The organism is [Scytonema hofmanni] UTEX 2349 (genome assembly GCF_000582685.1).
GTDB classification, from domain to species: Bacteria; Cyanobacteriota; Cyanobacteriia; order Cyanobacteriales; family Nostocaceae; genus Hassallia; species Hassallia hofmanni.
The window spans coordinates 88559-146229 of sequence record NZ_KK073765.1; the positions used below are offsets into that span (position 1 = coordinate 88559).

Annotated in this window: 46 protein-coding genes (1 of these 46 cut by a window edge); 19 read left to right on the top strand and 27 right to left on the bottom strand. The window is 40.1% G+C overall.

Features of this window, described 5'->3' with window-relative positions; translation table 11 throughout:
* Positions 1 to 481 precede the first annotated feature (481 nt).
* From TOL9009_RS37820 to TOL9009_RS0103235, 7 genes are all read left to right on the top strand, one after another.
* On the top strand, positions 482 to 1897 hold the full coding sequence (locus TOL9009_RS37820) for a phytoene desaturase family protein (protein ID WP_144238134.1): 1416 nt from the start codon (positions 482 to 484) through the stop codon (positions 1895 to 1897).
* 66 nt (positions 1898 to 1963) lie between these two features.
* Positions 1964 to 3181 (top strand): FAD-dependent oxidoreductase, encoded by a 1218-nt coding sequence (locus tag TOL9009_RS0103210; protein WP_029631123.1) that lies wholly within the window; start codon positions 1964 to 1966, stop codon positions 3179 to 3181.
* Between the two features lie 76 nt (positions 3182 to 3257).
* Complete coding sequence (locus tag TOL9009_RS46825) at positions 3258 to 3410, top strand: hypothetical protein (protein ID WP_186227465.1); 153 nt, start codon at positions 3258 to 3260, stop codon at positions 3408 to 3410.
* A 225-nt stretch (positions 3411 to 3635) separates the two neighbouring features.
* A complete protein-coding gene (locus TOL9009_RS0103220) occupies positions 3636 to 5906 on the top strand; it encodes a heavy metal translocating P-type ATPase (protein WP_084763095.1) in 2271 nt (756 codons plus the stop codon).
* 11 nt (positions 5907 to 5917) lie between these two features.
* Complete coding sequence (locus tag TOL9009_RS0103225) at positions 5918 to 6439, top strand: cupredoxin domain-containing protein (protein ID WP_029631127.1); 522 nt, start codon at positions 5918 to 5920, stop codon at positions 6437 to 6439.
* A gap of 105 nt (positions 6440 to 6544) precedes the next feature.
* Entirely contained in the window at positions 6545 to 6961 is a 417-nt protein-coding gene (locus tag TOL9009_RS0103230; RefSeq protein ID WP_029631129.1) for a heavy metal-responsive transcriptional regulator, read from the top strand.
* 228 nt (positions 6962 to 7189) lie between these two features.
* Positions 7190 to 7369: a heavy-metal-associated domain-containing protein gene (locus TOL9009_RS0103235; RefSeq protein ID WP_029631131.1), complete on the top strand. Its 180-nt coding sequence runs from the start codon at positions 7190 to 7192 to the stop codon at positions 7367 to 7369.
* 459 nt (positions 7370 to 7828) lie between these two features.
* On the opposite strand, the gene TOL9009_RS0103240 is transcribed toward TOL9009_RS0103235, so the two are convergent.
* Together TOL9009_RS0103240 and TOL9009_RS37825 are read right to left on the bottom strand one after the other, a co-directional pair.
* On the bottom strand, positions 7829 to 8818 hold the full coding sequence (locus tag TOL9009_RS0103240) for a GntR family transcriptional regulator (protein ID WP_038295908.1): 990 nt from the start codon (positions 8816 to 8818) through the stop codon (positions 7829 to 7831).
* A gap of 100 nt (positions 8819 to 8918) precedes the next feature.
* Positions 8919 to 9341: a hypothetical protein gene (locus TOL9009_RS37825; RefSeq protein WP_063628671.1), complete on the bottom strand. Its 423-nt coding sequence runs from the start codon at positions 9339 to 9341 to the stop codon at positions 8919 to 8921.
* A 410-nt stretch (positions 9342 to 9751) separates the two neighbouring features.
* On the opposite strand from TOL9009_RS37825, the gene TOL9009_RS37830 reads away from it, so the two are divergent.
* The gene (locus TOL9009_RS37830) at positions 9752 to 10471 is read left to right on the top strand and encodes an iron-containing redox enzyme family protein (RefSeq protein ID WP_063628672.1); all 720 of its coding nucleotides are present in this window, start codon (positions 9752 to 9754) and stop codon (positions 10469 to 10471) included.
* Between the two features lie 132 nt (positions 10472 to 10603).
* Here the strand turns inward: TOL9009_RS37830 and TOL9009_RS0103255 are convergent, their stop codons facing one another.
* Positions 10604 to 11125 carry a helix-turn-helix domain-containing protein gene (locus tag TOL9009_RS0103255; protein WP_029631134.1) on the bottom strand — a complete coding sequence of 174 codons (522 nt, stop codon included), beginning with the start codon at positions 11123 to 11125 and terminating at the stop codon, positions 10604 to 10606.
* Positions 11126 to 12136: 1011 nt separating this feature from the next.
* On the opposite strand from TOL9009_RS0103255, the gene TOL9009_RS0103260 reads away from it, so the two are divergent.
* The 5 genes from TOL9009_RS0103260 (at position 12137) to TOL9009_RS0103280 (ending at position 21066) form a co-directional block, all read left to right on the top strand.
* Positions 12137 to 13318: a ParB N-terminal domain-containing protein gene (locus tag TOL9009_RS0103260; protein WP_029631136.1), complete on the top strand. Its 1182-nt coding sequence runs from the start codon at positions 12137 to 12139 to the stop codon at positions 13316 to 13318.
* A 560-nt stretch (positions 13319 to 13878) separates the two neighbouring features.
* Positions 13879 to 17709 carry a hypothetical protein gene (locus TOL9009_RS0103265; protein WP_260675824.1) on the top strand — a complete coding sequence of 1277 codons (3831 nt, stop codon included), beginning with the start codon at positions 13879 to 13881 and terminating at the stop codon, positions 17707 to 17709.
* 1034 nt (positions 17710 to 18743) lie between these two features.
* Positions 18744 to 19589 (top strand): nucleotide-binding protein, encoded by an 846-nt coding sequence (locus tag TOL9009_RS0103270; RefSeq protein WP_051502783.1) that lies wholly within the window; start codon positions 18744 to 18746, stop codon positions 19587 to 19589.
* Between the two features lie 14 nt (positions 19590 to 19603).
* A complete protein-coding gene (locus TOL9009_RS0103275; protein WP_029631140.1) occupies positions 19604 to 20371 on the top strand; it encodes a hypothetical protein in 768 nt (255 codons plus the stop codon).
* A 35-nt stretch (positions 20372 to 20406) separates the two neighbouring features.
* Entirely contained in the window at positions 20407 to 21066 is a 660-nt protein-coding gene (locus TOL9009_RS0103280; protein WP_029631141.1) for a DUF6753 family protein, read from the top strand.
* 4 nt (positions 21067 to 21070) lie between these two features.
* Here TOL9009_RS0103280 and TOL9009_RS0103285 read toward each other — a convergent pair whose 3' ends face one another.
* On the bottom strand, positions 21071 to 21820 hold the full coding sequence (locus TOL9009_RS0103285; RefSeq protein WP_029631143.1) for a response regulator transcription factor: 750 nt from the start codon (positions 21818 to 21820) through the stop codon (positions 21071 to 21073).
* Positions 21821 to 22075: 255 nt separating this feature from the next.
* On the opposite strand from TOL9009_RS0103285, the gene TOL9009_RS0103290 reads away from it, so the two are divergent.
* Positions 22076 to 23350, top strand: coding sequence for a hybrid sensor histidine kinase/response regulator (locus tag TOL9009_RS0103290; RefSeq protein ID WP_038295913.1), 1275 nt, complete (start codon positions 22076 to 22078; stop codon positions 23348 to 23350).
* Between the two features lie 292 nt (positions 23351 to 23642).
* Here the strand turns inward: TOL9009_RS0103290 and TOL9009_RS0103295 are convergent, their stop codons facing one another.
* From TOL9009_RS0103295 to TOL9009_RS41985, 3 genes are all read right to left on the bottom strand, one after another.
* Positions 23643 to 24362, bottom strand: a complete 720-nt coding sequence (locus TOL9009_RS0103295; RefSeq protein ID WP_242055166.1) for a hypothetical protein — start codon at positions 24360 to 24362, stop codon at positions 23643 to 23645.
* Between the two features lie 14 nt (positions 24363 to 24376).
* Entirely contained in the window at positions 24377 to 32872 is an 8496-nt protein-coding gene (locus TOL9009_RS0103300) for a hypothetical protein (protein ID WP_029631147.1), read from the bottom strand.
* 294 nt (positions 32873 to 33166) lie between these two features.
* Positions 33167 to 34930 carry a relaxase/mobilization nuclease domain-containing protein gene (locus TOL9009_RS41985; protein WP_072022082.1) on the bottom strand — a complete coding sequence of 588 codons (1764 nt, stop codon included), beginning with the start codon at positions 34928 to 34930 and terminating at the stop codon, positions 33167 to 33169.
* Between the two features lie 392 nt (positions 34931 to 35322).
* On the opposite strand from TOL9009_RS41985, the gene TOL9009_RS0103315 reads away from it, so the two are divergent.
* Entirely contained in the window at positions 35323 to 35757 is a 435-nt protein-coding gene (locus TOL9009_RS0103315) for a hypothetical protein (RefSeq protein WP_029631148.1), read from the top strand.
* A gap of 149 nt (positions 35758 to 35906) precedes the next feature.
* Here the strand turns inward: TOL9009_RS0103315 and TOL9009_RS0103320 are convergent, their stop codons facing one another.
* On the bottom strand, positions 35907 to 36275 hold the full coding sequence (locus tag TOL9009_RS0103320; RefSeq protein WP_029631149.1) for a plasmid mobilization protein: 369 nt from the start codon (positions 36273 to 36275) through the stop codon (positions 35907 to 35909).
* A 906-nt stretch (positions 36276 to 37181) separates the two neighbouring features.
* On the opposite strand from TOL9009_RS0103320, the gene TOL9009_RS0103325 reads away from it, so the two are divergent.
* Positions 37182 to 37688, top strand: a complete 507-nt coding sequence (locus TOL9009_RS0103325) for a hypothetical protein (RefSeq protein WP_029631150.1) — start codon at positions 37182 to 37184, stop codon at positions 37686 to 37688.
* 47 nt (positions 37689 to 37735) lie between these two features.
* On the opposite strand, the gene TOL9009_RS0103330 is transcribed toward TOL9009_RS0103325, so the two are convergent.
* The gene (locus tag TOL9009_RS0103330; protein WP_029631151.1) at positions 37736 to 38059 is read right to left on the bottom strand and encodes a hypothetical protein; all 324 of its coding nucleotides are present in this window, start codon (positions 38057 to 38059) and stop codon (positions 37736 to 37738) included.
* A 256-nt stretch (positions 38060 to 38315) separates the two neighbouring features.
* Between TOL9009_RS0103330 and TOL9009_RS0103335 the strand changes: the two genes are divergently transcribed.
* Complete coding sequence (locus tag TOL9009_RS0103335; RefSeq protein WP_029631152.1) at positions 38316 to 39572, top strand: ParM/StbA family protein; 1257 nt, start codon at positions 38316 to 38318, stop codon at positions 39570 to 39572.
* A gap of 309 nt (positions 39573 to 39881) precedes the next feature.
* Here TOL9009_RS0103335 and TOL9009_RS0103340 read toward each other — a convergent pair whose 3' ends face one another.
* The 3 genes from TOL9009_RS0103340 to TOL9009_RS0103350 all read right to left on the bottom strand — a co-directional run bounded on the left by TOL9009_RS0103340 (position 39882) and on the right by TOL9009_RS0103350 (position 41659).
* Entirely contained in the window at positions 39882 to 40088 is a 207-nt protein-coding gene (locus TOL9009_RS0103340; RefSeq protein WP_029631153.1) for a hypothetical protein, read from the bottom strand.
* 741 nt (positions 40089 to 40829) lie between these two features.
* Positions 40830 to 41201: a hypothetical protein gene (locus TOL9009_RS37845; protein WP_038295915.1), complete on the bottom strand. Its 372-nt coding sequence runs from the start codon at positions 41199 to 41201 to the stop codon at positions 40830 to 40832.
* A 101-nt stretch (positions 41202 to 41302) separates the two neighbouring features.
* On the bottom strand, positions 41303 to 41659 hold the full coding sequence (locus tag TOL9009_RS0103350; protein WP_029631154.1) for a hypothetical protein: 357 nt from the start codon (positions 41657 to 41659) through the stop codon (positions 41303 to 41305).
* A gap of 362 nt (positions 41660 to 42021) precedes the next feature.
* Between TOL9009_RS0103350 and TOL9009_RS0103355 the strand changes: the two genes are divergently transcribed.
* Positions 42022 to 42621 carry a hypothetical protein gene (locus tag TOL9009_RS0103355; RefSeq protein ID WP_029631155.1) on the top strand — a complete coding sequence of 200 codons (600 nt, stop codon included), beginning with the start codon at positions 42022 to 42024 and terminating at the stop codon, positions 42619 to 42621.
* A 523-nt stretch (positions 42622 to 43144) separates the two neighbouring features.
* On the opposite strand, the gene TOL9009_RS0103360 is transcribed toward TOL9009_RS0103355, so the two are convergent.
* The 4 genes from TOL9009_RS0103360 to ssb form a co-directional block, all read right to left on the bottom strand.
* Positions 43145 to 44125, bottom strand: coding sequence for a ParB/RepB/Spo0J family partition protein (locus tag TOL9009_RS0103360; RefSeq protein ID WP_029631156.1), 981 nt, complete (start codon positions 44123 to 44125; stop codon positions 43145 to 43147).
* A 2-nt stretch (positions 44126 to 44127) separates the two neighbouring features.
* A complete protein-coding gene (locus TOL9009_RS0103365; RefSeq protein WP_029631157.1) occupies positions 44128 to 44904 on the bottom strand; it encodes a ParA family protein in 777 nt (258 codons plus the stop codon).
* Between the two features lie 446 nt (positions 44905 to 45350).
* On the bottom strand, positions 45351 to 45770 hold the full coding sequence (locus TOL9009_RS0103370; protein WP_029631158.1) for a hypothetical protein: 420 nt from the start codon (positions 45768 to 45770) through the stop codon (positions 45351 to 45353).
* A gap of 76 nt (positions 45771 to 45846) precedes the next feature.
* Complete coding sequence (gene ssb / locus TOL9009_RS0103375) at positions 45847 to 46230, bottom strand: single-stranded DNA-binding protein (RefSeq protein ID WP_029631159.1); 384 nt, start codon at positions 46228 to 46230, stop codon at positions 45847 to 45849.
* 182 nt (positions 46231 to 46412) lie between these two features.
* On the opposite strand from ssb, the gene TOL9009_RS0103380 reads away from it, so the two are divergent.
* Positions 46413 to 47402, top strand: a complete 990-nt coding sequence (locus TOL9009_RS0103380) for a hypothetical protein (RefSeq protein WP_029631160.1) — start codon at positions 46413 to 46415, stop codon at positions 47400 to 47402.
* A gap of 90 nt (positions 47403 to 47492) precedes the next feature.
* Here the strand turns inward: TOL9009_RS0103380 and TOL9009_RS0103385 are convergent, their stop codons facing one another.
* The 11 genes from TOL9009_RS0103385 to TOL9009_RS0103435 form a co-directional block, all read right to left on the bottom strand.
* The gene (locus TOL9009_RS0103385) at positions 47493 to 48143 is read right to left on the bottom strand and encodes a hypothetical protein (RefSeq protein WP_029631161.1); all 651 of its coding nucleotides are present in this window, start codon (positions 48141 to 48143) and stop codon (positions 47493 to 47495) included.
* Positions 48144 to 48216: 73 nt separating this feature from the next.
* The gene (locus TOL9009_RS0103390; RefSeq protein WP_029631162.1) at positions 48217 to 49029 is read right to left on the bottom strand and encodes an AAA family ATPase; all 813 of its coding nucleotides are present in this window, start codon (positions 49027 to 49029) and stop codon (positions 48217 to 48219) included.
* The gene (gene holA, locus TOL9009_RS0103395) at positions 49026 to 49979 is read right to left on the bottom strand and encodes a DNA polymerase III subunit delta (protein ID WP_029631163.1); all 954 of its coding nucleotides are present in this window, start codon (positions 49977 to 49979) and stop codon (positions 49026 to 49028) included. Before holA ends, TOL9009_RS0103390 begins: the two co-directional genes overlap by 4 nt.
* A 187-nt stretch (positions 49980 to 50166) precedes the next feature.
* Complete coding sequence (locus TOL9009_RS0103400; RefSeq protein WP_029631164.1) at positions 50167 to 50952, bottom strand: hypothetical protein; 786 nt, start codon at positions 50950 to 50952, stop codon at positions 50167 to 50169.
* A 2-nt stretch (positions 50953 to 50954) separates the two neighbouring features.
* Positions 50955 to 52769, bottom strand: coding sequence for a ribonuclease H-like domain-containing protein (locus TOL9009_RS0103405; RefSeq protein ID WP_029631165.1), 1815 nt, complete (start codon positions 52767 to 52769; stop codon positions 50955 to 50957).
* Positions 52770 to 52894: 125 nt separating this feature from the next.
* Positions 52895 to 53125, bottom strand: a complete 231-nt coding sequence (locus tag TOL9009_RS0103410) for a hypothetical protein (protein WP_029631167.1) — start codon at positions 53123 to 53125, stop codon at positions 52895 to 52897.
* 107 nt (positions 53126 to 53232) lie between these two features.
* On the bottom strand, positions 53233 to 54522 hold the full coding sequence (gene dnaX / locus TOL9009_RS0103415) for a DNA polymerase III subunit gamma/tau (RefSeq protein WP_029631169.1): 1290 nt from the start codon (positions 54520 to 54522) through the stop codon (positions 53233 to 53235).
* A 70-nt stretch (positions 54523 to 54592) separates the two neighbouring features.
* Positions 54593 to 55909 carry a DNA polymerase III subunit beta gene (dnaN, locus tag TOL9009_RS0103420; RefSeq protein ID WP_029631171.1) on the bottom strand — a complete coding sequence of 439 codons (1317 nt, stop codon included), beginning with the start codon at positions 55907 to 55909 and terminating at the stop codon, positions 54593 to 54595.
* Between the two features lie 72 nt (positions 55910 to 55981).
* Entirely contained in the window at positions 55982 to 56893 is a 912-nt protein-coding gene (locus TOL9009_RS0103425; protein ID WP_029631172.1) for a DUF5895 domain-containing protein, read from the bottom strand.
* 134 nt (positions 56894 to 57027) lie between these two features.
* Positions 57028 to 57267 (bottom strand): hypothetical protein, encoded by a 240-nt coding sequence (locus TOL9009_RS0103430; RefSeq protein WP_029631174.1) that lies wholly within the window; start codon positions 57265 to 57267, stop codon positions 57028 to 57030.
* Positions 57268 to 57494: 227 nt separating this feature from the next.
* Positions 57495 to 57671, bottom strand: partial view of a DNA methyltransferase family protein gene (locus tag TOL9009_RS0103435; RefSeq protein WP_029631176.1) — the 3' portion only. 885 nt of this gene lie beyond the right edge of the window; 177 of the gene's 1062 nt are visible here — the last part of the coding sequence; the start codon falls outside the window, past its right edge; the stop codon is at positions 57495 to 57497.

The following is a 57671-nucleotide window of genomic DNA, read 5'->3' on the forward strand; positions in this document are numbered from 1 at the left end:
CAGCAAGCTGCAAAGCATCCATTTGCAGGTTCAGATTCTGGTCATCTGTTGAAATTCGGGCATAACCTATTAACATACTTTGAACCCTTAACAAGTACATATACTCGTTACTTAACAGGGTATGTTGACTTTGATATAATTACCGAGTTTCGTTACTAAACTTGATTCGGTTTCTGGTTTGCAATCTGGGTGGTCATAACAGTTAAAAAAACGACCGTTTATTTGACCTTATAGTTGCAATTAATTCTGGTTCAAATTTTAATATATTTTTGTAAAGTTGAAGCAGTTTTTAAGTAAACTCCCAAACTCCTGTTTGACAGGACTTTGGCTTAGTTGCAAATAATCCTGGTTGAAACCGATGATTGCAGGTTGGTTGCAGTTAATCCTGGCTCAGTTGCAATTAATCCTGGTTGAAGTGTAATTATAGTTGCAAATAATCCTGGTTTGGAAATGCGTTGATTGCAGGTTTGAGTGATTAGTATTGCAGGTTATTACAGCTAAGAAATATACGTTTAATGCCCAATTTCACTATGTCTGGGACTGCGGTGAAGGACAAACCGTCAATCGGGTACTCAAAAAACTGGGCTTGGATCAGGAAGTGACCTTTGAGCGGTATGACCCAAATGGCTTTGATCACATGCGAATGCCAGGCTATGCGATGAATATTCCTTCGGAGTCAGAAGAACTGATCCAGCGATTGTCTGCTTTGTTTCCTGCTCATTGCGATCGCATTCGCCAATTCGTCAACGAAGTGGAAAAGACTGGTGCAGGCTTGAAAAAACTCGCTCCGCCGCTCAAGCCAACTGAACTACTCAGCCATGCAAGTGAAATATTCTGTACCATCCAGCATCTCAACAGCACACTTCAGGATGTATTTGACAAGTTTCAGCTACCCCAAGCCGCCCAAACCCTATTAGCCCTGCAATGGCTTGATTTTTTGCTGCCTCCAAATCAACTCTCCTTCTATGCTTGGGTTATATTGTTCCGAGGCTATCAAGCAGGCGCATTTTACCCAACCCAGCATTTTGAGCATGTGATTAATTCGTTGGTCAGTGTCATCGAATCGCATGGAGGACAGGTGCTACTCAACCATGAAGTCACGAATTTTAGAGTCACAGACAGAACGGTTACGGGAGTTCAGGCGATGGATCTCACCACCCATCAAACCCATGAATTTACAGGTGATACTGTGATTTGCAATATTGACCCCAAAAAAGCCGCCAAAATGATTGGTGAGGAAAAGTTCTCCAAAACTGTACGCCGAAAACTCAATTATGAATATTCGGCATCTAACTTCATGGCTTATTGTGTCGTCAAAGATATCGACCTCCGAGACTATGGATTTGGCAAGTGGAATCTCTCGCATACTGGGCATCACGATCTAAATGAAGCTTTCGCGCAGATGTACGATCGCCATGACTTTTCTAATCCTAGTTTTGCCATCACAACGCCCACTTTACTTACAGAAGCGGGTCGGGACTGCCCAGAGGACTGCCAGATTGTCGAATTCCTCACCGTTGCTAATTACGACTATTTCAAGCAATTACGGGAGAGCGACCATAAAGCTTACAGCCAGAAAAAACAAGAAATCTTAGACTCCATCCTGGATGTCGTGGAAGAACACTATGTGCCAAATTTTAGAAAACACATGGTTTTTCATATCACGGGCAGCCCTACTACCAATGAGCGTTTTTGCTGGTGTCCCAATGGAAATTCCTACGGCTCCAGTCTGACACCGCGCAATATGGGTATGGGGCGACTGAATCACGAAACCTCCCTTAACCATTTTTATTTCTGCAATGCCTCATCGGGCTATCCGGGCTTTGCCCCCACATTTTGGACAGGGGCATTGCTCTATCAACGATTATCGGGCGACGTGCTTTTAGGCAATGGCTAAACAGGCGATGTCTACGACGGGCGTAGCTGCGGCACATTATCCATTTCATAAACTTAGAGGTAAATTATGAGAATCGCTGTTATTGGTGGCGGAGGCAGTGGGATGGCTACAGCTTACCTGCTTGATAAAGAAGGGCATCATGTCACCGTGTTTGAGCGGCAGCCCATGTTGGGAGGGCATATTCAGACACTGAACAAAAACGTGAAGCCGAACCAAGCCGATTGCGATGAAATTTTGGAAAGTGGGGTGCTCGAATTTCCAACTGTGTTTTACAACTTTATCGCGCTGATGCAAGAGCTAGGGATAGAATTAGAACCCGTCGATATTGGTTCAGCAATGTTTCTCAAAGATGGCAGCCACTTTCTATCGGCAGTCACCATCGAGAAAAACTTCGCAGGTATCCACGGGCTGATCGAACAGTTACGCCTCGATACCATCTATGCCCGTTCCGCTGGATTATGGCTGAGAACGCGATTTGCTAACTTGCAAAATTTGTCCAATCGTCCGCTGTCGGAATATTTGGAAGGCTCCGGTAGCCGCGATACCTGGCTGAAGTTGGTGGTTATGTATAGCTATTCAATCCCATTTGAACTGATTGATGATTTTCCAGCAGAGTTGGCAATCCCTACTTTACGTGACTATCTCGCGGTCAACTGGGTCAGGGTTAAAGGCGGCGTGTATTCTTACATTGAAAAAATCCTGGCGCGATTTAAAGGCGAGATTTTGCTGAATGTAGAAATTGACCATATTTCCAGAAGCCCGGATGCTGTAAAAATTGTGCGATCAATGGGTGAAATTCTGGAGTTTGATAAAGTCGTGTTTGCTACGCCCCCTGACCAGGTAATGGCGCTGTTAGCAGATCCAACCGATACTGAAACCAAACGGTTTTATGCCTGGAAAGCCAACCATGCAACGACCTTAGTTCATAGAGATATTTCTATGTACGCCCGACATGGCATTACACAACCCTCAGAGTTTGATTACTTCCAAAAGCCAGACAGTCGCTGGGGCTATAACAGCTGCCTAAATCAGCTTTGCGGTATCTCGTCGCCACAGCATAATTTTTTATCATTCCAACTAGAGGAGTTGATTGCACCCGATCGCATCATTCACATTCAGAAACACCACACCCCAATGTATACCACTGAATCCTTTCGATACCGAGATGAAGTAGTTGCCACTAACGGCGAGAACAACACCTACCATGCCGGAGCCTACCTAGGGGATGGCTTACATGAAGGAGCGATCGCCTCTGCCTTTCGAGTCGCTCAACTCATCGGTTAAGCTTTGATTCTAGCTCCTTGATCAAACAAAAAAGTTTCAAGCAAGCTGAAGAAAGTGTTGTAAGTAAATCCTCTCAATGCCTACAACAGCTAAATGCTTAGATGTCTGGCTTCAGTCGTTTTACCAGGTTCTGGTTTTTTATATTTTCACAAAATCAGGAGAGAATGCCATATTTGGATTGCTATTAGGACTTGCACTGGTTGCGATCGCCGTATTCTGGTTTCAATGACGCGATCAACTGAGAAAACTGTAAAAAAGTAAGTAGATTTAATACTGATCGTAACCCGAAAGCAACCACTGTCCTCAAAACTCTACCTGTGCCTAATTTCAGCTATTCCAAGCATTTGACCAGAATAATCAAAAATTTTCTACACACCTCTTGACTCTCCAGCCAACAGGAGGATTCAAGATGAAGATAGTTATTAGTCAATGCCATTTGGTAATCAGGAGTATAATGGAAAATACTACACTTAAGCTACGCGGCATGAGTTGCGCCTCATGTGCCAGAAGCATTGAAGACGCAATTAGTTCTGTGCCCGGTGTCAACGAATGTATCGTGAATTTTGGGGCAGAACAGGCAACTATTCAGTATGACCCTAGAAGAACTGATTTAGAAGTTATTCAAGAGGCAGTGGATGCAGCAGGTTACTCTGCTTACCCCTTGCAAGAACAAAACCTGATGGCAGGAGAAGATGATGCTGAGAAAAAACATCGTTTAAAAGAATCCCGCGATTTAAAAGCAAAGGTGACGGTGGGAGGCATAATTGGCACTGTGTTGCTCATTGGTTCATTGCCAATGATGACGGGATTAAACTTACTCTTTATTCCTGTGTGGTTGCACAATCCTTGGGTACAGTTGATACTAACTACCCCGGTACAGTTTTGGTGTGGTTACTCTTTCTACGTCAATGCCTGGAAAGCTTTAAAGCGCCATGTTGCCACAATGGATACTTTGATTACCTTAGGTACAAGTGCGGCGTATTTCTATTCGCTTTTTGCCACTTTATTTCCCAGCTTTTTCGTCAATCAGGGTTTAATGCCAGATGTATATTATGAAACTGCTACTGTCGTTATTACCCTAATTCTACTAGGACGGTTGTTTGAAAATCGCGCTAGAGGACAAACTTCGTCAGCTATCCGTAAGCTCATCGGGTTGCAAGCTAAAACAGCCCGTTTGATTCGCAATGGACGAGAAATTGATGTTCCGATTGCAGAAGTGCAAATTGGAGATGTGGTACTGGTTCGTCCTGGTGAGAAAATTCCCGTTGACGGGGAAGTAGTTGAGGGGACTTCCACAATTGATGAAGCGATGGTGACAGGGGAAAGTTTACCTGTCAAAAAGCAATTAGGTGATGAAGTGATTGGAGCCACCATCAACAAAACTGGAAGTTTCAAGTTTCGAGCAACACGAGTTGGAAGTGACACCGTGCTAGCGCAGATTGTCCAATTAGTCCAGCAAGCTCAAGGTTCTAAAGCCCCAATTCAAAGATTAGCAGACTCTGTAACCGGATGGTTTGTACCTGCGGTGATTGCGATCGCTCTACTCACTTTCATTATCTGGTTCAATTTCATGGGCAACATTACCCTAGCACTGCTGACTACAGTTGGAGTGTTAATTATCGCTTGTCCTTGTGCGTTGGGTTTAGCGACACCAACTTCTGTGATGGTAGGAACTGGTAAAGGTGCAGAAAATGGTATTTTAATTAAAGGTGCCGAAAGTCTAGAATTGGCACACAAAATTCAAACAATTGTGCTAGACAAAACTGGAACCATCACTCAAGGTAAACCAACAGTTACGGATTTTGTCACAGTCAACGGTACTGCCAATGGGAACGAAATCAAGTTGGTGCAACTAGCAGCATCTGTAGAACGTAATTCCGAGCATCCCCTAGCAGAAGCAGTTGTGAGATACGCTGAATCTCAAGAAGTAGAGACGCGATATATCGCGTCTGTTAGAGATTTTGAGGCAGTTGCAGGTAGCGGTGTACAAGGTATAGTTTCCGCTCGTCTGGTGCAAATTGGTACGCAACGCTGGATGGAAGAATTGGGCATTGACACAATAGCTTTGCAGCAAGATAAAGAGCGTTTGGAGTATTTGGGCAAAACAGCGATTTGGATTGCGGTTGACGGAAAAATTCAAGGATTAATGGGCATTGCTGATGCAATTAAACCGACTTCCGTACAAGCAATTCGCGCTTTGCAAAAACTGGGTTTAGAGGTAGTGATGCTCACAGGAGACAATCAACGCACCGCAGAAGCGATCGCGAATGAGGTTGGTATCAAGCGCATCTTAGCTGAAGTCCGCCCCGACCAAAAGGCTGCTACAGTAAAGAAACTACAATCAAAAGGGCATATTGTGGCAATGGTTGGTGATGGGATCAATGATGCACCAGCTTTAGCACAAGCCGATGTGGGAATGGCAATTGGAACGGGGACAGATGTAGCGATCGCGGCTAGTGACATCACACTTATTTCTGGTGATTTACGAAGCATCGTTACTGCGATTCAATTAAGCCGCGCTACAATTCGCAACATCCGGCAAAATTTATTTTTCGCTTTTATTTACAACGTTGCCGGAATCCCGATTGCTGCTGGTATTCTCTTCCCCATTTTCGGTTGGTTGCTTAACCCCATTATCGCAGGTGCTGCAATGGCTCTTTCCTCGCTCTCAGTGGTTACGAATGCCCTACGTTTGCGTAACTTCAAAGCCAAAGCGATCGTATAAGGAGGCAGCAAATGTTTATTAAAAAGGCAGTTGTTGGCAGTTTAGTCAGTCTTGGATTTGCGTTTGGGGTCGTGGAAGGAAAAGCAGATTCCCAGATGACTCATTCCATGCCAAGCAGCGAAAATTCACAAACAAACCAATTCCACCGCATCGAGCAACCTCTGTGGCTAAAAGGTGCAGTTACAGCAGGAGGTTTGGGATTAATCGGACTGGAGATATGGTGGTTTCTACTTAGCAAACCCAAGTCGGAAAAAGCAGAAACTCATCAAGGCATTCAAGAAGTTACCATTACCGTAGATGGAGGCTATGAACCAAGTAGAGTAGTGGTCAATGCGGGTCAACCAGTCCGACTTAATTTTCTACGTCACGACCCTAGTGGCTGTTTAGAACAAGTTATGTTGCCTGATTTTCATATTGCTTCATATTTAGAACTCAATCAAGTCACTCCAATTGAATTTACACCTCAACAACCCGGTCAATACACTTTTGCTTGTGGTATGAATATGTTTCGCGGTGTGGTGGAAGTCAGGTAATGGGCACTGATAAAGTTTCGGGATGCAGTTTTCTGTTGACTCTCTAGTTAGCTGGAGAGTTTAGAATAATGTTAGGGGTTTTATCTAACCAAGGAGCATCTGAGTATGTTAGTTCAAGAAAAGTCAAAACTCATTGGTTCAGTTGCCAAGGAAAGTGGCGTCTCAATTAAAACTATTCGCTACTATGATGAGCTAGGTTTACTTAAAGTTTCCGGTAGAACTGAGGGTGGATTTAGGCTGTTTGACTCCGATGTTTTGGCTCGCTTGCACTTTATCAAACGTGCCCAAAGTCTTGGGTTAAGCTTATCAGAAATCAAAGATTTTTTGGATGTTCATGATGGGGGTGAATTACCATGCGAACACATAAAACCGAAACTGCAAGATAAGCTGATAGCAATTGATGAACAAATTCGGCAACTATTCATTCTTAGACAAGAGTTACAAGGATTACTTTTGGATTGGGATACAATACCTGAAAGCTCTGAACAAACAATTTGTCCTATATTGAACGAACTTAAATAGTTAAGGTAGTAAATTTATTTTTTTCAACACATCAACCTATTAAATAAAGTTGATGTGTTAATTTTTTTTCAATAGCCAGTTATGAATAAATTAGTTATTTTTTTATTTTACCCCTTGACTCTCCTGTAGGCTGGAGAATTTAAACTAATTTTAGGTTGAGTAAATTCATCATATATCTACTCAACTATCTTCAGGAAAATATTCGTTTTAGATGAGGAAGTCAATGCTATGACATTGCAAATTACGGTTCCGAAACTGGCTTGTTCCGCTTGCGTGAATAGTGTTACCCAAGCAATTAAAACAATTGATTCTAGTGCCATTATTGAAGGTAATCCAAAAAAAAATGTTAGAATTGAAACTCAAGCATCAGAGACAGCGATTAAAGAAGCAATAGCTGCTGTAGGCTAACCACCTGTTTAGACATTTGAGATTGTTCTACTGTCGGCAGTTAACATTTTGTTAGCTGCTGATAGTTAAATACTTATCTTTGAATTGAAGTTTATTAGTTGTTTTAGACATAAAAATGTAAAGAACTTTGTCAGAAGTTTAGTTATAAATAAATAAAGGAAAATTAATGAATCGCTTTATTACTGCAATTGCGATATGACTACCACCTTAGTGCTAGCTCAAAGTTGCTCATTTAATTTGGGTTCTACCGATCCCTTTATGATAATTGAACCCTAACCAGGCTGAAAGCCTTGTCCTGCTAAGATTGTGGTGAGTTTGTGAAAAAAGCTTTATAGGGAAATACTTTCAGACTTTTAAATACTATTTTGCATGTATGAGTACGACAGAGCCATAATTTGTTACTTTACAGGTAGTATAATTTTTATAGATTTGATAAACTTAATTCCGGGACATAAAGCTCTACCCAATCAATTTTCCCAATTGAATTGTAGCGATTCGAGCTTTCAAAACAGACATATTACTTTCATCAATGCTGAAATTAAAAACCATTACTCTCTGCGGATGGGGGTTATACTGGCATATATAGTCTTCAACTACTTTTGAAGCGCAAATCACATCAAATTGTGACAAAAGTTGAGGACTTTGCTCAAGACTCTTTAATTCTATTGTTTGAAAACTTATATGGGAAATGCCAGCCTGCACTAGAATCCGTTTCATATCCTCGCTATCAGTTTCTGAACTACTAACAAGTAGTACCTTTGTGTTACGAGGTTTTGACGAAATTTGTGTCAGAAGTTGTATATCTGGCTTGAGATTGATGGAAATTACTTCCTGTTCAGGAGCCGTTAATTGAATAACCTCCCATTGATGTTGCGCTGTCGTAATCACAAGGTCAGCAGCTAATATTTCTTGTAATGTGTTTGGCTTACTAGGATTTAGGTCTGATAAACGAAGAAATGATAAAGGAATTTTTATTTCTGATTTAATGGCTTCATATATATCTGCGCTCTGATGCGAACATCCAACAAATACTAACTTTAAGGAAGTAGAGGAATACCGATTTAACATTACTGCTTGTGCATAGGCAGCAGCACCGAATTCAGATGCAGATAATCCGATTATTGCCGCAGCACTAAAGGCTTGACCTAATAAATTGTAGAACTGTTTGTTAGTAATAATATTTCGTACAACTTGGGTATTAGCGACGAAAGTTCCTTTACCTCTTTGGGCTATTAGATAGTCGGAAGATATTAAATCGTTATAGACTGCTGCAAGGGTATTGTGATTGACACCTACTTGTTTGGCTAATTGAGTAACAGTTGGTAAAGCATCACCTGGGTGTAACTCTCCCATAGCAATTAATAGTTTAATTTGTTCAGCAATCTGGGCATTAATTGTTATCGGTGCTGAAGAATTGACAACAATAGGAAGGAAATCCGGAACAGGCATTATCATCTATCTCGATAGGCAAAACTTATTGTACATATTTTTGGATAATTTTAATTAGGTAAGTTAAACATTATAAGAAAGCATTTAATAAAATTAATATCTAGAAATTTACAAGTATTGGATACTTACAAGAAGTTACTGAACTTTCGAGCAGATTATTTGCCAATCGTGATTCAGCAATACAAGAAAACATCCAGAGTCTTCCTACATATTTTTCTTCTAACCATTGCGGCTGCGAATGTCGCTCAAATATTCGACCATCCTTTAATTGAATAGTGTCATGAATCTCCAAATGCTGCTGCATGTATATCTGCTGAACCTCTTTAAAAAAGCTTTTGGGATATTCAAATTGTTTAGAAACGAACTTCAACACTTCCTCATCGTGTCGTGACATATAATGGTGTTGGGAAATACTCCACAAATCTAAAAAATTTCGATTTAGGCTTACCATCGTCCTATTACTATCGACTACGAGAATACCAGCTGCATTAGGTTGGATTTTACCTTTATTTAAGCAATTCATAAAATACGTATAAAAAATTACTAAATATTAGACAATCTCCGCTCAGAAATGGTCGCAAATTCTTGCTTAATTCAGTTGTATCGCATGGCAAGGCTGCAAACGATACCTTACCATACTTGTGTCCAAAGTATTCTAACCAATTATATTGGCTGGATAACTAATTTTAACTCACATTGACTTCCATTAAGTAGAATTGCTTATCGATTAAATAAAATACATCCTGAGATTGCTGTCAATACCGACAATATTTAGGTAACAACACTTAGCAGTTTTCAATAGAACTCTGTTCGTTAAGATTCTTTATACTACTTGACTAGTTTTGTTATACCAATATACTATAAATAGCTGGTGTTTACAAATTTCACCAAACTAGAATACAAAATTGAGTGTACATAAGGGGAATTTTACCAATGCAGTGGTTGTTAAGTTTAGCAGAAGAATATCGAAATCATCTTCAAGATGGACATTTTTATAAAGAACTGGCTTTATCTTCAAAGCCGGAGGACATTAGAGGCTGGATTCGCCAGTTATATTACCAATCCCGCGACTTTACTTCAGCGTTATCTCTGCGCTACGCCATGTGTCGTGACGAAAATTTCCAAGGTTGTTTTGCTCTACATGCGATGGAGGAAGTAGATCACTGCGAACAGCTAATTGGTTGGATGCACAAACACGGCTTTCTAGAGTCGGACGAGAGTCCAACCAGCGTACCAGCTACGTTAGAAACAATTGCTGTTTCAGCTTATTGTTTTCGCTCTGTTCTACGTGAGTCGAGCGCACATCAAGTAATCGCACTAAATTTAATTTCGGAAGGAGTATCTTATGACTTCTTCTCCAAAGTGAACCTAAAACTTGAAGCGCTGGGTCTGAAAGTGGGACGCTATTGGCAAGTTCATAAAGAAATTGACCGCCAACACCTGGCAATGGGGCTGGATTTGATTCCTCAATGCGCTCCCGACTCGCCTCTGGGTAAGACCTACGCTAGAATTGCTTGGGAAATGGCGACTTTGTACGGTCGGATGCTTGACTCTTGGACTGGTATTTCAAAACACCAGAATGTTGAACCCTCTATTTTGCCTGATAAGTCTATTCAAGGGAGTTCAATAAGTCGTGAACTAGCTGTGCGTTAGTAAAAATAACAAACATGGACACCAAACAGTTAGACCAAACAAATTAAAGACGATGCCTGACGACAAAATAAGTGCGCGTCTACGCATCTTACAGCCAGCTGTTTTACCTAATCTAATAAAAAGTTGATGAACCTAAACTGCTACTGCATTTCTTTGTTTCAGGAATCGTCCTACACTTCTAGGGGAAATATTTGGTACAATGCCCAGCCTGACAGCCTCATCAGCTATTTGCTTACTTTCCCTATATCCCGGCAGTTCTATAATTTCCTTATGCCCAAAAACTTCTTTAGCTTTTGCTAAAGCCAGAATTTGGCTTACCTGTTCTTCGCTAAAAAGATTAGGCATTCCTGAACGAGATTTGTCACTCAAAAACTCAACCACTATTTCCTGTAGCTCCAAATCCTCTAACCCCTGTTTTTCTGCATCTAATAATTCAGGAGCAGCATTTATCCATCTCTCTTTCCACACTCTAACCTGATTCCTATCCATCCCTACCTGTTCGCCAATTTTTGAATTGACGGTCATGGAAGTTGCAGCCAGTATCACCTGTGCCCGCTTTGCCAATTTTACAGAACTGCTAGGCAAGGTTGCAATTTGTTGGAGTACCGCTTTTTGTTTATCAGTTAAAGATATGGTTTTTGCTTTAGAAGACATGAAAAACTCCTTAACACCCGGCTTCTACAGGATTTCTTGCGTTTTTAACTTAGTTGTAACTAAATTATTAAATCGCTGGAAATTCCTGCCGAAAATTAAGATAAATGGTATACTTGATATTGTTATTATTCTAGCATAAAAGCAACAAAGACTCGTGTTCTAAGCACGAGTCTTTGTAAAGGACAATCACCCGTTACCAGCGGGATAACTGCTCAGTCGTTTTGAGTCACTGATTAGTTTCACACCTAGACAGTGACTTGTTTAGCGAAATAAAGCTCATCAGTCTTGTTGATTGATGAAGCCCTTTTCGCTGTTCTGATTTAACTAACTTAACTTCCCCCATAATACTATGTTCTTAGCTCAACGTGCAAATCGACTCTCCAAGAAACAGCAAATGTCGATTTTTCGGAAAAACTTTACAAAATTTGACAATGCTAAAGAGCCTCTTTTTAGAAGCAAGGTAACGCAGCATTATGTGATTTTTTATTTAAAGTGTATAATTCAATACATTTTAAAATATTTGCATCATATTTATCTTTATTATTTATTTTGGCAACGAGAACCAAGTATAAGTCGCAGCAAAGCTACACCACCAATATTTAGAGTCTTGGTGTTCAGTTAGCACCTCCACAAAATGTATGCGCTTATCATAGCTTCCCCAAACAAGAACTTAGTCAGTATTTTCCAAACAATTAGTATTTTGTTTTACAGAATAATGTTGTATTATTTTGCTCACTTTCAAAGTAAGCAAACTTACGCAAACTTTGAAATACTTTCTGAGTAAACGTTTTGAGCGATGGTCAAAGACCCGCCTTCTGGAGCGAGACGCTTGCGCGGTTTTCATGCGCGTTCGCGTTGGCGGAGCCTCTCGAAGAGAAGCGTCTCGAAGAGAAGCGCTGTACGACGATCGCCTACATTTTATTTCATTGCTCTTAAAACCCTTCTAAGCCAGTAAGAGTCCATTCTTCGTTGTGTTTGACGTATGCCGTTGAAATATGTCTGGGTACAAATATGCGCCATTTCGATGATAGTCGGGTTGTTCATCTGACCCCAGGTGAATTGGTCATTCACCCAAAGTTAATAGAAATTTACGGTGAAAACGAGGATCGTCCTGCTTTGGAAAAAAGTATTTCTGAAAAAGGAATTCTTGAATCTTTGAAGGTATCTGCGCGCACTGGTGTAAATCTTGTTTTGGCGGGTAAGTGTCGGTTGCAGATAGCCCGCAAGCTTGAAATTACAAGAGTGAAGGTGGAATTTGTTGAGTCTACTTCAAAAGAAGAAGATTTGAGGCTGGTACTAGATTTTAATCTACATCGGGAAGTAAAAACTCATTACCAGAAATTTCACGAAGGACAGTATTGGGAGTCTGTACTTAAGCCGAAAGCGAAAGAGCGCCAGCGCTTGGGTGCTAAGTATGCTCGTCAACCCTTGCTTTTGTCAAATTTGACAAAAGCAGATGATGAGAGATTTTCTCAACAACAGTCCAGAATAGATGTTCGTAAAACTGTTTCTAGTAAGTTGGATTTGAGTGGTGGAAGCTATTCAAAAGGCAAAAAAGTATTTGAGTTTATTTCTCAATTGCAAGAATTTGGAAAACTTAAAGCGGCGGCGGCGTTGGAAAAAGAGTTTAACCGGAGTATTGATGCAGCTTACAAGTTTGTTTGTAACCAAGATATCTACAACCAAGTGATAGACCGTATTGAAGCAGGTGAAATCGGTAGTGTGGGTGATGGAATTGCGTGGGTGCTCTGTGGCGATCGCAATCCGTTTCGTAGTTTTAAGCTTGATCAGGTTTATTTATTTAGCGAGCGGGTGCGGCCTGAGTTGGAAATTGTGGGACGTGTTATTGGCATAAAGAATGAATTTGTCGTGTTTGGATTTAGAAATTTGGCGAACATGACCCTCGAAGTTGTCAATTTGCGTCCTCGGCAGATTGATGCCCAATTGCAAAACGAGCCATCCGCTCAACAGAGGAAGAGGATATTTTGCTTGATTGATAAGTTTGCTGGTGTTTTTCCGATTCAGGTTTCTTTAGCAGAAATGTTGAAACTTCCAAATTTGACCGACTCTGAGGAGTGCGTGTTGCGAATGTATGAATCCGATTTATATGAAAAGAATTTGGAGGATTATAGCGCAGAAATGAAAGCTTTGGAAAATCTTGCGTTCCACAAAGATAAGATTTTCGCCGCTTGACACTCCCTGACCGTCGCGGACAGGGATTCTTGATTCAACGAGTCCACTTAGGTTAGACCCCTTGCGGTATCTAATCCAGAGGTGGTTCTCTCCTCAAGCGTTAACTTTCCGAGTGCCCCTCGGTAGTTGGATGATTCCAAAATTTGTTTGATTGAAATTCTGATCGCCTAGTCCCCATGAAGATTTTACCTATTCCTGGGCAGGAACTAGAACTATGGAATAGAACCCCATATCTTCAATTGTCAAGGTACAGATTGCCGTTAGGCACTTAGGTTTTTATACAGGTTGATTACCGTTCCTGTTAAACCTAATTTTACCAGAACATGACTCAGGCGTAAACGCATGAGTGACGGCTTTCATGAGGCAGTGCGTTGGACGGGTTCCCCGGCAGACGCGCACCTGCCGTCCCCTTGCCTGAAGTACAGATGTATCCTCCTGAGTCGGACACATCCTCAAGGGTTTTCAGCCAGCCGTCCGCATAAGTTACGAGTAATGGGTGCTGAAAGAGATGAAAATTTTAAACGTGTTTTTGACTTTGCTTTTTAATTTGGTGGTGGAGCATGGGTAACTTTATCTCCACCAGTCGCAATAATCCCTGTACTGTTTGTGGTGATACTCGTGGTAAATGCCGCCACGTTCACGACAGTCCTGACATGACTTTGTGCATGACGGTTACTGACGCTCACTCCACTCCCCCTGGTTTTAAATTTCTCAAAATGTCCAAAGATGGTCTTTGGGGCATTCTAATTAGAGATGAAGGAACAAGTAATGATGGCAAACAAGAGTGGATACGCCAACTACGGTTGAAAAAGCAACAAAGGTTAAAGGAAGAAAAATATAGACTTGCTCAACTTAATAGCGAAACTGAGCGCGATCGCAATATTCACCGTCTTCTTGACTCTATTAGTTTGTCTTCTGACCATCGAGAAGACCTACGCAATCGGGGTTTGTCCGATAAGCTTATAGATGCAGGTTTCTTTAGAAGCATTGAGAGATGGCAGCAGCTAAGTTGTGAAGTTTCCCACCGAGTAGCAGGTGTTTCTCTTAGCGGTAGAAGTCTCACCAACTGGACATCTGGCTATATCTGTCCGTTGTGGAATCCCAAGGGAGAAATAATTACTTGGCAATTGAGGACGGATGGGCAAGAAAAGAATTTACAAGAGCAAAGTGATAAGGAGATACCTAAGTATCTCTGGGCAACTAGTTCTTCTAAACGCCGTCCGGGTGGTCCCACAGCACATTTATCTAATGGAGAGTTGCCACTGACTTTTTGCACTCCTGTTGTGGATAACTTTGAATTTAATGGAAATTTAGTTAATGAGATTTCCCCTGTTCTTCCTGCCCCCCCTGCAACAACCCACGACAAATGTGGACAGCCTTGTTTTGTAGATCCTCGATCCCCCACGACATTTTTGATTGAAGGCTGTCCACATTTGTCTAGGGAAGGACTCGCCCTCCTACGAGACTACATTGGTATAGCTGAAGGTATTCTCAAACCTTGGATTATTTCTCAGTTGCGTAAGCAAATTGTAATTGGTGCAGCAGGGGGTCAGTTTGCTTCTTCCCCAGAGACATTCAAGCGCTACTTAGAAGCTGCTTCTACTCAGTTGGGCAGTTGTAAAAATGTCCTTCTGTGGGCAGATGCGGGTGCGATCGCAAATAAAAATGTGATGCGTCAGTACCGCCGCACTTATGAGTTGGCTACTCGTTGGGGTTATACTTTACGGGTGGCGTGGTGGGGACAACTTGATAAATCCTGTGCTGACCCAGATGAATATACAGGTGAATACGAGATACTCACCTGGGCGCAGTTTGAATCTTTATCGCGCAATCCCAGCAGGTTCTGGGATGATGTCAAATACCAATTAAGAAAAGTTAAAAAATTATTCCGACGGGGGAGTGGGTTTAATCGTAGAGTACAACGGTTGCGCGAACGTTCTACGCCCACCGCTACAATTATCTTCACTCCGGATCAACTTCCGACCCCTGCTGAATATATTAAACTTGGCTGTCCTCGTATCATATATATGGGTGACGAACGGGTGACTATCTGGAAGGAAGCTGTCGCCAAAGGGTGGTGTCATATATTCGACAAATCCGTCCCTGGTGTGGGTAAGTCTCACACTGCCGGGAGCATGAGAGCGCATGAGTTTAATGTTCGACAATTATTTTACAACGCCGCCGACCATCGCAACCCCACCACACTGACAGTGGAAAAGCACTTTGTCGATTTACCCCCACGCCATAATGGGTTAGTAATAGACAAAAACCGAACCACCCCGATGGGTCGAGCTTTCACCGTCCACCCAACTGGAAACGAGCCTGAAGGTACGAATAAAGTCGTGGGTAACTGCCACCGCACCCCCACCTTCCGCGCTTTAAGTAATAAAAATATTAACAATATTGAAGGAACAGAAAACCCAATTTGTGCAGGCTGCCACCTGCGATTTGCTTGTCAGACTTCAACAGGTCCGGGGTTCGGCTACCGCAATAAGCGGATGGAGGTATTAAAACACAGCGAAATCCGGGCACATCCCCAGAGTTTACCGTTGGTGGATGATTATGAATACGGCGATGTGGGGATGTACTGGGACGAGGCATCTGGGTTATTTACTACGAAAAAGAAAATCGAAGTAACTATAAGCGATTTTAATCAAACCGTAGGAGAGTTGGCAATTCGCAACCCAGAATTATTTGTCAAGTTGCACCCAATATTTGAGAAGTTGCGGTGGCTGTGGGAAAAACTAAAAGTGGTAAAGGGTGAAGGGCAAGGGGAGGAATCCGTAAATATTGCATTTTCTTATGGAGTTCCCGAATCAGATCGCTATGGTTATAACGACACGGCGATACGTCAATTGCTTTTGGAAGTACCCGAAGACATTGCCGATACAATCGAGGAGTTGGATCGTTGCCTCAAACCCGATTTATCTTTCTTGGCTGATGGTACTGACGGAATTGATACCACATCCATGAATAAGAAAGAGCGTGACAAATTACGTACAGCAAACCAATTACTACGTCAAGAAAGCTATAGAGAAGCCAAACGTACCCTTGAATCTATCTCCCTCAACTGGTTGATACCCATGCTTGAGGTATGGGCGTTCTTCCAACGGGGTGCATTACATTTCGATAAAGGAATATTATCGATATACGTAGCCGACAATCGCCATCAGGAAGTAGCCCGTGCTGCTAAATTTAATATTTATTTAGATGGCACGATGGATGTTCGCTACCTTGCTCTCAAGCTAGGTGTGGGGGTTGAGAATATCCTCCAAATTGAGCAAGTTGTCCCTAGTTATGAGAACTTGACTGTCATTCAGGTTACAGGGATGGGGGTACTTGGGCGCGATCGCCGAGAAAGTATGATAGCACGGGTGATGGCATGTCGCGAGGGTATTATTAATAAATACCAGGGGTTGAGTGTCGCGATTATTGAAAGAAAAGCCTTTGCCTTGGATGGGGATGGCTACCATTTTAGAGATAGTCGGGGGGTAAACCGCTTCAAAGATGCCAACGTATTGGTATCGATGGGTATACCGTACCCGAATATTGGGGAACTGGCTGCCGAGTATCAGATATTGATGGGGGTTAGCCCCGACTTGGAGGGAAAAGACAAAGAGGAGCGAAGAAAGCTCATGGCAGCAGGGTTTGGCAAGCAAGGTACTAACGACTATGCTCTTGTGCAACAGCGGAGCGACCTTGATTACCAGGAATTTATCGATTCTTTTGTCCGTGCCGAGATATTACAAGAAGCCGGTCGCTTGCGATCGCACTTGCGCCCGGAGGAGGAATTGATTTATTATTTCGTCGGGGATTTTGATTTGGAGTTTTTCCAAGTGGAACTTCCAGGATGTAAGTTTGAAACCAAGCAGGCAATTGAAATCGATTTCAGGGCTGCCGATTATGGGGAGCAAACTAAAATAGCGATTGTTAAAGCTTGCGCTGATTTAATCGCGTGTCAGATAAAACCTACTCAAGAAAAAATTGAGGAGGAATTAAAAGAAAAGTATCCCGACCATGCGGTTAGTCAGGAGCGGATAAGTCAGATTGCCAATAAAAGTTTGGGGGGTTGGAAGGGATTGCCTCAGACGATAGCAGCAATAATTAAATCGTTAGGGGAAAAAGGAGAATTACCACCACTCCAAGAGCATGAGCCTTTTTATGCCAAAGTTTATCTGCCCTTATTGAGTCAGGAATCCCCAATCAAGGCAGTTGTGGGTTTGGTGGAGTTTGCTTTATTAATGGGAACTCGCTTTGGGGCTATTCTCCAACACGTATTAATTGATGTGCGGTCGCAATTGTTGAGATATGCTTTTTGTGTGATGAAGATAATTGGGTTTGGTATGGAATGGTTAATTGAGGAGTTATCTCCCTTGCTGGATACCTGTTAAAGTTGTTGAATTAATAGGTATGCTTAACCAGTTGATTATATACTTACTGGAAACTGTTGGTATGGCAGTATTTGAAAACAAAAGGATTAATATTAATAAAGTAATACGCCATTTATTTTTACTAAAAATATATAGTACCGTTGAGTGCAAAAAATCTCGAATGCACTTTACTGATATGACTGATGCCGAAATTGTTCCTATTTGATATGAGGTGAGGCTTAGGCAGTTACAATAAAATATCCAGCCATGTATAGCCATTGGTTGGTTGGGTATCGCGGAAGACGCGGTTATGCCTGTTGATAATTTTTTGGATCTCCCTTACGTCGATGGGATGCATCAATTGTTGAATGGTATTTAAATTACAACCCAAACTTGTCTCAAAAATAGAAATATACTTTTTTGATTTTTACTTTGTAGACAATTTTATTTAGCAAATATCAAATTTGTATTTTTAATTGGTTTATTAAATATTTAAAGGTATTTGACAGCCAAAAACTATTAATTTTGTATATAAGTTTTAAATACAAAGTTAATAGTTTTTTACATCTAAAAACTTTGATTGAATTTACATTTAATAGTTAAGTGGCAAAACAAATAGAATACTAGTTTGTTTCTATACTGAAATGGAATCGCGATACTAAGGTTAATTTCTGACAAATTATCTTGGATTATGGCTCATGACCAATATTTATATTCTGATTTTATCTAAATTGCGCTCAAGCAATATTAAGTAATAGATATCTTATGTTGACCTTTATTTAACATTTATAAGCAATTTGCATAATTTACTGCCGACATAAAAATTAGATTTATGCATTATTTTACAGACGAATAAAAAATAATTTCTCTTAATTCTAGTCTTGGAAAGAAGTATTTTTTTGCAGATTGTGTATGGATATGACTACTGTAAAATTCTAATATCCTGCCTTAGTGCTAAGATTTGCTGACTTTAATTAATTGCCAAGTTTCATAAAGAATTTATGTTTTAAATTTTCTTAAATATGGCTCGTACTAATACTAAAAAGGATAATTTTATGTCTGATAATAATCAGGAAGAAGGGAATCAACAAGTTCAAGTTGAAGATAAGCCTAAAAGACTTGTCATTGTTACTGGTGATAAAGGTGGAGTTGGTAAAAGTACCTTTGCACGGGCTTTGCTACAGCTTTATATTGACAAGAATCTTTGGTGTCTAGGATATGATGCTGATATGCGTAACAACCAACTTCGCCGTCACTACGAAAAATATACTGGTCTAATCCGTTGTATTAATGTTTTTGATAAGGGTAAGGCAGACCAATTATTGATTGATTTGGAAGAAGACTATTTTCCCCTTGTTTTAGTTGATATGCCAGCGCAATCCGGAGGTGTTTTTGAGTTATTTGTAAAAGAACTATCCTTTTTTGATATTTTAGCAAAAGAACTTGGCTACAAAGTTACGATGCTATCCGTCATCAATCGACTTCGCGATTCTGTAAATATTTTAGAGGCTTTGCATGAATACTGCGGAGATAAAGTTAACTATGTAGTTGTTAAAAATTTGTTTTTCGGAGATGAGGATAAATTTGGTCGTTATGACTCATCCCCTATTCGTCAAACATTAAAAGCTAAAGGGTTAGTAGAAGTATTAATGCCTGATTTAATGGATTATTGCTACGATTTTATTGATGATAATGATTTAACATTTGGGCAAGCTTTGTTTAAAGAATATGGTTCCTCTATTTCAGTTCGTGCAAGAGTTGGCGCATGGTTGAAAGATTTTGAGGAAAAAGTACAAGTTGCCCATGATTTGTTAGGTTTTAATTGTGAAATATTACCAGATGGAAAATCTCATTATTCAAATCTTGTTACTAAGAAAACTTCTGTAGAGCAGCAATCTTAAAGTGCAGCATAATTATGTTAAAAAAAAGATTTGTTATTACGATTGGTGATTCTCGTGTTGGCAAGTCTACAGTTTCTAGATTGTTGTTGGAGCTGTATAAAACTCATGATTTAAATATTCGTGCTTTTTACCACGGTCAGCGCCCTGATGGCTTATCTAATAAGTTATCATCATATAATAGATTGGGATTTAATGTTAGACACTTGGGACTTAATCGAGGCGACTCTGATATCTTGTTAAATGAATTAGAGATGTTTTCAGAAATAGATTTGGTACTTACTGATATGCCAGGTCAAAATCTCTTAGATTTTTTTAGATTTGATAAGGAGATATCTTTTTTAGAAAATTTAAATTCTTTAGGCTATCGTGCCACTTTTATTCATCCTATCTCCAACCGTAGAGATTGTGTCAACTATTTGCAATCTCTTTATCAATTTGTTGACAATCAAGCTGACTATTTAGTGATAAAAAACTTTTATTTTGGCGATAGCTTTAAATATTATGATGATACTAAAATTAAAGAAAATGTTAATAAACTAAATGGTATAGAGATGATATTACCCAAAATCGAAGATTATGTATATCAAGATTTAGAGGATACTAATTTACCTTATAGTATAGCGATTACTACAGAGTCAGATATGCAATTATTATATCGTTCGGTGGTATTTAATTGGATAGAAAGTTTTCATCAAATTATCATTAACCACGATATTGCTCCAGTGTATTTAGGTTTAAAAATGAACCGTACTGAACTAACTCACCAACAAAGTTATTTTTAAAGCCTATATTATTTTAAACTTATTTAATTAAAAATATGTATTATACCAAAAATATTGATAAAGAAAATAATTTTAGTCAAGATGAATTAGAGAAGGAGAAAGAATATTTAGAAGAGTTGATAGTTAAGTCAGGTATGAAGCCGTCTGACCCTTTGTTTAAGTTGTGGGCGCAGATTGGCTCTACTCAATATGCGATTATGCAGTTACCTGGCAAGCTTGATGCTGTGATAGCTGGTTGGACAATTAAGGTTGATAATAAATTAAATAATGCTGCTGAAGTGGCAATAATTCAACAGCAGGCTGCAATCGCTAAAGCAGCTGAAGAGTTAGTAAGAACTACTAAGAAGGCTTCTTCTGATAAATCTGTTTCTAAGAAAGTTGCTGCTGGTTTGAGCGTATTTGACGTTAATAATTTGAAGTTAGCCCAGATCGGTCTTGCTTTGGGCTGCGTGCTGGCATTGGGTGCGGTTATAGGCGCTTTTACTTTTAATATGGCTATAACAACACTATCTGCTACTAAATCTTCTACTGCGGTAAATCTTAAGCCTGAAGACGCTAGGCTTTTGAAGTGGGCTAAATCTAAACAAGGGCGTGATGCTCGCTCACTTTATAATAAGAATGCTGGTATCATCCAAACTTGTCGCCAGACCAAAAATCCGGGAGGCTGCATAATTGATGCTAAGACTGAGAAATAAGCAATTACGCAGCTAAAAATTCGCGGTTATTGTAATCGCGAGTAAATTCTTTTGTCTCTTTGTATATTTCCTCGGTTAGGTCTTCCGAACAGAGTATTCCTAGTCTTAAAGCTTCGCATACAGCTTTTCCTCTGGTGGGTCTATGCTTGTTGTCTTCCCCCGGTTTATCAAGCTTGCCGATTATTCGGTGAGCGTGCGAACGTACAGTACTAATTTCCAGGCAAAGTTTGTTAGCCATTTCTTCGTAGGTCAGTCCTTTGGCGAGCAATTTTAGTACTTCGTATTCTCGTTTTGTTACTGTGCTTCCGGGAGTATTTTTGGCGTTAATCTCCCACATAGCTTGTGCCATGATTGTGTGTATTTTGCTGTCAATCCAAGATTCGCCTTTGTAAGTGGTTATGACAGCTTCGATAATTTTACTTTCGGCATTGTTTTTACTGTAAAAAGAAGTTGCTCCCTTCTTAAATACCTCTTTGACTAATTTTTTATCACAACTTCCTGTTGTAATAATAGTTTTGATTTTGTTTGAGTAAACTTGGACGATCTCCTCAACTACCTGTATTCCGCTGATGTCAGGTAGACCTATATCTACAATTACTACATCAGGCTCTGTATTTTTGATTACACTTAGAGCCTCTTTGCCGTACCCTGTTTCTCCGCAGACTTCGATTTTGTTACTGCTTTCTAGAACTGCTTTCAGCCCTAGCCTGAATATATTCTGGTCTTCTACTATGACAGTTTTTATAAGTTTCATATTCTAAAGTTTTTTTATTATATCGTGATATTTACTTATAACATTCCTGTCAATTTCCGGCTGTAACTTAATTGTATTTATACATAACTATCTTTGAGCTTTATTATTTTTTCATATTTACATAAAATTTAAGAAACAGGGTAATATTAAACTTTCGATTAAGTTTAATTAATTATTTGATTTAGTATTATTCCTGTGGTTAGTGTTGCTGGTATGGTGCTTTGATAGTTACAGTAGTGTTTGTATGTAACTTGCGTGTCGGGCAAAATATTGGTAATTGGCAGAAGGCGCAATCAGGTTGTTGCTAGTGTTCTTGATAGCTTGCAGCAGTCAAATTATTCGGTAGTTACTAAGTCTGCAATACCTGATAATAAGGAAGGTATTGATTTGATACTGGACGTTACTTTAAAGCCAATTAGTGTCCGTTCTGAAGGTTTACCAGCCATAAAACTGGTGCAGTCAGCGGATGATTTATGTATTCCCGACTTTGATGATTTCTTGGTATATCCTTTTTCCTCGTCTGAGTTATTGAAGCGTGTGGATTTATGTTTGCGGAGGCAAAGCGATCGCCTTTGTAAACTCCCTCAATATTTGGAGATGGTATCCCACGATGTTTATCATCCCTTAAGGACAGTTAACTTTGTTTTAGGTTTGACTAGGGCTGGTAACTATGGTGATAGCCTGGAACAACTCCATTCTGTACTAGAGACATGCTGTTCTACAATTACCGTTACTTTGGGTGTGCTTGCTGATTTGAAGAGCCAGTTGAGTCAAGAGCCAGTGGGAAACATCGAATATATCAATATTGCTAGCCTCCTGCATTCTATCCACGCTCAGTTTTTAAACAGTGCGATCGCGCAGAATATAAATTTTTCAATTCTAGTTGAACCATTAGCTGCTGATGCGTGCTTGTATGCGAATTACAACCACCTTTGGCGGATGGTTTGTAACTTGATTGTTAATGCTTTTAGGTATAGTCCTGGTGGTGGCTCTGTTGCCATTAAACTTGATACTCAGGGAGGGGGTTTGCTTCGCTTGGCGGTTCAAGATACTGGCGTAGGTATTACAAGAGTGCAATTGGAGCAGTTGAATATTGATTTAGGTATAAGTCAGTGCATAGGAATTAGTGGTAGTGCATTTTCTGAGCCAAACTATTTATTTGAGGAATGTTGTGCTAACGGGGGAGATTCTATGAATGCCCAACAAAGTTCTACATTACAAGAAGAATTACATCCAACGCGAATTTCTGTACTTAACAGCAGACGCTGTAAGCAAGAGCGGGAGATACGCGAATTGGGCAGTTTGGCTGGTGACGGGACATTTACTCTTGATGCTACTGGCTCTCATGTAGCTTGTGCTGGCTTGGGCTTGCGTACAGTTAAGTATGTTGCAGATTGTTACCAGGCTAGCGTTAGCGTGTTTTCTCAAGTAGGTGAAGGTTCAACATTTGTCATAATCTTTAATTTAGAAGCAAATTTTCAATGTTATTCTCAGGATAAATACTTACTTGAGAATAATACTGTCTCTTAAAATGGAAAACCCTCAAAAAAAAATACGTGGTTGGATCGGATTATCGATAGTATCGTGAATTTATCCAATCGATTTGATATCGGCTGGCTATTTTTTTGTGGCTTTAGTCTTCAATCATTAATTTTTATCTATAATATTTTTACAAATCAGCTAAATAACGCTAATTATTTGCGAGTTGCTTATTGTATTGGTATGGCTGGAATTACTTTCCCTAAAAACAAGATACCGAATAGGTATATATTCATCGCTTGTGGATTTTTTGTCGGTATCTTGATAGGAATACTTTGATTAATTACCCAATCTCATTATCGTTCGATTTTGAATTAGTCGATTGTTGAGTTTGTTGGTGGCTGTAGCGGTTTTGTTCTTCATTAAATAGTAACTTAAACCGCTCAAATTCTTCTTGGCTAATGTTGTTTACTACGATAATATAGCTAGGTTCATCATTATTTTTGGAAGCTACCAGCGCTTTTCTATTTTCTGAATCTAAATTTCTGTTCAGCGAGAGTATATTTGAATCTTCTTCGAGTTTGATGCTAGCTGTGTATTTTTCATCTTGGTAAACAACTGAGCCATTTTCTTGCTCACCTTTGTTGCTTAATACCTCTAATAACTTAGGAATTATTACCTGCTGCACATCTGAAGTTTTTGCAATTGCTACATTTTTATTTTCGACGGATACTTCATTTTTACTATTTTTATCATCATCTTTTTTATCAACGCTGGATGTGAGGTTTTCTACGTCAGTAATTGTACTCTGAATTTTATCTTGGTTGTTAATTTCAAAACTTGGAAAATTGATTGGTTCTACACCTTCAATGCTGACTTGGGAGAGTGCCACTTTTTCTTCGTGCATTGTACTTGCCCTTTCAAAAAGTGCTTCTTTAGCTTTCTCTTTGTCTTCTGATGTAACTACTGCAATTTCTTGCGCTTTTTTAGCAATACTTTCATCAGTTATACCTAACCTAGTCATATCTTCTTGAAGATTGGCATAACGCATTGCTTCTGTCATATTCCTCATATTATTTACCTTTCTACAAGTTCTCTTCTAATATTTTGAAGACTATGTTCAATTCGGAAGTTCATAAATCTAAAGTCATCTACAACTTCTTGATTTAGCTTATTAACTTTGGTTTTACCTTCTCTCAAGTATAGTAATACATTGTTATCCTTGTCTTTAATTACATAAGTTTCTTCTTGGGCTTTTGTTGCTATTTGATAATTTTTATATTTTTCAGTTTTAATACTCATTATACCGTTTATATCTTCTTTACCCAAGACTTTAACAACACTTTGGGCAAGTTTTGTTATTTCATTAATTTGTTGTAATTCTTTAACATCTCGTGACATTGCTTTGAAAGCATTTTCCAAACTGTAACTGCTATCATTTATATACTGTGCAGTTACTTCTTGAATTCGGTTGAGATACTTCTCTGACCTACCCAATTTTTGGGCTGCTTCATACCAATTTTGGAGATTTTGAACTGTACTTTGTTTGATGTTATCGAGAGTTTTGTCTAATGAATTTGTTTGGCTATTAGTTTGTGTTTGTGATAGAGCTTGCTGAATGTCCGTACTTATAGTTCGTGGATTTTTAGGAAAAGTGGTTGGCGAGAACCTTGTTTGTGGTTCCGGTAATGGTTCTTGACTGGGCGTAGGCTGTATGATAGATGCTGTTTGATTCTCCGTTGCCCGTGAATTAGAATTTTCTAGCGCTTTGGTGTATCCTTGGGTGAGTGCGCGGATGTAGGGTGATTGTAATCCTTTTCCTTCCCAGAAATTTTTCTCTTTGTTTGACACCAGATAGCTGCACTGTTTCAGCCATTCGGCTCCTCCTCTTTCAGTTACAGCTTCCATGAGTTTTGGGTGTTGCTCAAACCTTGCTTGGAGGATTTCAGCCATTAACTGTACCCTTGGCTCTTTGAGGGGTACTGTTTCCTTGTATGCGTAAAAAGCTTGTTCGACTGACAGAAAGGGCTGTCCTGCTGGCTTGGATTTGGTGTAAGTTTCAGGACCGTATATTCCAGCGGGCATTTCCTGGTTATCACGGAAAGAGACTGGGTAATCATTGACAATAGCTCCAATCTCTTTGGATTTTACGGTTGTACTGGTAAGTACAGCACCTAGTGGATCTGGACTGCGGGAATTGAGGTTGATGCCAGGGGCAAATTGAGGCACTTGTGTGAGTAAATTTTCTGTGCTGCTGGTTTTGCCCGTATCAGTCTGTTCTAATTTAGTATTAATTAGGGAAGTCTGGTTTTTGGTGCTTTTAGAAGTTTTCTGTTGTGTGACAGCATCGCTTGGTATCTCACTTGTTGTGGTTGTGTTTTCTGGGGAAGTGCTAGCTTCGTTTGTGTCTTTAATATTCTCAGTGAAACATAGTTTTGCGTATCCTTCTCTACGAGAGGCTGCGCCAACATTACTTAGTTTTATTTGGTAGCCCCGTTCTGTCAGATAATTTTGGACTAACTGGTCAGTGCCTTTGGCATTACCTACTACAAACGAGCTTTTAGCCTCGATTGCAGCATTAAGTAGAGGAACGTATTCTTTTTCAAATGTGTGTTTTATCTGCTCGTTTGTTACTCCACGCCAGGGACCAGAACCTGAAACCATAATTACGTCACTGGCAGAATAATTGCCCGTATTTGCGCGATCGCCCCAAGCTTGTTCATAATTGCGTGTACTAGAAGGTGTTTCCGGAGGTGCGGCTGACTTACCAATAAACTGTGTCGCTATTTCAGCCATAGCAATGTCTTTCTTCATGTGTTCGGCTACGGCTGGATTTATGGGTTGTAGGTTGGCAAGCGGGTTGTTTTTAGCTGGTGTTTCAGAAATAGGTGCTATATCGGTTTCATTATTCTTTTCTACTACATTGGTATATGCCTCAGTCAGGGCGCGAATAAATGCTGATTCTTTGCCCTTACCTTCCCACTGCTGGTCTTGGGCGTTGGTAACGTTGGTGAGGCAGTGCGTTGCGGGGGTTCCCCCCGTTGTAGCAACTGCCGTGCAGTTTTCGAGCCACTCTACCCCCCCGCGCTTGGTTATTTCATTTGTCAGTCGGGGGTGTTGTTTGAATTTGGCTTGAAGTACACTCACCATTATTTGATAATCGTCAGCGGAGGGATTTAATTGTTTTTGGTGATGAAAGGCGTGTTCGGCAGACTTGTATGCTGTACCTTCTACCTTAGCCGTATGGTTTTCGCTACCATACTGTCCTTCTGCTGCCTCTGGGTTGTTATTGACTGAAACTTGATAATCGTTTTGCAGTTTGCCTTCTTCTTTGGCAAGTGCAGTGGCTAGGCTGAGTGCTGCTCCTAATCCGTCTTTGGAGTCAGGACTGATATTAACAGATGTGGGAGTTTGCTTTTGGACGGGTGGAAACGGAACAATCTTGCCGTTGGCGTAATCCCCAAGGGGTTCCATGAACAAGCCGTATAGTTTACTTTTACTTGCCTGGGTTTGGGTAAGTTCTTTATGTGAATGTTTTTCCCATTTCGCCCAAGCTTGCTGGTAGGCTGGATTTTGAATCAGTTGGGGGGTAATTTCGTATTGTTTACCTACCTGAAAAGCGACTTTTTCGCCTTTACCACCAACTGCGATCGCAATATCTCCCTCTTTTATGCCATAAGTTTTTTGGTAGTCTACACCCCTGGTTGTGTGTACCCTACCGTGTCCGCGCATGGCATCGATGGTAGTATCTACGGGCACTGTTTTTGCTTCCCCGTATGTGTGCAGTCCGTAATTCATTGGTACATTGCCAGCAATATGAAGATTTTCTGGTATCTGTGGATTTAAACTACTCGCTATAGTTTTATTGCCGATGGCAATGATTTCTTCTACTGTTGGTTGATTTGGAGCGGGTGCAGGTCTATTTTGACTTGCTTCTTTAAGGCTGGTATAGCTGCGTTCTATTTTAATTTCTCCCCCTGGTGTCCATTCATTAGCCTTAATGGTAAGGTCAGTGCTACTTTGGACTACTGCGCGCTTAGGTTGGTTTGATTTGAGGAAATCTTCAAACTTTTGGCGAACGCTATTATCTCGATCCAGGTCATTTTTAATTGACCAGATGTTGATAGACCATCTGCCAGCTTCAGTATTGAGCGCGGCGTGTTCGTTTTTGCAGTTAAAGCGGGTTACTGTACCCGACTCAAGTTTAAACTCTTGGTACGGTGCGTCTTTATTTTCTTTTCTTGTCCATGCCATTTGTTCTTTGGCAGCGCGATATCCCCAATCAGAATTACCGATATTTATGCTGCGGGCTTCCGTCGCAGCATACGAATCGTCGCGGTGGTAGTTGATGCCAGCGCCAGAGTTCTCGGAGTAAGTTACCAGCACTATATCTGCATCGGGGTATACTTGTTTAACAAGTTCCATTAACTTATCGTCCTGTACTCCTGGCTTAAAATCTTTGTCTTTTAAATCCCACTTGGCACCGACCCATGCTACTTGTCTCAGTAGTGCGTAGTTGGATTTATCGTTTTCAAGTACAGGTTTGAGGTGGGTTTCAAGGTGCGATCGCAGTTGCTCTACTTTTTGGGAGCTGACTTTGCCCATAAGTTCAATAGCTTTGGTTTGGTCAGCTTCGCGTGAACTGGGTAGGGATATTGCAGTGGTTGTATTGTCTGTAGTTACTTGAGTTTTAATAATTGGTGATATTTGCTTAGAAAGTATGCTTAACTCTGTGTTGGCTGTATTTTTCTCTTGAATTGGCTTTGCTGGTGTCATTGGTACAGATATTTCTTCTCTACCAAGTTCTTTGGGACGGTTGGGGAGTGATTGAAGTGCCTGTTTATATTGGCTCGGCTGTAGTGTAGAGTTAATTTTTAGTAGACTACCTTGTTCTTTTACTCTTTGATTAAGCTTATTACTCAATTGTTCATATTGGTCAAATCCATCTACTTCACCAATATTGATAGCTTCTCCCAAGAGATTATTTAAATCTTTTTGTAATTCTCCAATGATTGTATTCTTTTCGATTATAAATATAGCTATGTTACTATTTTTATCAATAATGTAATTATTGTTTGTGCCTTGAAATTCCAACCAGTCATTGACAGCAATGGCATCTTGGGCTGGTACTACCAATCCAATACTTTCTTTAATTGCTTGTGAGTTATCTTCTAGAGTATATTGTTGGTTGGGGTTGTTGAAATATACAGTTTGTTCTGGAATAATTGGAGCAGGTAGTGGTGGAGCATCATTACTTTTGATACCACTAAATCTTTCTAGAAACTGTTCTTTCTTTTCAGAGCTAATTGTATTTTCATCGAGCATGAATACCGTCATACCCTTTTTAGCTTCCAGTCGGCTTTGCAACTTAGGAACTTGGTCGTATGTTATTCCTACTTGATCCAAATACTTTTTAGTAATTTCAGCTTTTTTACTATCGACGGTCAGCCCAACTAATCCTACTAATTTATCCTCTTGACTTTGGAATATTATAGTAGGGCGTTCGGTAATTTTATCGAATAGTTGATTATTTTTTTGTTCTACCAGGCTGACTTCTTTTTGTTGGTCTACTAGTTGATGACGCTTAACCCAGGTTTCAGGGTATTGTACTGATTCAGGGTCAATACTTAGTTTGCAGGTAGTTTCATTGCTGGTAATAATAACAGGTATAGTTGTTTGTACTTTATTATCGTTAATTATACCTGCATTTACTAATTGTTGTACTGTACTTTTATTTTGACCATACCTACTTCTATTTCCAAATGCTTTTTCCGTATATTGACCGATAATACCAAGAGATAAATTACCAATTTTGGCTGTATATACATCCTGTTTATCGTAAGCTTTAATTGTTACTGATATCTCTTGTCCTTTAAATTCTCTATTTTTCAACTTGTCGTTAATATCTATTCTGACAAGATTCCCATTGGATGTTTTACCAATTGCAAAGGCATTTTCACCTATAGCTATGCTCGTGATTTCTAATTGTAACTTTTGACCACTTTGACCCGGTTTTTCTGCTAGCCAGCCCTGTTCTATTCCCACTTTTACCGATTCTTTGGAAAGAGTACCTAATTTTTCTTCCTTATTACCGCTTTTAAAGGTGATAACATAATCTTCCCGTTCCAGCTTATCTTTGATGATGGTTAAATTTGCTTGCTCTCCAGAAAAAGTTTGGTCTTTACATTGAAATTTTTGTAATTCTTTAACTTGAAAATTTAATTCGGGTAGTCCAGGTATTTTTGTCGTAATTGTGGCTGTATATACTTTCCCTCTTTCAATATTACCAGTTGCGGTTGTACCGATGGGGAGCTTACCATCAGTAGCATTGATGTTAGCAAAGGTTTCATACTCTCCTGTTTCAGGACTTTTTACTTCGATTACATCTCTAATTACAGTATTACCTTTGCTATCTTTATGTTCGCTGATGTTAAATCTAACTTCTTGAGGAGATACTTGATTTTCTAACTTGATTATTTGACTTGTACGATCGTGTCCTGTAAGGGTAAAATCAGTAAATTGAAGTGTCTCTACCTGCTTGAGAATTTCTTGAGGGAAGCTAGCATAAACAAAATTTGATACTTTCTTTTGTCTTTCAACTTCTTGTTCAACCTGATTTTGATTTTTGGAGTTAGAACCTTCACGGGTGGTTGATACTGCCCAAGTAGCAGCAGCCATCGCTAGCTTTTGGTCTTCAGGAATTGAATTATAGAAATTTTCGGCAATTTGGTAAGCATGAAGGTACATCAGCTTAATTTGCCCTTCACTTAATTCAGGCTGGAAGAATATTTTGGTTGATGTAATTTCTTGATTGGGAACAATTCCTAACTCTTTAAGAGAGTTCTCTTGCTCTTTAGATACAGTTCCTAATGTTCTAAATTTGGGTTTGCCGTTTTCAGTCTCATCATTAATTTGGGCTACAACTCTATACTTATGAGGCTTATCCTTTGAGCGTTTTTCGGGTGCTATTTCTGAGACTTTTAGAGTAATCTTTTGTGCGTTCCAAACAAGTGGGTGGTCAGATTTAAGAAGGTTTGTAATATCGAGTTTTTTTCCACCCCCTATATCTACACTTGCCGATGGTCCTTTTTCTACCTTTTTTCGCTGCGTATAACGGGTGGCATTGTTAAACTCTTTATCAAATTCTTTCTTGGTAAGGGTAGCCTGCAAGCGTTGGTCGTGGGTAAATTGTACTTCTTTGAACAGGTTTGAAAATTGGGCTAGTTCGCGTGACTCCAAGCGAGCTTTTTCAAAGTATTGGTTAGTTTTGCTAATAAGAATCTCAACAGGTGAGTATCCCGTTGGTTGAATTGTATTCTCAACATAAACATCTTTTTTCTTGTCCTTAATATAGTTGACTTCCCGATGAAGAATCCGACTGTTGTTGCGGATAATTTCCATATCGGGTTTTTTAGCGCTTTTGAAGAGGTCAACCGCAATTTGGTTTTGAAATGCTGCTTCGGCAATCATTTCCCGATACATTCGGGTGTTAATATTCATCGCAAAGAGCGCATTTGCCTGATTTAGGGGTTCCTGTCCTGCGGCTTGTACAAATTCTTCCATGTAGCTGCGATACTTCTCTGGAACCTCTTTACCTTCAATACCCTTGGATTTTGCCCATGCCTCTGTTTTTAGTAAATCTTCGTAGTGTTTGGCTACTTGAAGAACATATCCTACTTGGTCTTTTTCGCTACCAAAGATTTTGAGAATCGTCACTTCTGACTCTAATGCCTCAATTGAGGTAAGATGGTTATTGATGGTACCAACGCTAATACCATCGCTCATGTGAATGGCGATTTCCTCAAACTCAGGTTGACTGCTATCTTCCCGGTAGAAAGACTGTTTTTTGAGTTTAACAGTTGGGTCGTAAGCATTTTCGGGTAAGTTCCGCCAAATAGCCTCAGATGTTAAGTTGGGATACTTGCTAGCGTGGTCAAATCCAATACAGTCGCCGTCGTAGTCGCGTGCCTGACGCTCTTGTTCGGACTCTTGGGGGAGAATTTCTAGCTTATACCCACCAGATTGAAGTTCTGAAATATACTGATTAAATTTTTTAGTAAACTCAATTTTGTCTTTAGTTTCCAGCTTGCCGATATTTTGGTCTAAGTAATTTTCAATACCTTCTAATGGTCGGTTTTTCCCTTGGGCTTCGGGTAAGATAGATTTAATTTGCTCGTTTAGGCGATTGTAAATGCGATCGCTTGTTTCGTCCGAGACAGCGATAACACCTGCCAGGGGTTTGCCATCGGGTCCGAGTACGTCATCAACTACTTTGTTAGTTGAGACGCATAAACCATTTGAGTTGAGGAAGGGGGAGCGGAAGTTGAGAACCTCTTCCCCGTCTTGGTAATGGGGAATGCAGATTTCGCCATTTTGCAAGTCTTTAGAGGGAATGACCATTGCCCGCTCAAAGCTGAGGGTTTTCCCAACTGAGATATCTTGCCACTCTCCTTGGACAAATCGGGCGAGTTCTCTTTGAATTTTCTCAGTTTCTAGGAGTTGTCCCGACCCTTCGAGATCAGTTTTAATGAGTTTGTAAATACTTGTATCGGTAGCAACTCGTTCTCGTAGGGTTTCTAACTCTTCTGTTACTTCTGGATCGACGGCTGCTTCTTCCTCCAGTTCGGCAGCTTGCTGTTCGAGAAAGGCTTTGCGTTTTTCGTATTTCTCACAATATAGTTGGGCTATTTTGCGAGGGTCATCTAATGCTTCTTTGAGTTTTGCTGCTTCAAGTTCAACTTGTTCTCCAAAATCCTTCAGCCCACTGGGAAAGGATGCAATCATTTGCGAGATAGCAGTTTTCCCTAACTCAGATTGTGATTTTTCCCCTAACCACATATTTTGACGGTACAGACCAGGTTTAATTTGTGGTTTGGTTGGTCCACTGGGGTTGTCCTTATCTGTTCCTTTAAAAGCAGACAGGGGTATGACTAAATCAATCTTTGGTTGATTTGGTTCTTGATAATTCAGGATTTGGTCGAGGTTAGCTGGGCGTAAAGTACCTTTCCCAAACCTGAACTTATCATCATTCCCATCTTTATCTGTCCAGCCGAAGCGATGCTGGATAACTCGATATTGGTCGCCTTCTTGGTGTCTGGTTAATTGGTGGTATAATTGTGTGGATATTTGTCCGTAGCAGTCGCCAACGAGGCGGTAAGCTTGATTGTTGTTGATGATGCCGCCATTTTCTCCTGTGGTATCATCTACGATGAGGATATTTAATTCTGCGCTGATAGCATTTTTGCACGAACCGAGGAATATTGACCCGTAGGCACCCCTATCTTTGTTGTCAGGGCACAACTTGCTTATGGTTTCTAGAGATTCTTCTGGTCCATATAGCAGTCGGCTTTTTGAAGATAGTAATAGCTTGTGTCCTTCGGGGTGATTTTTTAGTTGGGTATCGGTAGCTTTCTCGTCCATATGTCCAAACGAGAAATTCACTCCTGGGAGAAAGTGTTCTAGCAGGCTGTTTTTCAGTTCCTCTTTAAGCAAGGAATCTGGATTGTCAGGATTGTTATCTGTATGAATCCACTGATTTAAGCGAGTGTCAAAATGCTTTGCCTCAATGACCATTTGTCTGCTGGAGCTAGCTTTCCCACTCGATTTTATTTTTTATAAGCTGAATTTACATCCAACTAGGATTTGATAACTATCATAAATGTTTTATTTAGCATGATATAGTTTTGTTTTTCTATTATTTAAAAGTTATGTGTACTCAATTGAATATAGAAAAAATATTTCATTTATATAACTAGCTTTGATGTTGGATTATGGCGATATATTCAAATGGTTAATTCCAGATGAATGGTATAATTATACTGAACTAGTAAAGCTGAATATCAACCAGGATATTGTAGTGAAGGGTAGTTAGGAAAATTCTACATCTTTCTTTTTGTTAGATACTAGCTGTTTTTGAGCGATTTTTTCCCAATATTGTTTGTCTTCATCCGTGGGGTTAGTAGTTAATACTGTATTTTTCCCTAAATCGTATAATGCCACTTCTCTATTATCTTTTATTGATAAAATGCTTAATTTTTTATCTTTTATAGTAATTCTGTAATCTCTTCCCTCCACCTGTTCCCCTGCTTCAGGCATTAGCTTAATTCTCCCTGTTTGGTTTGCCTTTTGCCAGATTTTACCGACAGCAGGTAAAATACCTTCCGCCCAGGATTTGTCTTCTTCGGTGGGTTCTGGCTGTATTTCATCAGGGCTTATAGTGGAAGCTGCTTTAATAGTCTTTTCTATAGGTAAGGGTAACTTTTCTTCATTTTCATAGGATGAGGTTGCAAGGCTATTTTCTGGCTGAGAGTTATTGCTTTTACTTGATAGTGACGTATGAGTGGTTTTTTTATTTTCGCTGTCGTCCAGCAGTTTTAACTCTGCTACTAGTATTGGCATTTGTTCGAGTTGTTTATCTTCTCCCGTTTCGTTTTGAGAGCTAGTGTCTTTATTATCTGAGTCAGTACTTGTAGAGGTGGGTGATTGAATAGCATTTGTATCAGCTACCATTTGTTGCTGTTTGGCTTTATCCTTTCTGGTTGCGACTAAGTTTGCTATTACTGGAGTTGGAGTATTACCTAATTGGTGCTGTTCATCTGTTGCGAACTGACAAGTCAGCGCTTGCGCTATCGCACTATTTATAGATGTTATAATTTCATCGCTACTGTTATCTCCATCATTACCATTAAGTGGTTTAAAAGTTTCCTCCTGTTGTGCCTTTTTCCCTTTTTTCTTCTTTTTGGGTATGGCAGCGACGTAAAGCAGCGATTGGGAACGAATGGCTGATAACTTGGTGTAATCGCGTTCTCGCTTGTAAGATAGTCCAAACTCTGACTTTAGTTTTGGTAAGCTGTAATTCTTACTTACCTGATAGCCAGCGATGAGTACGTTCTCTTGGACATAGGTAAATCCCAACAGTTCCTTGCCTTGGAACTTAGGTAGCACCCGAATATTATTTTCCTCCAAGCGCTGGACGTACTCAGATGCGGTGGGTTGTCCTTGAATTGCTTGTGCTATTGCTCCCCTAATAATCTCTTTGGCTCCAGGGGTAGAATGTTTGCTGTTAACCTCCCTTATGCTCTTGGAGCGGTTGGGACTAGTGAGGACGGTGATACCATATTCTGATTGTAACTTTCGTGCGATCGCATCATTACTGGTAGGTGTAATTTCTAATCCCAACTCAGCACTCAGCCGACGGGTGATTTCTTGCGCCTTGAAATAATCGTAGGAATCGCTAACAGTGGTGCCATCCAACTTAATACGACTGGTAATTATATGCAGGTGTTCGTGGTTTCTGTCTTGGTGTCGGACTGCAACAAATTGACTGGCGACGCTATTTTCTCCTTTGTTTGGCAAATACCCCATTTCTTTTAGGTACTCCTCTGCCACATAGCTGTACTGGCTATTATCTAGATGCTCGTGATAGTTTTCCCTATGGGCAATTGAGATAATCAGGTGGGCGCATTGCCTTGACGTTTTTTTGTTGGCATATTTGGTATCAAGAAACTGTTGGTTAAAGTCAGCTACAGTCTTTCCTGCCATGTTGGTACTTACAAGCACAGCATCTTCTTTTTTTAACACGTAGTTTAACGTGTCCAGAAAGTCAGCCTTTTTGTAAATGACAGATATCATTTGTGAATTGAAAATTAAAAGTTATTGAATATGGTTTTTGATTAAAACAAACTTAACTGAACCAAAGCTTGTTTATCGGCTTGTTCCTTTTGTACTCGCTTGATTGTATCTTTGCCAAGTTTTACCTATTTCCGCAAGAAGGCTCTCACTGAGCCAAGGGTGTAACCTGTGGGAGAGTGGGAATTGAGAGAGTTGAGCATTTGCGTAGCGTCCCCGTTGACGCAGCCTCTCTAATAGGAGAAGGGGAATCACTTGCTGAAGATTGGGGAACCGACACCACGGACAGTTAATACTGGAGTTTAGACTACCGCATGAAAAAATGACTCAGGGACAGAATAGGTTCGTCTTCTTATGGGCTATAACTTTTATAGTTTGATTGGTAATAACGTGATATGGATTCTCCCTTGGTTCCAAACTGTCATTTTGAATCGTTCTTGCACGAGTTGATGGAAGTGCCGTGTCAGTCTATTCTTAGCAGTATTGACTTTGGTAGGTTTATTTCAAATCAAACCGTTATATTTCGCAACCAGTACGGTCGTGGTTACTTTGCTGCTTCAATTGGGGATTATCATCAAGCAACTGGTAAATTTGAGTGTGATACGAACCCTAAATTTTTTTATTTTACTCGTGAGACTGGCGCGAAGGGGATGATGGAATCTTCCTTGTGGGAAGAAATTTGGAAGGTGGTTGGAGATTGTGTAGAGTCTGGGACTTACTACCAGCAACCGATTGTTTTTCTGTTGTGGGGTGAACGTAATAGGGGTGCAGTCAAGCCTTACCACATTGCTATCCGCGCTCACATTTTAAATTTGAGCGGTCGGATTTGACCGTCGCTGATTGTAGAATTGACTCCTACTAATCGTGCTACGGTAAAAGAGTTACGGTGAAATCGCTGTTCTTGTAGTTAGCCTGCGCTGCGCTCTGTTTACCGAGTGAGAACATCCACCCAAAGATTTAACACAATAAGCTAATCAACTCATCTTTGAGAACAAACTCCGTCGTCGTCTTTATCACTTTCTAGTTTTATTTTGAATGCAGCGGCGATGGCTTTGTCTACGAGTGCGATCGCATTTTCTACAGCATTTATAATCTGTTGGTCGTTTGTCTTTTTAGATAAGTGTCTAAGCTGCATGAGTTGGCTTTTAGCAGCCCCACCATATTCTCGTACTTTGATTAAATCTGCGGGTGGTTTTTCTCTGATAACCCGTTTCAACCCACAATTTCTCAGATACTCAGAGGCAGTTTGATTAGTGGCAGCAGCTTTATCCTCAATGATAACTTTCTCGTCATCGAAGAGATATACTTTTAGGGATTTCTTTCTGGTAGTGTTTGAATTGCTTGTCATATAAAGTTATATATATTTTGAATCTCTGTTTGCAATTTATAATTATTTTGATTTTGGTTATGTATAATTGGCTTAATCAAAGTTGTTACGAATAAATATACTCTTTTAACGAATCTTCCTTATTCTTAATAATTAGTTTTATTGCAATTATTTTTAATCTGAATTAAGAAATTGATTTAACTACTTGAAACAGTCTGTCTATTTATGTTTGACCCTAATTAACATAGGTTGTCCAAGCACGAGAATATGGCACAACAGGGGTATTTCCCCAGTACGCCAGTGTCACCACACGACTGTTATAACTGACATAGTATGTTTATGACAATGCGTGAGATACTGCAATGCCTATAATGCTTGTGTAGTAAGATATTGCTCTGATTGCAAAAGCAGGCGATCGCGGGTTATTTATCTAATTAAATATGTCTAAATACAAGTGTAAATATTATTTAAAATACTGAAAATATTTTACAATTAGAAAAGAAAAATAAGACAAAGTGTTTTATAAAGTGTTACATAACGAGACGGGGAGGATTGGGAATTTGTGATAATTGAGGTGTTACTGACCCTAGTAAACATACCTTGTCTACATACGGGAATATAACTTTTTAGGGCGATCCTGTGGTAGCGAGGGGATACTACTGCAATGCTGGGATATAGCTAGTGTAGGTGTAACCATACCATGAGTCTAACAATACGTATGTACTAGGGAAACTTCTACTATGCTGAGGTATTGTCAGGGAAGCAGGAGCATAGTCGGAGATGACATTTTCTCAGTATGAGTTTATGGTATAAGCAAGTACAGACTAGCACTTATATTCTACGATTTGTCTATCATCTATTAGTACAATTTTCGGGCTGTGATACTTCAACTGTGAATTAGTGGTTAGTAGGGTTAAAGGGAGGGAGATGAGTACAGAATTTGAGGTGATACCGCAAATAAAGAGGAGTGGGAATACAGTTACGGGGAAGATGTTCAAGTATTTGGCATCTAACCCGATGGAGATGGGGTTAGTGGAGACGGTAATATATACCCTCAAGGCATTTTGGTTGCCCCTGTCGATGCAGTCGGTAGGAATTAGGGGTGAGGAATTGAGGAAAGTTGCCTTATGGGCGATTGGGGTATTGGAGAGTCAGATAAATACGATTAAGAGGATATGCGGGTTAGAGAATATATCGCAGTTGGTGCTAATTACCCCAATGGTTGGTCAAGAAACAGCAGCAGTGGTATCCCCTACTGTGGCGTACCAACAACCAAATAGTAATGCTTCTTCTGTTGCTGTACTTGCCCAACAAGAAGAATTATGCCAACACAAGGCATCTGGGGTAGAGGATAATTATGATGACTTTTTTGATGATGATTCGGATGTGATACCTGCGGGGGCGATTGAGGGGGATGCAGGATTTAGAGTGTAAAAAAAGAAAAATTTCTCGTTTTGGCGAGAAATTTTTCTTTGTTTCGTTTAATTCACAAATACTTCGTAAGTATGGAGGGTTTTACCGATAACGGTGAGGATATTGAGTATATAGTTGGCATCGTTACCACAGAAAGTGACTTGACCAACTGTGGTTGTAGATGTGGAAAATTCTGATTTGTTAGTGCGAATAAGACGATAATACTCTCGAAGTTTGGGAAGGTCATCCTTGCTAAAAGGGATATAATCGGGATCAATTTCTTTACCACAGAATCGGGCAATATTGTAGGCGATGCTACTGGGGATGGACTCAACAATTGCTATGGCATCTCTAGTTTGAGGATTGTCGATTTTGTAGAAAGTTTTAGACATGGGTTTTTCTCCTGCCAATCGTTTCAGCAGAATTCCGCGTCAAGCGGCTGTAAAAAAAAGACGGCGAGGTCAGAAAAAATAAAAATTCCTCGGTTCATGAGGGATTGAGGTTTTGAATTGGTTGATTAAAGTATTTTGAATTCAGAATCTTAATAAAAACTAGGGTTTTTGAAATTTTTATGAACTAACCCCCTCTCATTTACGTGTGGGTTAGATTGGTTGTTACAAAATCATTCGTTAATAAAAAATTTCATATATGGCTAAAACTAACGATAAAGCTCAACCTAAGAAAATTGTTTTAACTTTAGACATGGGTGGAAGCAAGACTAAGGCGATTGTACAGGAATATCCGGAAGGGAAGCCGCAAGTTTTGTTGATGGATTCTGAAGTTGCTGATGTGGCGAAGGCTTCGGTTGAGAATATACAACCAGAAGGGCTGCCTGAATCTCGTGCTTGGGTAGGTGTACGCGGTGAATACTATGTACTGGGCGCACTTGCTCGGCATCAGTTTCGGGGAATATCGCAATTGAAGGAACTTAAGTACGAGCTGGCAGTACCCAAGGTATGCGGGGCAATTTGGTTGGCGAAAGAGAAATTGGGACTGGGGAATAATGTTTCTGTTTATTTGAATATTTTGCTGCCACCAGGGGAGACTCAAGACAAGGCTCAATTGGAAAGTCGCTTAAAGGAGGTTTTTACAGGATTTGAAACTCCGGCGGGTAAGATGCGGGTGAAGATGGCTTACTACAATGTGGCATCTGAAGGAAGCGGTATATTCTTTTATCGCAGACGCACTTTGGGGGGTACTATACCTACTTCAATGTTTGTGATGGTGGGTTATCGTAACGCTAGCGTGTTTCTCGTTCGAGATGGTTTTCCCAATCGCGGGATTACTAGCGATTTGGGGATGTCTTGGCTTGTCAGCAATTTTGTTTCTAAAGTATCAGGACTTAGCCCCGATAATACTGATATTGTTGGCGCGATCGTTGAAGCCGGTGTAAATTGTGATGCTCAGGTGTTGCAAAACCTTTCTCGCAAGCGTAATAGTAGCGAGATAAAGGCTGATGGAGAGTCTATGTCTAAGGCTTTATTGCTTGCCAGGGATGAGTATTGGCGGGCAGCAGCACGGTGGTTGCGCTCTGTGATGGAAGATGATGTACGGGAATTGGTATTTTGTGGTGGTACAGCCGATTATATTCGTTCCGAGGTTGATACTTACTTCCAGAAAGAGGATATTCTAGTATCTTGGCACGCCAATATTCCGATTCCAGATATAGCTAGTAGTCTGGGCAACCGTATGGCAGATGTAGTTGCGTTACACGAGCATATGGTGTTGGAATTTGATAGAGCAACTGGTCATGAGCGATCGCAACCTTTGTTTGGTACTTCTACAGGTAAACCAACTGGCACTACTGATATTAAGGTGAATGCTAGTACTCCTGTCAAGAGGGTTCCTAATTATACGCCTCGTGAAGTACCTAAAGAATTTTTAACTATGAGTGATAAGGCTTAGAGCGTGTTTTCGCTCCCCCCTCTGCCCTAAAAAATAGGCGATCGCTTGGCATAATAGCGATCGCCTCCATTCTTTTGTAGGGCAAGAGGGAAACGAAAGGATAAATCCTTTCTATCGTTTTCATCCACCGCTTAAAAGACGGTGGCTCTCAACTTCTTAGATGTTTTGGTAGAAAAAAACAGTTGCATTAACACAACTGTCCTTTCTATTTAATTTATGCCAAAGCAATAAGGAATGCGGTTGGACAATCTTCTTTCTGACCGAAAAAAAGAATAGCTGTGGATTCCCCCACAACCGTTCTTTGTCTAACTATATTTTTTGGATTTCACAGCAATTTTTCTTGCTGTCCCATGTGCCACCTAATTCTTTGCAGTCTTTCTCGCCACCTGCCAATCGCTGGCAAATGCTACCATCATCGCGGACTACTCCGCATTGCGCTTCTTGAGGAAGGCTGAATGAACCGATGAAGACGATAGCGATGATTGTAGCTGCGCGGAAGATTTTGTTAACAGACATGATATTGACCTTTACGAGTTGTTTCACCTCTTCTCGGCGAATGCCGCTGTAAAGACTTGTTGGTTGTAGGAAAAATTCTTCTGTAAGGTTTTGTTGATGTAGAGAAGTGGATGTGGAGTGTATGCGATTGCGTTTTTCAGTTTGGGCGATCGCCTTTTGGGCCGATTTTCGACCATCGCAAAAAATAAAGGACAGTCTACCAGTTAGACTGTCCTTGTCACGTTACTTTTTTTGGTAAGTACGCACGAGTTTTTTTCCCTTGCCTCCCGTGAACTTGACAGGCAGTTTGTTTAATTGCATCATTCTTGTTGACGCTTCCGGTGGTTGGCAACCATGCTAGGGTTTCAATTAGTAGTGTGTTACAAGATAATGAGTCTCAAGAGACTCGACAATGCCCTTGAGCTTGATGTTGAAATCGACTTTAATGTTCATAGTTAACTTTTATTAAAGTGATATTTAAGAGACTGTTTATATGAGTGAGAACTGAGCGATCGCTCTTGAATCTGTCAGGACTTACGCTGTTAGACCTCTCAAACTCTCATTCCTCCGTGTCCTCCGTGTCGCGCCAGTTGCTACAACGGGGCGGCAGCTTTTCGGGGGAAGCTTAAGAGCGAAAACGTGCCTTGGGAAAATACGCAACCCACTGGCTTCTCTGCGGTTCGTTATTCGTGAAGGAGTGCGTAAGTCCTGTCTGTTAAAAAACAAACAGCCAGGATGTTACTCCCAACTGTTTGTTATTTGTTAGAAAGGTTGTTCTACTAGTTCAGCTTCGTCATATTGCTTTTGCCACTGTTCTCGACGTTGCCAAGATTTCTTGTTGTGTAGCAAAAGTTCTTCCATTCCTAAGTTAAATTTTTCTTTGGCGAAAGTTAGAAGTTGTTCGAGGTTATATCGTTTATCTTCTGCCTTGCCAAAAGTGAGTTCAAACTGGATTTTGAAAGCTTCCTTATCGAATGCTTCGCTCAACATTCGTTTTGATTCGAGATAGTGGATATCTTTAATGCTGTAGAAGACTGCATTATATTTTCGCTCATAAAAAGCATCAATTTGATATTCACCCATTAAGGAATCGTCGATTACAGTAAGCTGGATTTTAGTGGATTTAACAGCCATAGTTATCTCAATGATGAATAATTTTTCTGTATTTCTTGTGCGAATGCACCTGTAAAAAAAGAAATGTCACTCGCTTATGAGTGATATTTCTTGTAGATTAGTTAGATAACTTCTGCTTGATTGGCGAGAAACTTTTCTCGACGCTGCCAAGTTTTGCGGTTAACTTCTAATAGTTCGGGAAGACCCTTGTTGAAACGGTTGATAGAGAATTGAATCATCTGTTCAACCGTGTATTTGGGTTGTTCAACTGTTCCGAAGGTTTCCTGGAACTTTGCTTTGAATTCCTCCCATTCAGCCTTTTTCCACTTTGTACCAGACTTAGCCTCAGAGGATTTTCCATAAACTTCCTGTAGTCCGTAGTAGACTGCCTTGAGCTTGCTTTCTTGATATGATGGGAGTTGGTAAATACCCATTGTGGAATCATTAATTTTGACAAGCTTGTTGGTTTTAGTAGCCATAGTTATATCTCCACAAGTATGAGTTATTTTTATTCATAATTTATCGGCGAACGCCGCTGCAAAAAATAAACGTATGAGTCATTTTTTTTCCTGTTAGTAATCTTCTTTATTTTGCGTAGCAGCTACTTTGGACGTGGATTTTTCCGGCTATGTAGTTTATAAAGACAGCTTCAGCTAAATATTTAAGTGCCTAAAACCTTTACTTAGAAAGTTTTTACTTTGCTTAAGAATGTAATTATGATGCTTTCCAACTTTAGTTGTACTTAATTACTAAATATTTGTTTGTTGTGGAAATTTCGGTATGTAAGTGAAGATAATAACTTGATTGTAATTTATCTTTTTTACACGAGGAACTTATATCTATGTTGGCTTTAAAGCAAGAATTTTTTTCCAGCTATACGGCGGTTACACTTAACGAAGACACTTCTCCAACACACAGTTTTCGTAATAGAAACTGGGAAATGGGTCAGATTTCTTTTGCCGATTCTGGTAATTATCAACCATTAGAAGTGAAAACCATCTACTATAAGAATTCACCTATCCGCGTTGTCATAACTCCCGACGGTTTAGAGTGGGTTGCGCTTGATATTTTGCGTGCTTTGTTTTCTTCGGATGGGTTGTGCAATCATTACTGGGCATTGCAAACCTTGCCTATAATTTTTCGTCCAAAGCGATTAATTAAATCTGAAGGAGTAATTCAGTCCGAGGAAAATATGTTTAATGCTCTATTAAAGATAAAACACACGCTGCGTGTTGATGAAATTCCTTGTTCGGAGATACAGAATAGTTCATCTTTCAGGACAGTTATTATTCACGAAGTTTTATTTAGTTGGCTATCTAAATATCTGACCGATGAATCAATTTATGAATTTTGTGACTGGTTTTCCAACCACACCCAATTAGTGGATATGGGTTGTCAACGCCAGTATCAACCAGAAGTAATTGCATATTTCGCCGCTTAGTACGCGCAGACGCACGACTACTATAATTCTGATGAGTTGCTCGTTTCCTAGTTGCATTGACTAGCAACTTGTGGGTTGATCCGCTCTTCTTTGCGGCGTTCTTATATTGCAATTGAACCTTTCTCTTGCCCAATTTGTCAAACAGGTAAAGCGTGGGATAAAGGCTACTGTTTGGGATATGTCATTTATGCGTTACCTGGGGACTTAACCTATCTTAAGATCCGTGAAGATATTCTTTATCGCGTAGCCCATAGCTTATCTAGGTTTTTGTATGCATAGTAGATGATGCTCGCCCTTATCAGGTTGTTAATGTAGTTAGTCAAGCGCGTATGATGAATGTTCATCCCATGAATCAAGCTCTTTTTTTAGAGCATTGTTTGCAACTTGATTCTTCTCAATTAAAAGTTTTATAAACAATTGCAGCACTCAATCATTAGTATTTGTCGGGTGCAGTGTGTTTCCAGAAGGAGAGGGGGGGTAAAGATAAATATGCAACCCCCACTTTTGTTTATAATTAGCGCCTCTAAATCGTCTCTTCTTCTGCTTCCATCTCCTTTGAAGGCTGCATTAAATCCAGAAGCTGTTTTAATAATTTATCAACTTTATTTAACCTTTTTTTATCTTCTAAAAGGGTTTTATCTTTCATGATCAGCGATGAAATTTTTCCCATTTGTGCAGCTAATTCTCTTGTAGGCGTTTTTTGTTTTTCTTGTTTGCTAGTTTCCAGGATGCCCCCCACTATCTCTCTTATCTGTGATAGGGATAGTTTTTCCTCAATTACCTTTTTTAAACAAGCTTGTCGTTGTGCTAAATCCTTAATTTTTGAGATGGCAGTCGCTTTGGTATATTCCAGTTCCCCTATGAGGAGTACTTCCTGAATGTCGGCGGGTAATTTGAGTAGGGGTAGGCGGTTAGCAACAAATGATTGCCATGTAATTTTGCCTAATTTAGAGAAAATGTCTTGTATGGTAAGTCCTTCCGAACTAACCATAACGTTATGGTTAGAATTTCCCTTAACTTCGTTATTCATGTCATATAGTACTGAAACTACCATATCTCGGTCAATATCAAGCTCGTTGGCGAGTAGTTCAATAATGCCGATAGTTTCTTCATAAGCATTGAGGTCTTCTCTTTGTAGGTTTTCGGCTAGCCGGATGCGGCTGGCGGTTTTGTCATCACAGTCAATGATATTGACGGGTATTTCTTCTAGCCCAATTAAAGCGCAAGCACGAAGGCGGCGTTCGCCAGCCATGAGTTCGTAAGTGCTGTCTTCTGTAGGTCTGACTGCAATGGGTGCAAGAAGCCCATTTTGTTTGATATCGTTGGCTAGAGATTGTAGTGCTTCGGCATCAAAGTAGCGTCTTGGTTGGGATGGGGGAAGGATGATTGAATTTATTGGTAGGGTACTAGTGTTTTTGTTATTTGTGTTTTCTTGACTAGCACTATCCAATAAATCATCAAGTGCATTTTTGTCGTATCCTTTCAGTTCAACTTGTTTGGTCATATTTAAAGTTTGACGAGGTAATTTGCTATTTCTTCTAAGATACTAACTGCGGGGTGGTTTTTTTTCCACAGAGCAAGTGGAAGATGTGCTTGTGATGCGCTTGGAAAATCTATTGATTTAGGAATAGGGGTAGTTATGTGGACGCGTCCTTCCATTTGGTTTTTGATGGCTTCGAGTATACCTGATTGTTGCAGGGTGCGTTTGTCGTGCTGGGTTGGGATAAAAGCTGCAATTTGTAAGTCTTTGTGTCCTCCTTTTTTAAGACGGGCAATTGTTGTTAGTAGTTGTTCTGTGGCTGCATAGCATTTATATTCTGTCTGGACTGGTATCAATATATGGGTAGCAGCAAGCAGGCTCATGATGCTTAAATAGCCCAGTGAGGGAGGGCAATCTATCAAGATGTAATCGTATTTATCAGCTATTGGTTCAAGTAGAAATTTTAGTTTTTGACGGTTGTCGGTTGTAATATCGCGGACTAACTCTAGTTCAGCACCAGCTAAAGCATTATTACTGGGTACAAGATGCATCTTGTGGATGGGTTCGTGCCAAATATCTAGGTGTGCGCGTTCGGTGACAGCAGCATATATTGTCTGCTCGGATTTTAGTTCTTTGGGTTCAATCCCCATGAAGGTTGTCAGGCTGGCTTGGGGGTCCATATCGACAAGTAGGACTTGGTGTTTTTGTGCAAGATGATACCCCAGGTTGTGTACAGTTGTTGTTTTTCCAGCACCACCTGACTGGTTAAATGCGGCAATTATCTTGGTCTTTTTGTTGTACATAGGTAATTGGGTTCTTAAATATGTAATTGAGTTCTTGAGTAGGTAATTGGGTTCAAAACTAACTGTCACACGCCCTTAAAATCCTTACCTTATGGAAGTATTATATTCGCTCTTGTGTTACAGTTTTACAAATAAGAAGCCGTAGATAGGTTAACTCTACTATTTCTGACGGTTCAATGAGTGCATTTTTGAGGCACGGAAAATTGAGAAATCTAGTTTTGCTCAAGGTTTGAGATATGCGAGGTGTATTAGCCTTCATAAGCAATACTTTGTCTAAGATGCTCGCCTAAGACAGCGCCCGTTCTGCCATAAGCGATAAGCGAGCAAAGCGCCCGCACTATATAAGTGCAACTCTATCAAACGGTAATAAAAAAAGTAAAGAAAATAATGTCAGGATGAGTGTTTAGACTCACACTAACATTATTCTCAAATGGGATCGGAATTTGTTAAAATGCCGGCATCTCGCTTAGTTCCTCATCGCTATCGCTGGAAATATTTTCTTCTAGCAATTCTTGTGCGAAGTCGGGAGTTTCTTCTTTTGTAGATTCAAATTGCACTAATTCCTGAATTGTTTTTCCAGTTGAGATGAACCCTCTAATTACGAGGCTAGCAACTTTTTCTTTGTAGCCTTCTCGTTCGTTGACTTGTAAGTCGATGTATCCGGTAGCTATGCCTTGGGAGTTTCCCCCGGAACATTTGATGTCTACGGCTGGGATACCTTTGGCACGGTAGGAAATTTCATCTATTACCGCCCCATCTTTACCCCGATAGCTAAATTCAGCTATTCCGTAAGTGATTAAACTACCCAATGAGTCGTGGGACTCATTGACGCTTTTGATTACTACTGTTGCGTTGGTTTCAATCATGATGTTGTAAAACAATTCACTAAACGAACAATGCCCCAACCGATTGTTCTGGGCTGGGGACTTGACGAAGATATTTTTAGTAATTTGCGTTAGCAATGCTTGCGGTTTGTTTTTCTTCTTTATAGGATTTATCCTCGTTCTTTGGAGAACCTAATAATTCGATTGTTTGAACCGTTACTATTGGTTTAGACCGCATTGCACCTGAATTTTTGTCTGTCCACCTATCGAATCCAAATTCACCTACTATAGCGATTTGTGTTCCCTTTTTAACGTAATTTGCAATTACCTCGGCGGTTGAACCCCAGGCGATAAGGTCGAACCATAATGCATTTTCACTTTTGTAAGGAGGTCTAACTGCAACCGAGATACTTGCTTTTACCGAGCCACTTTCAAAATAACGGATTTCCGGGTCTTGACCGCAGCGTCCGACAATTGTGATGCGATTGAGATACTCGCTCATAAAATTCGTTGAATTTCCTAATACTTCAAATTATTTTTGCGTAAGCACCTGTCTTGTTTGTGGTTGTTTGCGACTGGATGGGGGATATCCACAATTTTTCTAATATCTGGCTATCTTGTTTATCTATTGGTAGAAAAGTTATAGATACGGGAAATATATATGTATCGATTTATTAATTATTTATGGAAACATTTAAATTGGAAGTAGATATAGCACGCTCTTTTAAATCAAGATTTATCAAATGTAAGTTAGTCTTGCTTGCTCTAATGTGGATGCAATATGATGAAGACCAACACGGAGATGGAAGTGCTAATTACTCGTCGCCTTTATTTGTAGACAATTCCGAATGGTGGGATAGAAATGGTGGTTCCGATGTCGAACATTTTAGAAAGGTATCTAATACAGCTCGAATTGGTGCTTGGGATGAGGTGATGTCACTTTGTTTGGTAGACCTTCTTTCTCCCAACCCAACTTGCTTGCATGATGCTTCCTATTCTGCTCTTGTGGCAATTCTCATGTATCTTGTAGATAATGAGCTTGAGGGAAGATTTATCAACTCTACCGACCAATATTTTGCTCGCAAGATCGCTTATCAAAGCTTAAAAACTTTGGGTGAGAAATATTTTATTGGCACAGATAGTTTTTCTCTAACTGGAATTGAGGACGGAGATCCTTTGATGTGGGGGTTGGCGCTACATTATCTTGCGCTTGAGGTTGTAGCTATAGGTGATTTTGGTATGGCGAATAGCGATATAGATGAAGAGGGAATTGAAGATTTCCTGGACAATATGGATGATGTTGAAAGGGCTGAGTTTAACATTCAACTTGGGTTTCTGCCAGATGGTTATTTTCAGGTCTTGCCCTATGTTGAAAAATGGACTGACCGCACCGCAGTTTTATCAAGATTAATCCATAGGATAGTGTATTACATATTTGTTGGGCATGGGTATGATGCTAATTGCCTTAACGAGATAATGTTGATTCCGTTTAATTCTCGCGTCCCCACTACTTTTCAATCGTTGTTGGTTGCTGCTGTTTATCGGGTTGGTTATTTTATAAGTAATACGGGTGTTGAGGAATGGCAGGAAAGTAGAAACTGGTTTTTATATGAGGCTTTTTCTAATTTATTACCCTTCTATAACAGGGGTAGAAAAGATGCTGCGGGATTGTAGGGAAAAAATCAGGTTGGTTTAACCAATCCTGATAATACTTTGCTTGATTTGGGGTTGCACAACTATAACTGCATGATAGTTGTTGGTTGTTTAAAAAAGTGATAATTGGGGATTATTTTCCTCTGTAGATTGATTGTTTAAGAGGGGTTTTTGCTTAAGCTTTTTACCCCATTCGTTGCTTGCACCCTTTACCACATAAGCACGGATATCGGCAGCAAGAGTTTCATAATCATGCTGAATTTGTTTGTAATCGATTGAGGTTATACCAATACTTTCCCAAAGTTTATCGTAATCATAATTTGGAAATGGTTTGTGTTTGGAGAGAGTAGCATGTGAAGCCCAAAGGTATACGTTTGTCCACTCCCAAGATAGTGGAACTTCAAAAGTAATCGGCATCATTACAGCAAGCACTTCGCTTGGCGTAGCAAGTTTCCCTACCTCACCTTTATCTACCTCCTCTAGGATTGTATCTAGTCTATCGATTGCGATTGCTTGCCACACCCAACTGGAAATAGTATCTCTCCATTCTCGCCCACCAGTGATTGTGGGACCAGCTAAATATTTAATTAATTGTGCATCCACCTCTGCTAGTTCTAACAAACAGGCGAATACCTTTCTATCCATCCCCATGCTGGCTAGAATCTTAAGCATTTTTTGGATATTTGGAGTTAGTATTTTTTCTCCTTTTAATTTACTATTTTTGATTGTTTGTTCAATATCAAACAGGCTTTGTTGTTGCATTTTAACCTCCATATAAAAAGCCATCAGCTAATTATTACTAGCTAACGGCTACATTCATCTTTGGTGGATTTTTTTAGCGCAAGAGTAGGTTATCCCATACGTTTCTAGGTGATACGTGACATTGAAATTGTTCTCTTGCTGTCGTAAAGAAAGCAAGCAATCCCGTATTTTTAGTCTTTTCCCAGCATCTTGTCTCTAAGTAGGTGAGTAATAAAGCTTGAGTTGATTTATCCTGTTTACTTGTCCAATTACTCACTTCCAGGGCTGTAATTACATTTTTGGGAGGTAATTGTAATTGGTCGAGTATGCTTTCTGGTATGGAATTTAACAGACTGTGGAATGCGATCGCACGACCAGGACTGCCTAAACAAAGTTCGAGTATGTCTTGGTGGAGGTAGATTTTATAGTTTTCCAGAATAGTTTTTAGTTCATCAATAGGTAGTTGAGCAAATGGGATTATTTGACACCTACTTTTTATGGTAGGCAGTATATTCTGGGCTTGGGATGTAATGAGGATAAATATTCCTTTTCCTGGTGACTCTAAGATTTTAAGTAAGGCGTTGGCGGCGTTTAGCGTGATCCTGTCGCAGTCGTGGATAATTACTATTTTGCGATCGCCTTCAATGGGAGAAGTTGAAAGAAAGGTGATCGTTTCCCGTACCTGTTCTACTCCGATAGTAGAATTGCCTTCTTGCGGACGCACTTCCAGCATATCTGTGGTGCTACAGATGTAGTCAGCAAATAGTCGGGCAGTTTTGGTTTTACCTACCCCTTCGACGGTGCTGGTAAATAGGTAGGCGCTTGAAATTTGATTTTGGGCAATCGCATTATTTAAGATTAGTTTTGCGGTATCCTGCCCAACTATCTCGTTAAAGAGGTTGTTCATAGGGTGCAGATTTTGATGATGGTGGGGGTGAAGTTGTCAATGCCAGACTTGAGTTCACCTTCAAGTTGGATTAGTGCTATGAGTATTTGTTTGAGTTTGACGACGCTTACAGCCTCGACTTCTTTTTTGAGGAAGTACAGCCTTTTGGGGTTGCTGAGTTCGGCGAGTGTTGAGATTTTATTGTCGGACAGTTTTTCTTCTACCCCAGCTTTCGTAATTAACCAAGTGCGGAAGTAACTTATGAGGGTGGCGATTATTTTGAGAGGGTGTTCGTCCTCAACTAGTAGGCGGTGGAGTATTTGCCCTGCTGTATCGGCTCTACTATTTTTAATGGCGTGGGCGAGTTCGGTACAGCTGATATTGTTGTTGCTTATAAGTGACTGAACATCTCCTAACTCCAATTTTTCCCCCTGAGCGTAGATAGCAAGTTTGGTTAATTCGCTATCGAGCCGTGCAGTATTGTTTCCAATTGCCTCCACTAGATAGGTAGTGGCGGTGGGGACAAGCTCTAAGGAATGGGTTTTTACTGCTGCTTGAATTAGTTTTTCTATTCCTTGTTTATCCCAACTGGGGATGAGAGGAAATTCTTCAACTTCGGCGTGTTTGAGTAGTGCTTTGACGACTTTGCTTCTACCATCAGGTTTCCAAAGTGAGGTAATTAAAAGTAGGTTTAGAGTAGGTACTTTGTCAAGATTTTTTAAGAGTGAGGAAATTATTTCATCCGAACATTTATTGAATATTGTCCCATCTGTAATGTGGACAATCTTTCCACCTTCCCCTAAGGGAACTGTCATTACCTCTGTTATTGCCTGGGGTATTGCTGCTGCTTTGTTATCAACTCGAATGTAGTTGAAGATTTCCCACTCTTGGGTAGTAAAATCTTTAATTAATTCTTCTACCCTTTTTGATATTGAGTGGATATCTTCCCCATAAATTAATTTTACTGGCATGGGTATCTTGCTAAATTTTTATATAGAAGTGCGTTAGCTAGCAAGTGGTGGTAAATAAATTTTCAAGTTATTGATATTTTTAGTTAGTCATTTGGAGTTATTATGTACATGATTTTTTGTATATTTAATGTGAAAAATATTACCACAGACTTATTAATTAGTCTGTGGTAATATCAAGTTTATCTTTTTATCGGATTTCCTTGTTGCCAACCGATTGTATATCAACTTTACTTTGGTTGACATCTTGAACTGAATTTATAACTTGCTGAGTACCGTGATATTTGCGCCAGCCATCTAACTCGTTTAGGTATTGCAACAGCGCAGATGAACCAGCTACCTGATATAGCGAGATGGCTGATTCCCACTCCCGAAAATTTGCTTTTTTATCGTTGAGAATTTTGATAATGGCACTGGGAAGTTTGTATCGAGTGCCACTATCTAAATTAATGTGCGGTGTGGTTTCTAGAAGTAGTTCCTGTTCGGATAGGGGTACACCGCCATCTTTAAGATTTATCTCGTTTAGTTGGGCAGTTATACCTTCAAGAGGTAGGGTTTGTTGGGTTATACGGGCGACTAATATTTTCTGTTTAGTCTTCCTAGATTTGACAACTACAGGATTTTTGGGAATGGGTATTAAGTAGCTTTGTGGAAGTTCAAGTGATAGCTGTTCTTTGAGTCGGTAGGGTAAGGTTTGTTTTTGGGCTGGGGTAATCTCGTAGGAGAAATTGGCTGTTTGTCTGGGGTCGCCAAACTTTCGGAGTTTGATTCTTACCTTGTAAGATATACTTCCTTGAATGAGTGTATGGCTGTCAAGAACTGTAGGTATGCTATGTTCCCACCATACAATTTCAACAACTCGGTCGCCGTCTAATGAGTTATAGACATTGGTTAATCTGGCGTAGGGCTTTCCTTCAAGGAAGTTATTTAACCACTTGCGTTGATTTTTGTTGAGCAGTGATAATTTTTTAGCCATTGTTAGAAAAGAGTCAATTGTTTACCGCTGTTTAGCATTTTAGGGTTTGCAATTTGCAGGATTTCTACTCGTTTTTGGGCGAGTAATTTGATGTAATACTGTGATGAATACTTTTGTAGGCTGTTGATGTCTGTTACACCCAGAATGCTGTAATAATAAGTCACGACATCTCCGGGTTTTCCAAGTTTGAGAAGTTCTTTTTCACCCTCTTTAATTCTGCGAGTAATGCACAAGTTTTCTTTTGGGTATTCCCTTGATAAAATATGGGATAAAATGTGGGTGTAATACTCTTCTGCGGCTGATATATCTTGGATTAGGAGAGTTAAATACTGAATGGAAAACTCTTTCTCTAGTTGCGAGCGATCGCGATTGCGCCAGTTCCCCTTGGTAATGATTTTCCCGTCCGGAAGCCATAAAAGGTAGTTTTTGGTTCCTCTTTCCGGGATAAACATCGCCGAAGCGATAAACTCTAGTTTGACGGTTATCCCTTCAGGCAGTTGAGATTGAAGTAAACTATGTATCTCTTCTGGGTTGGGGTGGGTGAAAAACACCCCGTCAGTGTCAACTTCCACGGGAGTACCCCCTTCATAAGTGATAATTTCAATCATGAGTTTGAGTACCCTTCTGCTGTAGGCTGTCACCAAAGCCGCAGCCTCCATATCGTTGAAGGCGAGTTCAGATGTGCCGAAGAAGCCAAACTCGGAGTTAGCTAGAACTTTGACAGATTCTCTCTTCTCCTTGGCAGCAATATCCCCTTTCTCGGCAAGTTGTTCCAGTCTTGATTTTTCATTCACCAGATATTGCAGGATACTTAGCCCAATACGGTCTATATCCTTGATTGAGCAAATACCCTTGTCTAGCATTGCCCAAGGGTGCATTGAGCTAATGTCTGCGTATCCGACCTTTCTATACAGTCCAGGGATAGAGTAGGCCATGCCTCCCTGGAACTTGTACTTGCGATCGGGTTTGGGTTTTATCCCTTGGTAGTGATGCTCAAATATTCGCTCCCATTTGGTACCATTACCAGCTAGTGCTAACTGCTGGAGGTTCATTCCCGGTACTACCAGCGCTTCGTAATAGTATGAAGGTACAAGTCTGTTAGCAATTAACCGGGTGTCTTCGAGGTCGTAGATGAGGTACTCTTTTAAACGTTTCCACCCCCTACTGTTTAGACCATCTTTCCAACAAGCTAAAATTTCCTCATAGGAAAGAACCAGTCTGGTGTTTTGGCGCAGTCCCATGTCCAACACAACCTTTTTAAGCGACCTTCCGTTGGTTAGCTTTTTGGTGACAAAATCCCACCTGAGAACGCAGATATAAACGTCTACATGCTGGCTATTTTTGACAAATACCTCCCGAATTTTTAGCGGTTCGCCGCGTACCTTGGCAGTTCGGATAGTCCGAGGTTTGGATGCAATTTTAAATGGGTGTTTTATGCCATGCAGGTTGGATCTAGTGATAACGAATGGAATGTCAAATTCCATCCCGTTGTAGGTGAAAATTACATCTGGATTTTTCTTCTTTAGGTGATTGAAAAAGTCTGTGATAGTTTGTGCTTCTGAAATATTCATAAAAACAGTAGGATATCCCATTTCATCCATACACCCGATGGCATAAATGCGATTTTCAATTGGGTCTATACCTGCTGTTTCAATATCGACAAATAACTGTGAAAGTTCCTGGTATGGCTTGAGTTGTACTTGCGGTTGCCAGGGTTGAATTGGAGTGGGGTCTTTCCAATAGATGTCTAGTTTGTCTTCATCGACAATGATTATACCCCTAGACTTTTTGACAAAATCCCTGTGGTTATAACTCATTAACTAGAGATTTTTCTAATTGTGAATGAAAGATTTTTCGCGTTCAGGATATATTGCAATGCTTGTGGGTATTGACTGTTGAAGCCTCTTTTAATTGTCAAAACTAAAAGAGGTTTCAACTTATGCTATGCTTGTTGGCTGTTGTTCAGATATGCTTTAAATCGTTGGACTATGGCTTTGATTTCTTGTGCAGCTAGTACAGCAGCGAAAGTATCATTTGCTAGTTCTTGGTTAATAAACATCCCATATTCATTTTTAGGACTTTCTTCGATTTGTCCTCCCGCATCATTTTCAATTTGTTCTCCTAATTCTTCCAAAGTTTTTAATTGTTGCTGAAATAGTTTGCGATATTCCATGTATTCAACAAATAATTGTAAGTTGTATAATATTAAGAGCGTTAGCTATAGCTGCGGTTTTATTTGAACTAATAACTAACTCTCCCTAATAAGGAAGAGTTGCTATTCTAAGCTTGTTGCAGTTGTGTTTGCTGCAACTTTTGAATGACTTCCACCCAAACTAAGGCTTTCTTTCCATTGATGGGTGTAAGCTTTTGCCAGTGTTCCTGTAACTGTGTCTGCGATAAGTGGGGTAACTGTTCCTTTGCCCAGTTAATTGCGTCTTGGGCAGTTTTCCAATCCTTCCAGGGTTGAGTTTGGGAACTACTCTTTGTGGTTTGAACTATCTCGATAATGGTAGCTTCCATCCACAGGTGCGCGTTTTCATCTCGCATGAGATTTTGACGTGCCATCAGGAGTGCGATCGCACTGTGGATGTGGTTAACGCTCCACGATTTGGAGATTGTTGTAAGGGAATTCCAGGTTTCCTCTTCCAGTTGGGTAATATTTCTGCCATCGGGGTTGGTTTTGCAGACAAGCAGGTCTTTTAGAAAGCTGACAAGGCTTGTGTGAACAGTGATTGGGTGCTTGCCGCATTCAATCCAATCTTGGAGAATGCCTAAATTGTCTGTAATTTGTCTAAGAGTGATATTTTCAAAGAAAGTGACTAAATCGTATTCGGGGATGATACCCGATAGTTCCCATACCCAATTGGGAGTGATTTCCTCTTCTCCCAGCAAGGTTAGTTGGTCTAAAAGTTTGAGTGAGTCGCGCAAGTGTCCCTTGTTTGCTTTGGCGACGGCTGTTAATGCTAGTGGATTGATATTTATACCTTCCTGGTGGGCAACTTTTTCTAGGTAATTTACAACTAGTGAGAGGGTAACCCTTCTAAAATCGAACTTTTGGCAGCGGGAGGTAATAGTTTCTGGGACTTTGTGTACCTCGGTGGTACAGAAGATGAACACAATATGGGCTGGTGGTTGTTCTAATGTTTTGAGTAATGCTTGCCACGATTGGTGGGAAAGGGCATGACATTCATCTATAATTAGGATTTTGTACCTACCCTCGATTGGTTTAAGTTGAAGGTTGGATACTATCTCGCGGATGTTATCTACTCCAGAGTGGCTGGCGGCATCAAGTTCGGTTACATCGAGAGATGAGGAGTGGGAAATAGTCTGACAAGAATTGCACTTGCCACAGGGTTCGGTTGTTGGTTCTTCTGTTGATTGACAGTTGAGAGATTTGGCGAGAATGCGCGCTGTACTCGTTTTACCCGTACCCTTGGGACCCGTAAGTAGATAGGCTGGGGCAGTCTTTTTGAGCAAGATCGCATTATTCAGGGTGCGTACAATATATTCTTGTCCGACTATTTGTGAAAGTTGCTGGGGGCGATATTTGAGATGCAGTGGTGTGTACATATTTGAGAAAATCAAATTTTATAAATGGATTTGTGTATAGCCAGTAAAAATGCTGGCTATATTTGTTGGTCTATAAGGCTGCTGTTTCTACTGGTTTTGCTTCCTGCTTGCGCTTGCGGGATTTTGACTTGCTGGTGCTAGCTGTATCAGACGGGGATGTTTCTGCTATGTTGGTTGTTTCATTAGATACCTCTTGTTCGGAAATATCTACTGTTTCACTTTCTGGCTTGGAAGTGGTGGCAAGATTTTCTGGTTTATCGAAATCCTGCACGTCTACGGGCATAATTAGTGTTAATTGGTCGAGCAATCCACCTACAGGAGAAATGATGACTGGTTGGAGGGGTTTGTTAAATCTGAATAGGATTTCATCGGTTGAAATGTGTTTGAGTGCTTCTTGTAGATAGCTACTGTTTACCCCAATACCGATGTTTTCCCCTATACTGGTTTGGGTTTTCATAAGTAAAGAATCTACCGCATCGCCAATATCAGTATTACCCGTCATTAATGTTGCTTGTTGATCGTTCACCTCCCACAGGATTTTGACAATCTTGTGTTTTTTCTCTGCGAAATGGCTGATTCTTTTGAGAATAATTTCCATACCCTTGCGCTCTACAATTAGCTCGTTGGCAAAGCTTCTAGGTATAAGGTTGTTAACACGGGGAAATTCTCCTTCTAACAACCTGGATGTCAGTTCTGCATTTGGCAAGATAAACTGGATGGTGTTGTTTGCAACTTTGAGCGTACAACTGTTATTTTCGGCTGTTGTCGCCAAGATTTTTCCCAACTCGGTGAGGCTTCTTCTAGGAACTGTGAATGATAGTGGTTCGTAGTTTCGCTCCAGCTTGGAAGATACAAACGCAAGGCGGTGTCCGTCGGTGCTGGCGCAACTCCAATTTTCACCTTGTAACTGAAAATGTACGCCTGTGAGGATGAGTTTGGTTTCGTCTGCGCTGCTGCAATACAGACAAGCTTCCAAGGCAGCTTGTAGCTTCTTGCTAGGAATGCTAATTTCGGTAGGGTTTTCTGTTTCTGGGATGCTTGGAAAATCTTCGGGATTTCCTCCTATAATCCGACATTTTCCCGTGCTGTGGCTGATAACACAGGCGCGATCGCTTACTTCAATATCCAGTTCGCCGCTTCCTAGATTGTTAACTGTATCGACTAGTAGTTTGGCATTTAAGGCGACTACACCTGAGCGTATAATATTAGTTATCGCTGTAGTTTTGATACTTACATTCAGGTCAGTACCAATGACGGTAAGTCTGCCCGAATCCGAGGCTTCGATTAACAAGCTTCCGAGTATAGGGTCTACTGGTCTTGTGGATATGCCGTTTTTGGCTGTTTCTAAGAGTTCCGCCAGTACAGATTGAGTAATTATTAGTTTCATGGTGTATTTTGCCAGGGCATGATTTGTAAAGTGCTAGCGTGTTAACTAGCACCCTTGAAGTTTTACAAATGGTTAGTAGGGCAATTTGTCTAATTCGGATGAATTAGCTGGTGAGATTCCGACTGTTTCTACTGCACTTGGTAGTAGTAAATTATTATCTAGACCTGGAATTGCCATAGGTTTGTTGGGTTCGAGGGATTCCCATACGTAATTCTTAACGTCGGCTTTAAACCCTACGAAGTAGTTTTGCCATGTTTCTAGGGTTGGGGTTTCGTGTTCGACTACCTTGCAAGCAAAACTTTTTTGTTTGGTTCCAGCTTGTTCTCTAGCTGTTTTGAAGCAAAAGATTCCTAGAGAATAAAACAGGGTATTTTTTTGTTTGGCTGGGATACCATTAATAATTGAATGGCAAGTGTTTAATTCTTTGCAGAATTCTTGCCAATGAGTGGCAAAGGATGCTTGATTTGCGCCCATTGCCTTATAAGTTAGGGGAATTTGATGCAGGGGTTGATTATTTTTGTCTAGCAGGAAGACTTGAAAATACTGTAGGTTGCCAATATTTTCGTCTTCTTTCATTTCGAGAGTGTACTTACCTAAAATTATTGTTGACGAGTTTGCTTCTTGGGATTGCTTTCTATCAAATCCCAACACTGGCGATTTGGGACACACCAACATTCTGGGATTTTGGATAAGAATACCCTTTTCTTCAGCACCGCTAGACTCAAACGTGTAGGTTATGAGTTGCTTGTCCTCAAAGTCCATCCAACCAGCATTTGCCATTTGGTCTACACTTATGAAATACCCGCAGGTTTGTGAGGTAGTACCGCGAAGTGCTTGGATGCGAGGGAGTCGTGCATTTGGGTCTAAAAACTCAGGCGAACAAAATTCATCTTTTTCTGTTACTTGAGGAATTGTTGTTGAATGAGTTTCGGCAGTATTACTTTTTGTTTGAGTTTCATTTAAATTGGCTTGACTTTTAGCCATACTTATCCTTCTTGAACTAGTTCATATACCCTGTGCATTTGCATATGCCGTGATAAAAAATAAAGTTGCCTGTTATAAACAAGTAACTTTAAAGTTCATCTTGGAAGTATTATTTAAGTAATATCTTCTAACCCCTATGAATATTCTCCTTCTAAATACTCATTTTTAGTCTTAATAAGTTTGTGATATGTTTTTTCTAAATTGCTGATTAATTCTTGAAGAACTAACGTGGTTTCAGTAGTGAAAGTTAGACTCACTGTTGTGCCAATTGAATTATGTATTGCGACTGTTTGTTCATCTGGACTACCGTACACTGTGACGCTACTTTCTTTTCCAGGAATAAATCTGTAGGATGTGATTGTCTGAATTGTCATTTTACTTCTTGGCTATTTTGGTTTTTTTTGCAACATTTGGTTAACTAAATTAGTGATATTACTTAGCTTTAAACTAGCTAGTTTGCACTTGCTTACAGTATCTTCTAACTTCTAAATCTTGCTATTCAAGTATTTTGTAGCTAATGTGCTTTTCTCAGATGGGGAATAGGTATGTTATATACCTATTCCTATTTCCATCAGGCAGTATGCAATGCGTTTGTAATACATTAAGGCTTGTATATTTTGATGATGCGGGTGGCTACGCTTGTGGGGTTATTTGATTGCAAAAAGGCATCTTTAGGTAGAAACTCGTCATATAAATTCCAATTTTCTAGCCATTCTTTAAAATCCTTATATTTATTGTTGAAGAATACCGACTCTGGAACTATTGCTATTATGATTCC

What these genes read in the sequence shown, in the direction of transcription:
- holA (WP_029631163.1), bottom strand. Translation starts at nt 49,979, where the DNA reads ATGCCAGTAAAATTAATTTATGGGGAAGATATCCACTCAATATCAAAA.
- TOL9009_RS0103320 (WP_029631149.1), bottom strand. Translation starts at nt 36,275, where the DNA reads ATGACAAGCAATTCAAACACTACCAGAAAGAAATCCCTAAAAGTATAT.
- TOL9009_RS0103295 (WP_242055166.1), bottom strand. Translation starts at nt 24,362, where the DNA reads ATGACAGAAGCAATGCGTTATGCCAATCTTCAAGAAGATATGACTAGG.
- TOL9009_RS0103275 (WP_029631140.1), top strand. Translation starts at nt 19,604, where the DNA reads ATGTTAAAAAAAAGATTTGTTATTACGATTGGTGATTCTCGTGTTGGC.
- TOL9009_RS0103285 (WP_029631143.1), bottom strand. Translation starts at nt 21,820, where the DNA reads ATGAAACTTATAAAAACTGTCATAGTAGAAGACCAGAATATATTCAGG.
- TOL9009_RS0103355 (WP_029631155.1), top strand. Translation starts at nt 42,022, where the DNA reads ATGTTGGCTTTAAAGCAAGAATTTTTTTCCAGCTATACGGCGGTTACA.
- TOL9009_RS41985 (WP_072022082.1), bottom strand. Translation starts at nt 34,930, where the DNA reads ATGATATCTGTCATTTACAAAAAGGCTGACTTTCTGGACACGTTAAAC.
- TOL9009_RS37825 (WP_063628671.1), bottom strand. Translation starts at nt 9,341, where the DNA reads ATGAATTGCTTAAATAAAGGTAAAATCCAACCTAATGCAGCTGGTATT.
- TOL9009_RS37845 (WP_038295915.1), bottom strand. Translation starts at nt 41,201, where the DNA reads ATGGCTGTTAAATCCACTAAAATCCAGCTTACTGTAATCGACGATTCC.
- TOL9009_RS0103360 (WP_029631156.1), bottom strand. Translation starts at nt 44,125, where the DNA reads ATGACCAAACAAGTTGAACTGAAAGGATACGACAAAAATGCACTTGAT.
- TOL9009_RS0103225 (WP_029631127.1), top strand. Translation starts at nt 5,918, where the DNA reads ATGTTTATTAAAAAGGCAGTTGTTGGCAGTTTAGTCAGTCTTGGATTT.
- TOL9009_RS0103240 (WP_038295908.1), bottom strand. Translation starts at nt 8,818, where the DNA reads ATGCCTGTTCCGGATTTCCTTCCTATTGTTGTCAATTCTTCAGCACCG.
- TOL9009_RS0103400 (WP_029631164.1), bottom strand. Translation starts at nt 50,952, where the DNA reads ATGGCTAAAAAATTATCACTGCTCAACAAAAATCAACGCAAGTGGTTA.
- TOL9009_RS0103365 (WP_029631157.1), bottom strand. Translation starts at nt 44,904, where the DNA reads ATGTACAACAAAAAGACCAAGATAATTGCCGCATTTAACCAGTCAGGT.
- TOL9009_RS0103390 (WP_029631162.1), bottom strand. Translation starts at nt 49,029, where the DNA reads ATGAACAACCTCTTTAACGAGATAGTTGGGCAGGATACCGCAAAACTA.
- dnaN (WP_029631171.1), bottom strand. Translation starts at nt 55,909, where the DNA reads ATGAAACTAATAATTACTCAATCTGTACTGGCGGAACTCTTAGAAACA.
- TOL9009_RS0103380 (WP_029631160.1), top strand. Translation starts at nt 46,413, where the DNA reads ATGGAAACATTTAAATTGGAAGTAGATATAGCACGCTCTTTTAAATCA.
- TOL9009_RS0103280 (WP_029631141.1), top strand. Translation starts at nt 20,407, where the DNA reads ATGTATTATACCAAAAATATTGATAAAGAAAATAATTTTAGTCAAGAT.
- TOL9009_RS0103315 (WP_029631148.1), top strand. Translation starts at nt 35,323, where the DNA reads ATGGATTCTCCCTTGGTTCCAAACTGTCATTTTGAATCGTTCTTGCAC.
- TOL9009_RS0103340 (WP_029631153.1), bottom strand. Translation starts at nt 40,088, where the DNA reads ATGTCTGTTAACAAAATCTTCCGCGCAGCTACAATCATCGCTATCGTC.
- TOL9009_RS0103325 (WP_029631150.1), top strand. Translation starts at nt 37,182, where the DNA reads ATGAGTACAGAATTTGAGGTGATACCGCAAATAAAGAGGAGTGGGAAT.
- TOL9009_RS0103270 (WP_051502783.1), top strand. Translation starts at nt 18,744, where the DNA reads ATGTCTGATAATAATCAGGAAGAAGGGAATCAACAAGTTCAAGTTGAA.
- ssb (WP_029631159.1), bottom strand. Translation starts at nt 46,230, where the DNA reads ATGAGCGAGTATCTCAATCGCATCACAATTGTCGGACGCTGCGGTCAA.
- TOL9009_RS0103330 (WP_029631151.1), bottom strand. Translation starts at nt 38,059, where the DNA reads ATGTCTAAAACTTTCTACAAAATCGACAATCCTCAAACTAGAGATGCC.
- TOL9009_RS0103230 (WP_029631129.1), top strand. Translation starts at nt 6,545, where the DNA reads ATGTTAGTTCAAGAAAAGTCAAAACTCATTGGTTCAGTTGCCAAGGAA.
- TOL9009_RS0103335 (WP_029631152.1), top strand. Translation starts at nt 38,316, where the DNA reads ATGGCTAAAACTAACGATAAAGCTCAACCTAAGAAAATTGTTTTAACT.
- TOL9009_RS0103210 (WP_029631123.1), top strand. Translation starts at nt 1,964, where the DNA reads ATGAGAATCGCTGTTATTGGTGGCGGAGGCAGTGGGATGGCTACAGCT.
- TOL9009_RS0103410 (WP_029631167.1), bottom strand. Translation starts at nt 53,125, where the DNA reads ATGGAATATCGCAAACTATTTCAGCAACAATTAAAAACTTTGGAAGAA.
- TOL9009_RS0103300 (WP_029631147.1), bottom strand. Translation starts at nt 32,872, where the DNA reads ATGGTCATTGAGGCAAAGCATTTTGACACTCGCTTAAATCAGTGGATT.
- TOL9009_RS0103235 (WP_029631131.1), top strand. Translation starts at nt 7,190, where the DNA reads ATGACATTGCAAATTACGGTTCCGAAACTGGCTTGTTCCGCTTGCGTG.
- TOL9009_RS0103350 (WP_029631154.1), bottom strand. Translation starts at nt 41,659, where the DNA reads ATGGCTACTAAAACCAACAAGCTTGTCAAAATTAATGATTCCACAATG.
- TOL9009_RS0103255 (WP_029631134.1), bottom strand. Translation starts at nt 11,125, where the DNA reads ATGTCTTCTAAAGCAAAAACCATATCTTTAACTGATAAACAAAAAGCG.
- TOL9009_RS37830 (WP_063628672.1), top strand. Translation starts at nt 9,752, where the DNA reads ATGCAGTGGTTGTTAAGTTTAGCAGAAGAATATCGAAATCATCTTCAA.
- TOL9009_RS0103220 (WP_084763095.1), top strand. Translation starts at nt 3,636, where the DNA reads ATGGAAAATACTACACTTAAGCTACGCGGCATGAGTTGCGCCTCATGT.
- TOL9009_RS46825 (WP_186227465.1), top strand. Translation starts at nt 3,258, where the DNA reads ATGCCTACAACAGCTAAATGCTTAGATGTCTGGCTTCAGTCGTTTTAC.
- TOL9009_RS0103370 (WP_029631158.1), bottom strand. Translation starts at nt 45,770, where the DNA reads ATGATTGAAACCAACGCAACAGTAGTAATCAAAAGCGTCAATGAGTCC.
- dnaX (WP_029631169.1), bottom strand. Translation starts at nt 54,522, where the DNA reads ATGTACACACCACTGCATCTCAAATATCGCCCCCAGCAACTTTCACAA.
- TOL9009_RS0103265 (WP_260675824.1), top strand. Translation starts at nt 13,879, where the DNA reads ATGGGTAACTTTATCTCCACCAGTCGCAATAATCCCTGTACTGTTTGT.
- TOL9009_RS0103405 (WP_029631165.1), bottom strand. Translation starts at nt 52,769, where the DNA reads ATGAGTTATAACCACAGGGATTTTGTCAAAAAGTCTAGGGGTATAATC.
- TOL9009_RS0103430 (WP_029631174.1), bottom strand. Translation starts at nt 57,267, where the DNA reads ATGACAATTCAGACAATCACATCCTACAGATTTATTCCTGGAAAAGAA.
- TOL9009_RS0103385 (WP_029631161.1), bottom strand. Translation starts at nt 48,143, where the DNA reads ATGCAACAACAAAGCCTGTTTGATATTGAACAAACAATCAAAAATAGT.
- TOL9009_RS0103260 (WP_029631136.1), top strand. Translation starts at nt 12,137, where the DNA reads ATGCGCCATTTCGATGATAGTCGGGTTGTTCATCTGACCCCAGGTGAA.
- TOL9009_RS0103425 (WP_029631172.1), bottom strand. Translation starts at nt 56,893, where the DNA reads ATGGCTAAAAGTCAAGCCAATTTAAATGAAACTCAAACAAAAAGTAAT.